This is a genomic window from Clostridium beijerinckii (assembly GCF_008705175.1).
Classification (GTDB): domain Bacteria; phylum Bacillota; class Clostridia; order Clostridiales; family Clostridiaceae; genus Clostridium; species Clostridium beijerinckii.
The window spans coordinates 766,029-823,699 of the sequence record NZ_CP043998.1 but is presented as its reverse complement, the minus strand read 5'-3'; the positions used below and the strand labels follow the sequence as shown (position 1 = coordinate 823,699).

The 57,671-nt window shown below is 28.8% G+C and carries 41 protein-coding genes, 1 other RNA gene and 1 other annotated feature (2 of these 43 cut by a window edge); of the genes, 8 read left to right on the top strand and 34 right to left on the bottom strand.

The window, feature by feature from the left end:
• Together F3K33_RS03880 and F3K33_RS03875 are read right to left on the bottom strand one after the other, a co-directional pair.
• Positions 1-1,952, bottom strand: the 5' portion of a protein-coding gene (locus F3K33_RS03880; protein ID WP_039773184.1) for a glycyl radical protein. The gene continues 451 nt to the left of window position 1, outside the view; the window shows 1,952 of its 2,403 coding nt (coding positions 1-1,952); its start codon is at positions 1,950-1,952; the stop codon falls past the left edge of the window.
• Between the two features lie 289 nt (positions 1,953-2,241).
• A complete protein-coding gene (locus tag F3K33_RS03875) occupies positions 2,242-2,994 on the bottom strand; it encodes a DeoR/GlpR family DNA-binding transcription regulator (protein ID WP_039773186.1) in 753 nt (250 codons plus the stop codon).
• Positions 2,995-3,317: 323 nt separating this feature from the next.
• Between F3K33_RS03875 and F3K33_RS03870 the strand changes: the two genes are divergently transcribed.
• On the top strand, positions 3,318-4,220 hold the full coding sequence (locus F3K33_RS03870) for a glycyl-radical enzyme activating protein (protein WP_039773188.1): 903 nt from the start codon (positions 3,318-3,320) through the stop codon (positions 4,218-4,220).
• Positions 4,221-4,444: 224 nt separating this feature from the next.
• Here the strand turns inward: F3K33_RS03870 and F3K33_RS03865 are convergent, their stop codons facing one another.
• The 7 genes from F3K33_RS03865 to F3K33_RS03835 all read right to left on the bottom strand — a co-directional run bounded on the left by F3K33_RS03865 (position 4,445) and on the right by F3K33_RS03835 (position 11,903).
• On the bottom strand, positions 4,445-5,869 hold the full coding sequence (locus F3K33_RS03865) for a 6-phospho-beta-glucosidase (RefSeq protein ID WP_039773190.1): 1,425 nt from the start codon (positions 5,867-5,869) through the stop codon (positions 4,445-4,447).
• Complete coding sequence (gene ascF, locus F3K33_RS03860; protein WP_017209408.1) at positions 5,862-7,289, bottom strand: PTS cellobiose/arbutin/salicin transporter subunit IIBC; 1,428 nt, start codon at positions 7,287-7,289, stop codon at positions 5,862-5,864. The genes F3K33_RS03865 and ascF overlap by 8 nt, the downstream gene beginning before the upstream one ends.
• 312 nt (positions 7,290-7,601) lie before the next feature.
• Positions 7,602-8,345: a MurR/RpiR family transcriptional regulator gene (locus F3K33_RS03855; protein WP_039773192.1), complete on the bottom strand. Its 744-nt coding sequence runs from the start codon at positions 8,343-8,345 to the stop codon at positions 7,602-7,604.
• A gap of 87 nt (positions 8,346-8,432) precedes the next feature.
• Positions 8,433-8,717 carry a barstar family protein gene (locus F3K33_RS03850; RefSeq protein WP_039773194.1) on the bottom strand — a complete coding sequence of 95 codons (285 nt, stop codon included), beginning with the start codon at positions 8,715-8,717 and terminating at the stop codon, positions 8,433-8,435.
• A gap of 22 nt (positions 8,718-8,739) precedes the next feature.
• Positions 8,740-9,261, bottom strand: a complete 522-nt coding sequence (locus F3K33_RS03845; RefSeq protein ID WP_039773196.1) for a ribonuclease domain-containing protein — start codon at positions 9,259-9,261, stop codon at positions 8,740-8,742.
• A 529-nt stretch (positions 9,262-9,790) separates the two neighbouring features.
• The gene (locus tag F3K33_RS03840) at positions 9,791-10,483 is read right to left on the bottom strand and encodes a response regulator transcription factor (RefSeq protein ID WP_039773198.1); all 693 of its coding nucleotides are present in this window, start codon (positions 10,481-10,483) and stop codon (positions 9,791-9,793) included.
• A gap of 4 nt (positions 10,484-10,487) precedes the next feature.
• Positions 10,488-11,903, bottom strand: coding sequence for a HAMP domain-containing sensor histidine kinase (locus F3K33_RS03835; protein WP_051144887.1), 1,416 nt, complete (start codon positions 11,901-11,903; stop codon positions 10,488-10,490).
• 345 nt (positions 11,904-12,248) lie between these two features.
• On the opposite strand from F3K33_RS03835, the gene F3K33_RS03830 reads away from it, so the two are divergent.
• Genes F3K33_RS03830 through F3K33_RS27090 form a run of 3 tightly spaced genes read left to right on the top strand, consistent with a single transcriptional unit; the run spans position 12,249 to position 12,838 of the window.
• Complete coding sequence (locus F3K33_RS03830; protein WP_084670576.1) at positions 12,249-12,641, top strand: DDE-type integrase/transposase/recombinase; 393 nt, start codon at positions 12,249-12,251, stop codon at positions 12,639-12,641.
• On the top strand, positions 12,638-12,730 hold the full coding sequence (locus tag F3K33_RS27095) for a hypothetical protein (RefSeq protein WP_167514406.1): 93 nt from the start codon (positions 12,638-12,640) through the stop codon (positions 12,728-12,730). Before F3K33_RS03830 ends, F3K33_RS27095 begins: the two co-directional genes overlap by 4 nt.
• Before the next feature lie 12 nt (positions 12,731-12,742).
• Positions 12,743-12,838 (top strand): IS3 family transposase, encoded by a 96-nt coding sequence (locus F3K33_RS27090; protein ID WP_154861651.1) that lies wholly within the window; start codon positions 12,743-12,745, stop codon positions 12,836-12,838.
• Between the two features lie 441 nt (positions 12,839-13,279).
• Here the strand turns inward: F3K33_RS27090 and F3K33_RS03820 are convergent, their stop codons facing one another.
• From F3K33_RS03820 to F3K33_RS03800, 5 genes are all read right to left on the bottom strand, one after another.
• Positions 13,280-14,740 (bottom strand): glycoside hydrolase family 1 protein, encoded by a 1,461-nt coding sequence (locus F3K33_RS03820; RefSeq protein WP_039773200.1) that lies wholly within the window; start codon positions 14,738-14,740, stop codon positions 13,280-13,282.
• Positions 14,741-14,904: 164 nt separating this feature from the next.
• A complete protein-coding gene (locus F3K33_RS03815) occupies positions 14,905-16,812 on the bottom strand; it encodes a beta-glucoside-specific PTS transporter subunit IIABC (protein ID WP_039773201.1) in 1,908 nt (635 codons plus the stop codon).
• Positions 16,813-16,887: 75 nt separating this feature from the next.
• A complete protein-coding gene (gene licT, locus F3K33_RS03810; RefSeq protein WP_039773202.1) occupies positions 16,888-17,730 on the bottom strand; it encodes a BglG family transcription antiterminator LicT in 843 nt (280 codons plus the stop codon).
• 702 nt (positions 17,731-18,432) lie between these two features.
• Complete coding sequence (locus tag F3K33_RS03805) at positions 18,433-19,611, bottom strand: MFS transporter (RefSeq protein WP_039773203.1); 1,179 nt, start codon at positions 19,609-19,611, stop codon at positions 18,433-18,435.
• A 510-nt stretch (positions 19,612-20,121) separates the two neighbouring features.
• Positions 20,122-20,940, bottom strand: coding sequence for a MerR family transcriptional regulator (locus tag F3K33_RS03800; protein ID WP_039773204.1), 819 nt, complete (start codon positions 20,938-20,940; stop codon positions 20,122-20,124).
• 237 nt (positions 20,941-21,177) lie between these two features.
• Between F3K33_RS03800 and F3K33_RS27085 the strand changes: the two genes are divergently transcribed.
• Positions 21,178-21,588 (top strand): IS66 family transposase, encoded by a 411-nt coding sequence (locus F3K33_RS27085; RefSeq protein WP_051144889.1) that lies wholly within the window; start codon positions 21,178-21,180, stop codon positions 21,586-21,588.
• Between the two features lie 408 nt (positions 21,589-21,996).
• Here F3K33_RS27085 and F3K33_RS03790 read toward each other — a convergent pair whose 3' ends face one another.
• The 9 genes from F3K33_RS03790 to F3K33_RS03750 all read right to left on the bottom strand — a co-directional run bounded on the left by F3K33_RS03790 (position 21,997) and on the right by F3K33_RS03750 (position 38,233).
• The gene (locus tag F3K33_RS03790) at positions 21,997-25,956 is read right to left on the bottom strand and encodes an HD domain-containing protein (RefSeq protein WP_039773206.1); all 3,960 of its coding nucleotides are present in this window, start codon (positions 25,954-25,956) and stop codon (positions 21,997-21,999) included.
• 289 nt (positions 25,957-26,245) lie between these two features.
• Positions 26,246-30,019 (bottom strand): HD domain-containing protein, encoded by a 3,774-nt coding sequence (locus F3K33_RS03785; RefSeq protein WP_039773208.1) that lies wholly within the window; start codon positions 30,017-30,019, stop codon positions 26,246-26,248.
• A gap of 50 nt (positions 30,020-30,069) precedes the next feature.
• Entirely contained in the window at positions 30,070-30,573 is a 504-nt protein-coding gene (locus F3K33_RS03780) for a DUF4231 domain-containing protein (protein WP_039773210.1), read from the bottom strand.
• A gap of 279 nt (positions 30,574-30,852) precedes the next feature.
• Positions 30,853-31,210, bottom strand: a transfer-messenger RNA (tmRNA) gene (gene ssrA, locus F3K33_RS03775).
• Between the two features lie 262 nt (positions 31,211-31,472).
• Complete coding sequence (locus tag F3K33_RS03770) at positions 31,473-33,296, bottom strand: PAS domain S-box protein (RefSeq protein WP_039773212.1); 1,824 nt, start codon at positions 33,294-33,296, stop codon at positions 31,473-31,475.
• A gap of 54 nt (positions 33,297-33,350) precedes the next feature.
• Entirely contained in the window at positions 33,351-33,623 is a 273-nt protein-coding gene (locus F3K33_RS03765) for an STAS domain-containing protein (RefSeq protein WP_011968016.1), read from the bottom strand.
• 11 nt (positions 33,624-33,634) lie between these two features.
• Positions 33,635-35,635 carry a methyl-accepting chemotaxis protein gene (locus tag F3K33_RS03760; RefSeq protein ID WP_039773214.1) on the bottom strand — a complete coding sequence of 667 codons (2,001 nt, stop codon included), beginning with the start codon at positions 35,633-35,635 and terminating at the stop codon, positions 33,635-33,637.
• 61 nt (positions 35,636-35,696) lie between these two features.
• Positions 35,697-36,092 carry an ATP-binding protein gene (locus F3K33_RS03755; protein WP_039773216.1) on the bottom strand — a complete coding sequence of 132 codons (396 nt, stop codon included), beginning with the start codon at positions 36,090-36,092 and terminating at the stop codon, positions 35,697-35,699.
• A 425-nt stretch (positions 36,093-36,517) separates the two neighbouring features.
• On the bottom strand, positions 36,518-38,233 hold the full coding sequence (locus F3K33_RS03750) for a methyl-accepting chemotaxis protein (RefSeq protein WP_039773218.1): 1,716 nt from the start codon (positions 38,231-38,233) through the stop codon (positions 36,518-36,520).
• Positions 38,234-38,899: 666 nt separating this feature from the next.
• Here F3K33_RS03750 and F3K33_RS03745 point away from each other — a divergent pair.
• The gene (locus tag F3K33_RS03745; protein WP_039773220.1) at positions 38,900-40,903 is read left to right on the top strand and encodes a carbohydrate-binding protein; all 2,004 of its coding nucleotides are present in this window, start codon (positions 38,900-38,902) and stop codon (positions 40,901-40,903) included.
• Positions 40,904-41,065: 162 nt separating this feature from the next.
• Here F3K33_RS03745 and F3K33_RS03740 read toward each other — a convergent pair whose 3' ends face one another.
• The 6 genes from F3K33_RS03740 to F3K33_RS03720 form a co-directional block, all read right to left on the bottom strand.
• Positions 41,066-41,785, bottom strand: a complete 720-nt coding sequence (locus tag F3K33_RS03740) for a YczE/YyaS/YitT family protein (protein WP_017209401.1) — start codon at positions 41,783-41,785, stop codon at positions 41,066-41,068.
• A gap of 370 nt (positions 41,786-42,155) precedes the next feature.
• On the bottom strand, positions 42,156-43,550 hold the full coding sequence (gene gltA, locus F3K33_RS03735; protein ID WP_154861647.1) for an NADPH-dependent glutamate synthase: 1,395 nt from the start codon (positions 43,548-43,550) through the stop codon (positions 42,156-42,158).
• Positions 43,550-44,440: a sulfide/dihydroorotate dehydrogenase-like FAD/NAD-binding protein gene (locus F3K33_RS03730; RefSeq protein ID WP_041895316.1), complete on the bottom strand. Its 891-nt coding sequence runs from the start codon at positions 44,438-44,440 to the stop codon at positions 43,550-43,552. Before F3K33_RS03730 ends, gltA begins: the two co-directional genes overlap by 1 nt.
• A gap of 392 nt (positions 44,441-44,832) precedes the next feature.
• Entirely contained in the window at positions 44,833-46,095 is a 1,263-nt protein-coding gene (locus F3K33_RS03725; protein WP_039773947.1) for a sensor histidine kinase, read from the bottom strand.
• Positions 46,096-46,129: 34 nt separating this feature from the next.
• Positions 46,130-46,258 carry a hypothetical protein gene (locus F3K33_RS26935; RefSeq protein ID WP_017212455.1) on the bottom strand — a complete coding sequence of 43 codons (129 nt, stop codon included), beginning with the start codon at positions 46,256-46,258 and terminating at the stop codon, positions 46,130-46,132.
• A gap of 55 nt (positions 46,259-46,313) precedes the next feature.
• A complete protein-coding gene (locus F3K33_RS03720; RefSeq protein WP_011968006.1) occupies positions 46,314-46,871 on the bottom strand; it encodes an accessory gene regulator B family protein in 558 nt (185 codons plus the stop codon).
• Between the two features lie 585 nt (positions 46,872-47,456).
• Between F3K33_RS03720 and F3K33_RS03715 the strand changes: the two genes are divergently transcribed.
• Positions 47,457-48,017, top strand: a complete 561-nt coding sequence (locus tag F3K33_RS03715) for a class I SAM-dependent methyltransferase (RefSeq protein WP_023973628.1) — start codon at positions 47,457-47,459, stop codon at positions 48,015-48,017.
• Positions 48,018-48,056: 39 nt separating this feature from the next.
• On the opposite strand, the gene dut is transcribed toward F3K33_RS03715, so the two are convergent.
• The 3 genes from dut to F3K33_RS03700 all read right to left on the bottom strand — a co-directional run bounded on the left by dut (position 48,057) and on the right by F3K33_RS03700 (position 54,635).
• Positions 48,057-48,497 carry a dUTP diphosphatase gene (gene dut, locus F3K33_RS03710; RefSeq protein ID WP_011968004.1) on the bottom strand — a complete coding sequence of 147 codons (441 nt, stop codon included), beginning with the start codon at positions 48,495-48,497 and terminating at the stop codon, positions 48,057-48,059.
• Between the two features lie 179 nt (positions 48,498-48,676).
• Positions 48,677-49,183 carry a prealbumin-like fold domain-containing protein gene (locus F3K33_RS03705; protein ID WP_011968003.1) on the bottom strand — a complete coding sequence of 169 codons (507 nt, stop codon included), beginning with the start codon at positions 49,181-49,183 and terminating at the stop codon, positions 48,677-48,679.
• 97 nt (positions 49,184-49,280) lie between these two features.
• Complete coding sequence (locus F3K33_RS03700; RefSeq protein WP_039773305.1) at positions 49,281-54,635, bottom strand: diguanylate cyclase; 5,355 nt, start codon at positions 54,633-54,635, stop codon at positions 49,281-49,283.
• A gap of 177 nt (positions 54,636-54,812) precedes the next feature.
• Here F3K33_RS03700 and F3K33_RS03695 point away from each other — a divergent pair, with 177 nt between their 5' ends.
• On the top strand, positions 54,813-55,529 hold the full coding sequence (locus F3K33_RS03695) for a polysaccharide deacetylase family protein (protein WP_017212459.1): 717 nt from the start codon (positions 54,813-54,815) through the stop codon (positions 55,527-55,529).
• Positions 55,530-55,601: 72 nt separating this feature from the next.
• Here F3K33_RS03695 and F3K33_RS03690 read toward each other — a convergent pair whose 3' ends face one another.
• Together F3K33_RS03690 and F3K33_RS03685 are read right to left on the bottom strand one after the other, a co-directional pair.
• Positions 55,602-56,120, bottom strand: a complete 519-nt coding sequence (locus tag F3K33_RS03690; protein WP_011968000.1) for a tryptophan transporter — start codon at positions 56,118-56,120, stop codon at positions 55,602-55,604.
• Positions 56,121-56,296: 176 nt separating this feature from the next.
• Positions 56,297-56,529: a binding site (T-box leader), on the bottom strand.
• Between the two features lie 46 nt (positions 56,530-56,575).
• On the bottom strand, positions 56,576-57,671 hold the 3' portion of the coding sequence (locus F3K33_RS03685) for a putative bifunctional diguanylate cyclase/phosphodiesterase (RefSeq protein WP_011967999.1). It continues 650 nt past the right edge of the window; only the last 1,096 of its 1,746 coding nucleotides appear in the window; the start codon falls outside the window, past its right edge — the gene reads right to left on this strand; it ends in the stop codon at positions 56,576-56,578.

Here is a 57,671-nt window from a genome sequence, read left to right as displayed (position 1 = left end):
CCAGCATAATAGCATCCTCCAATTGGTCCTCTACCATATCTAGTATTTTTGTATTTCTTTATCTCATCAATATAGATTTCATAAGCTTCTCTTAATAATAAATCTATATAATCATCGTCATTTCCATACTTAGGAGCATCATTAAGTAATATATCTTGAATTCTTTTCCCCTCTTCCCCTTCAAAGTTATTAATTAATGCATCCCACAACTCTACCGCGGTAAAACTCTTATCTTCAAATACACATTTTTTAATTGCTGCAAGAGAATCTCCAAGGTTAGCGATACCTACTTGTAGATCACTGATAAAGTCATATACGGCTCCACCTTCTTTTAAGTTTAAACCTCTTTCAATGCAATCATCAGTTAAAGCTGAGCATAATACATCTGCTGTAACTTCTTCTATTGCTAAGTCTGCACAACTATCTATTATTACACTATGTCTTGTAAATTCACGAATTATCTTATCCCAGGCTTTCATAACCTCATCAAAGGTTGTCATATCCTTAAAGTGACCTACACCCTCGCAGAGCTTAGTTCCTGACTCGGGATCAACTCCATCATTTAAAGCTATTAATAATGATTTAGGGAAATTTAAAAAGCTCATTCCAGTACATCTATAACCCCATTTACCCGGAACCGCTACTTCAACACATCCAATTGCACTATAGTTATAGGCATCTTTTTCATTTACACCTTTTTCTATGAATGATGGAATAATAACTTCATCACTATTAAAGGCTGGCATTCCGAATCCTAATCTTACTACTTCTATGCATTCTTTCATAAAATCATCAGATAACCCTCTATGATAACGTACTGTTAAGTTAGGTTGTGGTAATTTTGTCTGAGCAACACTCTTTAGAATTAAGTAGCTTAATGGATTTACTGCATCTTTTTTATCTACAGTCTGGCCACCAACTGTAACATTTTGATATAAGGGACTACCTGCACTAAAACGTGTATGTGACCAGCTTCTTATCTTATTTATAGTAAAAGTCTTAAGCCACAAGTTTGTTAATAATTCAGTAGCACTATCCTCAGTAATCCTTCCAAGTTTTAAATCTTTTTCATAGAAAGGATCTAAGTATTGATCCATTCTTCCATATGAAAGTGAATGTCCATTTGACTCAATTTGCAAAACTAAGTGAATTATCCACAAAGATTGAACTGCTTCATGGAAAGTTTCTGCTGGATAATATGGAACTTTATTTAATATTCTTGACATTTCAAGTAATTCTTCTTTTCTATTTACATCAGATTCTTTTTCAGCTAATTCTAACGCTAAATCTGCATAACGCTTTGCAAAAGCTGCTACTGCATCAAGTACAATTAAAATTGCTCTATAAAAATAAGACTTATTTAAATTCCTATAGTCTGTAAGGTCTAGTTCCTTTAATTTTTTTTCTGTTCGCTCTTTATAATTAATTAACCCAAGTTTTAATACAGTTTCATAATTTACCGCTATATGAGCATCCCCAGAAGTAATATTCCCCTCTGCTTTTATAATCCCTAGATCATAAAAAATTCTACTTTCAGCAGGCATCCCTGCAAGACCTCTGTCTTTTAAAGTTTTATGCTCCCAAAAAGGTGCTATTTCTCTTAAAACATTCTTACTTTCTTCAGTAATATAAAATATATCACCTTCACGTTTTTCAAATTCATCAAGTTCATTTATAACCCAATCCATTGCATATTCGGGGAAAATAGGAGCTGAGCGATTTGATTCTGCTTGATTTCCCGCAATTATCGAGTTATCTTCAATAAATATAGTCATATTTTTCAATATATTTTCTAAACATAACGCTCTACGTAATACCATTGGCTTACCAGCGTGTTCTTTGTAACTTTCCGTAGTAAGTCTAGCTCTTTCTACACTAACCATAGATTTTGCATTTAATAATTCTTCTCTAAAATTATGCATTCTATCAGTTAATTCTCCAAAATGATTCATAAATATTCTCCCCTCATTATCAATTTCATATTATAATAAACCTTTTACTTTCATTTGAAACTATTTTTATTTTCTTTCATAACTAAATTATATATCAACAATATCTTTTGTCAATATTATTATTTCATTTGAAACTTATATAATTATTTTCGAAATGAATAACAAAATCCTTTTTATTTAAGATAACAAAAAAATGCATAGATTATAATTTTTACTCATTAAAGTAAACCCTATACCTATGCATCTTATAAATTCCTATATTATGGTTGTTCTATTCTTATAAACTATATTAATTTACACTTACCATTTGAACATCCACTTTTTCCTTCTTTAAACTTTCTAAAACATCTTCAGGAATATTAGTATCTGTAAATAAATAGCTTATCTCTTCTGCTTTAAATTGAGCTACCACTCCACGCTCAGAAAACTTTGATGATTCTGTTAATATTATAATTTTATTAGAACTTTCGGCCATGGCTTTTACCGTTTCTGTACGCATTAAGTTTTTTCCTGTAAACCCTATTTTAGAATTATAACCATCAGTTCCGATAAACAATTTATCTACAAAAAAATCTTTAACGCACTTTCTTGTTAGAGGACCTACTGATACCTGAGATTCCGGCTGGTAATCTCCTCCAAGCAACACTACTTTCGCATTTCCTTCTCTAATATAGTTTGCAATAAATGTAGAATTAGTTATTACTGTTATATCCTTTTTATTATATGCAAGTTCTTCCGCAAGTAAGGCACAAGATGAGCCCGATTCAATCATAACTGTTTCACCATCATTAACAAGTTTACTTGCCAATTGTGCTATTTTTCTTTTTATATCATAATTAAAAGCTAATCTGCTATTGATATCATCACTTGAAGTCATAACAGCATACCCATGTTCACGCTTCAATAATCCTTTTTCTTCTAATGCACCAAGATCTTTACGTATAGTCACTTGAGATACATTTAAAAGCTCTGATAATTTACTGACTTCTATACGCTTGTTTTCATTGACAATTTCAAGAAGCTTTGTATACCTATTTATCATAGAAACTCCTCCTTCTCTTAGGTATATTCAAAAAATAACTAGTCTATATACCTAAATCCAATGGTAATTATATCATAAACTACTTACAAAATGAACTATTTATATTTCGAATAAAAGTAGCTTAACTTATTATTGATTATATACTACTTCAAATAATATTAAACATCAAATTATTATTCTTATGAAATTCATAATCATTTCAAATGAAACTTTTTATTTACACTTATATTTTTTCATGTTAACATTGAATCATCAATTGAAACTTAAATTATTGCGGTTCAATCGTAATACTAATCTTGCTTTTACTATATGGGGGTGTTTTTATGAAAGATATAAAGGCTTGCATTTTCAATATTCAAAAATACAGCATACACGATGGTCCTGGAATCAGAACTGTAGTTTTTTTCAAGGGCTGTCCCTTAAGTTGCCTATGGTGTTCAAATCCAGAATCTCAAGATAGTAAGATACAAATCATATGTGATAAAACTAAGTGCACACAATGCCTTCATTGTATAGACGTTTGTCAAAATAATGCTATTTCCTTAAATGATAATCATATAAAAATTGATTCTAACAACTGTATTTCTTGTTTTGCTTGTAAAAATTCCTGTCCTCATAAAGCTCTTTCAGCAGAAGGTGAATTTTTAACCCTTTCTCATGTTATGAATGAAGTTATGAAAGATGAAATGTTTTATGAAGAATCAAATGGTGGCGTTACTTTATCTGGTGGTGAAGTATTAATGCAGCATGAGTTTGCATCAGAATTATTAAAACTATTGAAGAATAGAAACATACATACAGCCATTGAAACCACTGGATATGCTTCAAATAAAACATTCTCAAAGTTTATACAAGATGTAGATTTATTATTATTTGATATAAAACACTATGATAGAGAAAAGCATTTTAAAGTAACAAATGTTTATAATGATTTAATTATTAAAAATTTGAAAATTGCTATAGATAACGGCAAAGATGTCATTATTCGTATTCCTGTCATTCCAAACATAAACTCTAGTTTAGAAGATGCTAAAGAATTTTGTAAATTACTTGAGTCCGTTAATGCTAAGAAAGTAAACTTACTTCCATTTCATCAATTTGGGCAGAAAAAATACGAACTTCTGAACAAACCATATACTTTCCAAAATACGCAGCAACTTCATGAAGAAGATCTATTGGAGTATAAAAATATATTCGTTGAAAACGGATTTGATTGTTATTTTTAAGAAGCAAAAGGAAAAATACTATCAATATTTTTAATAAAATCCTGCGTCATTTAGATATAATTCACCTTTGCTAATTCTAAAATACTTTTCTATTACTACTTTTTAATATGTTTTTTATAGTGATGTCATTCTCTTAATATCTATAAACTAAAATAACCCAAGACAATACTAATAAATATTGTCTTGGGTTTTATAGTTACAGTGCACTGTAACCTTTAAATTTTTTATATTAAACATTCACCGTTTGTTTCTATTACTTTTTTATACCAATAAAAAGATTTTTTTCTTTTTCTCTCTAAAGTTCCAGTTCCATCATCTTGCTTATCTACATATACAAATCCATATCTTTTGCTCATCTCTCCAGTGGATGCTGAAACTAAATCTATACATCCCCAAGATGTATATCCTAATAGTTCAACTCCATCTTCCATGGCTTCTTTCATTTCCATGATATGCTGTCTAAGATAATCAATCCTGTAATCATCATTTATTGAGCCATCCTCTTCTATTGTATCTTTAGCACCTAGTCCATTTTCTACTATAAATAAAGGCTTTTCGTACCTATCATATAGCGTATTCATAGTTATTCTAAGACCTAACGGATCAATAGCCCATCCCCATTCACTAACTTCTAAATGAGGATTTTTTATGGATTTAACAACGTTAGCTTCAGTTTGATTTTCCATATCCTTAGATGCACATCTAGAAGCATAATAACTAAAAGATATAAAGTCTACTGTATTTTTTAATATATCCAGATCATTTTCTTCCATTACAATACTAACTTCTTTTTCCGCAAATACCCTCTTTGAGTATGATGGATACTTACCTCTAGCTTGTACGTCTATGAAAAATAAATTTTCTCTATCCTTTGTATGAGCCATCCATACATCTCTTGGATCACATGAGTACGGATAAAAATCTCCTCCTGCAAGCATACATCCAACTTTATTTTCTGGATTTTGTTCATGGGCTATTTTAGTTACTAAAGCACTTGCTACTAACATATGATGAGCTGCCTGATACTTAACCTGCTCTTTGTTTTCACCTTCTTTGAAATATATACCTGCTCCCGAAAAAGGACTGTGTATCAATATATTTATTTCATTAAATGTCAGCCAGTATTTAACCAAGCCATCAAATTCTTTAAAGCAGCATCTTGCATACTTTTCAAAAAATGATATCATTTTTCTGCTCTTCCATGATCCATATTTATTAACCAGTTCCATTGGAACATCAAAGTGACATAATGTTACTAATGGCTCTATATTATATTTTTTACATTCTAAAAATAAATCTTTATAAAATTTAATTCCTGCTTCATTAGGTTTACTATCATCTCCATTAGGGAAGATTCTTGTCCATGCGATTGAAGTTCTAAAAACTTTGAATCCCATTTCGGCCATCAGAGCAATATCTTCTTTATAATGATGATAAAAATCAATTGCCTCATGACTTGGATAAAATTCACTATCTTTCAAAGTCAAATCTTCTTCTAACCCTAATTTTACTTTCATTCTGTTTATTCCATGTGGTATAACATCTACAGTGCTTAAACCTTTTCCATCTTCTCTATACGCACCTTCAGCCTGATTTGCTGCAATAGCTCCGCCCCATAGAAATTCCTCTGGAAAACTGTATTTACTCATTATCTGCCCCCATTATTTCGATATTCTCTTCTGCTGGAATATCTTCAAATCCAAATATTAGAGTTAATACGAAAGATAATACGACTGCCAGTATCATTATTCCAACTATCCAAATAAGGCTTGATGGATTTTGTGGATCAAAAAACTGAACACTTGTGAATAAACCCGGTGCGGCCATAGATCTACTTGCGAGTCCTGCTATCCCTGCTACGGCACCACATACACCACCTGAAATTAATGATGCTATCAAAGGCCTTTTAAATCTTAATGCTACTCCATACAGTGATGGTTCTGTGATTCCTGCAATGATTGCAGAAGAAGCAGCTGCAATTGCAGTTTGTCTTAACTCTTTATTTTTAGTTTTAAAAGCAACAGCTAAAGCTGCTCCTCCTAATGAAAGGTTAGCACCTATTTCTGAAGGCATTACCATTCCTTCCATTCCTGTTTCTGCTATAGTTGTTAATATGGTTGGAGTAAATACTCTATGCATGCCAGTCATAACAAGTAGTGGCCATAAAGCTCCCATTATTGCTACTGATACCCATCCTAATTTGCTGTGAACAAAATAAACTAAACCTGATATTGCTGTACCAATCCATATACCTAAAGGTCCTATAAGTCCAATTGCTATTGGAGCTGCAATCAATACTATAATTGCTGGTTTTAAGAAATTTTTAGTTACTTCTGGTGTTATCTTATCTACAAATCTTTCAATATATGATAATATCCAAGTCATACAAAGTGCTGGTATTACCGTATACGTATACTTAACGGATGCAATAGGAATAAACGCTAAAGTTACTTCCTTACCTTCTGATGCGCTTACCATTAGTTTCATAAAATCTGGATGTACCATAAGTCCTGCTATTGCAATAGCTAAATAAGTATTAGTTTTAAACTTCTTAGATGCTGATACTGCCACCATAATTGGAAGGAAATAAAACGCTGCATCTCCCATAGCATTCAGTAAGGTATATGTAGTACTGTCTGCTGGTAGTACTTTTAACATAGATAAAATCATTACTACTAACTTCACCATTGAACCACCAATAATTGCTGGTATTAATGGTGACATTGTACTTACTAATGCATCCAATATATTAGTTCCAACTTTTTTGATAGTTAGCTTTTCTTTTTTTATACCTTTTGCAACGTCACTTTGTTCTCCAAAGTTTCCTAATTTTAAAACTTCCTTATAAACATAAGATACATTATTTCCAATAATAACTTGATGTTGTCCACCTTGGTTTACATATCCCATTACTCCATTAATTTTTTTAATCTCATCTACATTTACTTTTGAGTCGTCCTTTAAACAAACTCTTAAACGAGTCATACAATGAGTTACACTTTCAATATTTGAGATACCGCCTAAATTTTTCGCAATCGTTTTCGCAATTAATGCATAATCCTTTGCCATTTTATTACCTCACTTATATTTATTATTTTCGAATAGCTATTGAATGTATCTTAATGTTAATTGAAAAAGCTGATTTTGTCACTATGTAAACATTTATAAAAAACATGTCTGTTTTTTAATAATTTGTTATTGCAAAAAAACAAAATGTTTTTTTGCAATTAAAATCGAAATGTATTCTTGACATTTCATATATTTAAAAAACTGTGATTAACAAACAAAAAAGTAATTAAAATAAGCTTTATCAACTTGAGTTAAAAACTTCAAATCAATAAAGCCCTATGTAAAATACTTTTATTTTTTGCGCATAGCTATTTACTCATCTTGTATAGATTCTTCTCGACGATTTTGTAGTTTCCTTCCAATTCTTTCTATTATACTGATTATTGGAATTTGAGTTGTAATATCATATATTCCTACTTTAACATATGGCACATAATAGGGGATATTATAATCAGACATTTTCGCTATAGTGCAATTTTCAGTGTTAGTAATACTAACAATACAGCAATCATCTTTTTTAAATCTATTTATATGACCTATAATATCTTTTGATTCTCCAGACACAGAACATACTATCACAACTGAATTTTCATAAAACTTACCTGTAGTCGGGTAATATGGATCATCAATGCATAGACTAAATTGCCCAACACTTGATAGATATCGTGCTCCATATCTTGCTACAATCCCAGACATGCTACTTCCTATAAAAATTGTTCTCTTTGCTTTTAATATAGCTTTTACAATTTCATCTATCTTCTCATCATATTCTTCAGTATTTGTTTTCTTAAAAAAATCAATTATCTCTGTATTATCTTCACTTACTTTTTTAATTTCTTTTTCTTCTATAAATAATTTAAATTTTAGTTTAAACTCTGAATAACCACTACAACCTACTTTTTTGCAGAAATTTAATATGGTTGTAGTTGATACATGCGATTCAACTGCTAATTCCCTTATTTTCATATATCGGACCTTATCTTTATTATCCATAATATAATTATAAACAGAAATTTCTAAATCATTAAGACTTTTGATTTGACTATAACTGAACATATAATACTTCCTTCCATTGGACTATTGCATACATTATATCAACTGATAACGTTTTTTTCAATCAAGATAGATATAAGTTTGAGTCAATTAAAAGTTGGAAATAATTTTTATCTTAAGTTTTCCTTCAGTAAATTTTTCAGCTTCATTAAAAATTTCTAATGTATTTTCAGCATAATCACCTAATAAGTCTTTACTTTTTTGAAAGTCAACCCATTCAATTGTAACTGGCAATTGAATATCAGCAGTTAGACAATCCCAGAGTGCATCTAAGTTTTCACCGTAATGAGCAGGAAGCTTTAATTCCTGTTTTAAAATTTGGTGTAACATATTTCTATCCGTAAGCTTACTGCCTTGTATTACTACTTTATTCAAGCTATTCACATCCTTAAAAAAACTACTTTCCTTTATATAATAATTTGAATGTTTTATAATGATCTGAGGTAGAGTAAATTAATCCATCATTTGAATAAAGAATCCTATCATCCCCACGATGTCCTCCATTATAGTTAATATCGCATTCATGCCAAATTCTATTAGGCGCATCTGGTAGAGATTTTTCAGCATTCTTAAAAATATCTCCCCCTATGCTTTTACCAGGCGCTACTTTGCTAAGATCGTCTCCTGGCTTCCATCCAAGTTTATTAGCCTGCGCTTTTGTTATAAAATTTTCAGGCAAAGTTCCATTTTTATGTATATAATCTGCAACGCCTTGAAAATCATTAATAATTTTTTTATTCTTTGAATCCCCATCTTGGCTAGAATCTATCTTTTTATCTTCTGATTTTGTAGCTTCCACATTGTTATCCTGCTGCTTATTTGCAGCAGTTTTATTTGTTGCTGCACATCCAAATAAACCTATGAACATAAGTAAAAGTATAAAAACAGCAGAAATCTTCTGTATAAATATTTTTTTCATTTTTATAACCATTCCTTTCGCGCTTCGCTCAAAGCACAAAACGCAATTAAATTTTATTGACTCTTGACTTTGATCGACTCATTTTATATTTTTTATTCATAGATATAGCAGTTAACTACAAATCACGTGGAGGCGAGTGGGCTACACCTATCTAGAGGAATAAGCACTTTATCGAACCCATTTGTATCAGCCGTAAAAGAGAGTTATTCTGAAAATTCTTTTTTCATATGTATCTCCATCCCATAAATTCTTTTGTATAATTCTACTCTTTTTATTATATCTAATACTTCCTGCTTTTTCTATAATTTTACACATGAATAGTAAAATCTACTATTCATCTATGCATTCTGTAAATCATAGCATTTATCTATAAATCCCCTAAAATATAATTTTCTACAAACTAAAAGACCCACGAAAATCCAAATTTTAGATTTTCTTGGATTTCATGGTCGAGGCGAGGCACAACTTTTAAAATCCACTACTTAAAATTTATTAAATTGATTAGAATTATCTATATTTATAGATTTTTCTAATCTCCAAATTTATAACCAACACCCCAGACAGTTTTTATATACTTAGGGTTCCTATTATCCTCTTCTATTTTATCTCTCAAATTTCTAATATGAACCATAACAGTGTTATCTACTTCGAATTCTTCTTCACCCCATATTTTTTCAAAAATTTTTTCTGTAGAAAATACTATTCCTTTATTAATCAATAGTAATTTTAGAATTTTAAATTCTGTAGGTGTTAGTCTTACTTCTTCATCTTTTTTTATCAGTTTATGAGTACTTAAGTTGAGTGTAAAATCGTCATATTTTAATACCTCACTATTAATTTGAACAGGATTTAGGTCAATAAATCTTCTAAGTTGCGCTCTCACCCTTGCTAATAATTCTATTGGATTAAAAGGCTTTGCTATATAATCATCTGCACCACAAGTTAACCCAATAACCTTGTCCATATCTTGATCTTTAGCTGACAGCATTATGATAGGCATATTGGTTTTTTCTCTTATTTTAATACACAATGTAATTCCATCCGTATCTGGCATCATAACATCTAGAATAGCTAAATCTATTTTGCCCTTATCAATAATTTCTAATGCTACATGACCACTTTCTGCCTGAACGGTTTCAAAATCATTGTTCTCAAGATAAATGCTCACTATATTTCTAATATCATATTCATCATCAACTATTAAAATCTTCTTCTTACTCATAGATTTAACCTCTCAATCTTATAATAAACCAAATTTCATCATCATGTTGCTCTACCCATATATGGCTATTATGAAGTTCTATAATCTTTTTAACTATTGATAGTCCTATTCCGCTACCTTCTACAGAGCTATTTCTTGCTTTATCACCTCTATAAAATCTAATGAACAACTTATCTAAATCTTCTTCGTTTATATTCCTGCATTTATTTCTAAAGGAAATTACTGCTCCAGCTGCATCTTCCCCTAAAGTCACTGTAATCTTTTCATTTTCCTCTGAATATTTTATAGCATTACCAATTAAGTTATTAAACACTCTGCATATTTTATCTAAATCCACACTTAAGGTAATTGTGTTTTGAGGATTTTTATATTCAATGCTAATATTCTTTCCATCCGCCATCGCCAAGTGATCTGTAATCACCTGTCCCAAAAGTTTATTGATATTTACATCAATTTTGTTAAGTATTATTTCTTTATGGTTTAAATTAACAAATTCAAATAACTTTAATACCATTTTTTGAAGCAATAATGCTTTTTCATATGCTGTTTCTATATATCTTTCTTCTTCCTCCTTACCTTTACATGCCTTTGTCCTTATAATATCTAAATATCCTAATATTATTGTAAGAGGTGTCTTTAAATCATGTGAAATATTTGTGATTAATTCACGCTGCGTTCTTTCATTTTGTCTTTCTTTTTCAATCATATTTAAAATACTTTTTTCCATAGAATTAATCTGATTTGCCACAAAGCTAAGTTCATCTTCACCTTTTATTTCAAGCTTATAGTCTAAATTTCCCTTAGATATTTCCTCTATTGATGAAGATATATATTCTATATATTTTACTTTTTTCCTAACTCCAAAGTAGATTAAAAATATAAATAATATTAATGCTAATGTTGCTGCAGCAGCATAACTAATCTCATGTGTGTATATGGGAACTCCTTCCACAGTTTTCATTAAAACTAAATAATGAATATTGTTATCTATAGATAATGGATATATTATGTTAATAATTTTATCACCAGCTTTTTTCATATCTTTCATATATCCATCAATATTTATATGAACTGCATCATCATTTTCACTATGATATTCTACATCTCCATCTTTATTAACTATATAAATATGACAGCGCTCCTTAAAAGACGCTATATTCTTTCTAATGTATCCATCTTTATCATTTTCTTCCTTATATAAACCATTAATAAAATTTAAAACATCCACTACTGTATCATTTCTGTCTTTATCATAATCAACATGCTTTACCTCGAGAAAATGTGTTGTCCTAAAGATTTGTACAAGTGTCATTCCAAACACAACACTAATAATTAGTGATCCTAATATCCATAAGCTGAGCTTAGCATTGATACTCTTTTTTATTTTATTATATATTTCTAGTCTCCGTAATTTACGCATAACTCTCACTCCCATACGATTTTACCATTTACATCTATTTATTTCTACAAACTGTTATATTTCTTGAACTTAATTATTTTTAATCACTTTTTGTTCCTTATTGATAAACCTGTGTCTTGTGAAAATAATTTGCTTCCTTATTAGTCCCTCCCCATCTTGTAAATCAATCTATAATTATTAATAGCATCTTTGATTAAACTTTCTTTAAATCTTGCATAAAAATCCCTCCTTACATTAACTTTCATACTTATTGTAAAAAGAAAAGATTAAGAGTTACTTGTGAAAAAACTTAAGGTTTCTTAAGTTTTTGAAATTAATACCAAAGTATCTCGTTTAATGTGAAATATGAAGCTTTTCCCTGGAGGATGTCATTATCGTTATAAACATTACAATCAAAAAGTTAATGCAGTTGAAAGACCAAATTTACTAAATCAATTGTTTCAATCTAATGGGCGCAATAAAATATGGGGTGGCTATATTACCTATATTCGAACCAGAAAAGGTACTTTATACCTTGCAGTATTTATAGATATATACTCCCGAAAAGTTTTTGGATTGTCTATGAACAATAGGATGAAAGATATTCTTGTAATAGATGCATTTATGCAAGTGTACGGAAAAGAACATCCTGAAAAAGGTTTAATTGTACATACAGACCAAGGATCTCAATTTACATGCGGAAGATTCCAGGTATTATTGAAACGATATGATGCTATTCACAGTGAAAGTAGAAGATGAAATCCATACGACAATGCGGTAATGGAATCTTTTTATCGAACAATAAAAAGAGAGCTTGTTCAAGATGCCATTACGAGTCACCTGAATAAGCTCAAAAAGAAATCTTTAAATACATTGAAATTTATTATAATACTAAAAGAATGCATTCTTCATTGGAATATCTCTCTACATCTCAATTTGAAGAATTAAATTCATAAGATTCACATAACTTTGTGTCCACAAAACCTTGACAATTCCAAAAAAATCTCTAAAATCCACAAGTGAAAAAATTCAGCGCTTGCCATATGTGACTATATATTAAATGAGTTAGAATAAAGCTTACTGTCTTATTAAAAAATTCAAAAAGTAAACTCTTTATTTATTCTGATTATATGTATCTTGTAAGGGATTATCCTCATAAAAAAACACGACCATCTGTAAGCAGCTATTCAAGCCACATACAAATGGTCGTGGATTTTATGGTGGAGGCGAAGCGTGACCTTTGAAATCCACCAATTTAAAATTTATATTAAGTTATTGAATGAATATAACTTCATCAAATTTTATACTTAAACTTAATACTTTTCATGTTATTCCCTAATATTTATTATGCTTTTTAGCAACAAAAAATTAGCTATTTAACAACCTCTTATGATTATTTATGCTAAATCTTCGCCATTAGTATCTATTACTTTTTTATACCAATAGAATGAATCTTTTTCTTTTCTTGAAAAATCTCCTGTTCCATCATCATGTCTATCAACATATATGAAACCATACCTTTTATACAACTGTCCAGTTCCTGCTGAAACAATGTCAATTGGTCCCCATGTTGTATAAGCAATTAAATTAACTCCGTCTTCAACAGCTTCTTTCATTGCTTTAATATGCTCTCTAAAATAATCAATACGATATTGATCGTGAATTGCTCCATCTTCCTCAACCTTATCTTTAGCACCAAATCCATTTTCTACAATCATTAACGGAAGATGTGGATAACGACCTGCTAATTTATTAAGAGTATATCTTAACCCATCCGGATCAATTTGCCATCCCCAGTCAGAGGTTTTTAAATATGGGTTTTCAGCTCCTCCTTCAAGATTCCCAGCAACCGTTGGAACATTTGGATCAACGCTTACACAGTTACTCATATAATATGAGAATGTATACATATCAACAGTTCCTTCTTTTAAGATCTTTTTATCTTCATCAGTGATAAAAGAATAATTAATACCTTCCTCTCTGAAATAAGAGAAAATAAATTCAGGATATTCTCCTCTAACTTGAACATCTCCACTGAAATCATTAAAGATACTATCTTTCTTTTGACAAGCAATAATATCTTTTGGATTACATGTGTAAGGATACCATGTAATATGACAGATCATACATCCAATCATAAAATTAGCATTAATTTCATGCCCTTTCTTTACAGCCAGTGCACTTGCTACAAATTGATTATGTAAAGCTTCAAATCTTTTTTGCGGATTATCCTTAAGCTCATCAATCTTACACGGTTCTGTTCTATTTAAATCTTCCTCAGAAAATAGAGCTACGCTCTGATATGCTCCATCAGATGTAGTTGCAAAGTTGATTTCATTAAAAGTAATCCAGTATTTTACTTTGTTTTTATAACGTTCAAAACATGTTGTTGCATATTTAACATACATATCAATTGTTTCACGACTATAAAATCCTTGATATTTTTTTGCGATATTCCAAGGAATTTCATAATGACATAATGTAACTAATGGTTCAATGTCATATTTTTTACATTCATCAAACACATCATCATAAAACTTCAGCCCTGCTTCATTAGGTTCCTTATCATCACCATTGGGAAAAATACGACTCCAATTAATAGATAATCGAAGCATCTTGAATCCCATTTTTGCAAATAAAGCAATATCATTCTTATAGAAATGATAAAAATCAATTGCATTATGACTTGGATAAAATCTATCTTCTAGAATTTGTGGACAAAATGTTCTTGGTGTATTCGCATCCCCTCCTAAAAGCATATCAGGAACACTTAATCCTTTTCCGTCTTCTTGATACGCCCCTTCACATTGATTAGCAGCTAATGCACCGCCCCAAAAAAATCCTTTAGAAAAACTCATATTTTTACCTCCTACCATTTATATTTATAATCTTATAATTTCTAATATATTATTTTATTCATAACATCAAAATTTTTTTAAATCAAAAACCATATCACCTATTAAAAGGCTGCCTTAAAATAATATTTAATAAATTTTAAGACAGCTTTCTTCTATAAAACTTATTAAAATATAACTGTCATTAATTCATCTTTAGCTTTAACAACTTTTTCACTAGTTTCAATAATATCTAAAAGATCATTTGAATTAGTTATGATAACTGGTGTTTCTAATGAATAGCCTGCTTCTTCAATACTATTTTTATCAAAAGTAATTATCTTTTGTCCTTTTATTACTTTATCTCCAGCGCTTACAAATGCCTTAAATCCTTTTCCTTCTAATTGCACTGTATTAAGCCCTATATGAATTAATAACTCAATTCCATTATCAGAAGTTATTCCAATAGCATGTAATGTTGGGAATAATGCACTGATGGTGCCATCTACTGGAGAAAACACCTCTCCTTCTTCTGGTAATATAATTATTCCTTTACCTAAAGTTCCTTCTGCAAATGCTGCATCTTTCGCTTGTTCTAATGGTAATACTTTTCCTGATATTGGACTTGCAATAATATAATCCTTAGTAGTTACTCCATCAAATTTTTCTGCCTCTATTTCTTTTGGTTCTTCATCTTTATAAAGTACATACATAACAATAAATGCAAGAATTACAGTAACAACTGTCCCAATGATTCCAACATAAACATTTCCTAGATCGCCTGTTTGTGGATTAATTAAAGAAGGAAATTCAAATATACCAAATCCACCCATAATGTATTCACTAAAGTTTGAAGCACCAAAGTATGCACCAACAATTCCACTAATAATACAACTTATTATAAATGGTTTTTTCTTAGGCAATACGATACCGTAAATTGCTGGCTCTGTTATACCGAAAAGACCTGATATAAATGCTGGGAAACATAAACTCTTTAACTTCTTATCCTTAGTCTTTACCATAATTGCCAAAACAACAGCTGTTGTAGCCCATGTAGTAGCAAATGACATCATTAAAAAGTTATCAAACCCATTAGTCATAATATTGTTTATATATATTGGTATAACTCCCCAATGTAAACCAAAAATAACTAACGGCTGCCAAAACGTACCCATTATCGCACCTGCAATAATAGGGTTTAAACCTCTAAGCTGTAGAAGTCCGGTTGCAATCATATTTGACCCAAACGTTGCAACTGGCCCTAATATAATGTAACCAATTGGTAATGCCACAATTAATGTGAGCAATGGTACAAAGAATGCCTTAACTAATTCAGGAATAATTTTTTCAAAAATCTTTTGGCATTTTGAAGCAAAATAAACGATCAAAATTGCTGGCATAACTGTAGAAGTATAATCCATTGAAATTATCGGAATTCCAAAAAATGTTGTGTATATAGGCGATTGAAACATAGTTCCCTCAAATAATGTATACATTGGCTGCCCTGCTGCTGATAATGTACTTAGTTGGATTGCTGGAGTACATAAAGCACAACCAATTACTATTCCAACAAATTGTTTTAATCCGAATTTTTTTGCAGCTGTATAAGCTAAAAATACTGGCAAAAACATAAATATTGCATTACCAATTGTATCTAATAGTAGATATCCTCCAGAAGTATTTGAATAAAATCCTAATGTGGCAAACATTGAGTTAAAACCTCTTAACATACCACAAGCTGCTAAAACACTCAATACTGGCTGGAATATACTCGAAATAACATCAATTAATCTGTCAAAAATCTTGCCTTTAGCCTCATCTTTCGAATCACTTACTGATTCATTGCTAAGACCTGCAACAGAACAGACATCAGCATACACATAAGGTACATGATTTCCAATAACTACTTGATATTGTCCACCACTTTTCATTACGGTAATAACACCATCCATTTTTTTTAGGACTTCATCATTTGCCTTGCTTTCATCTTTCAATTTAAATCGAAGTCTTGTTATACAATGTGTTAGACTGTTAATATTTTCCTTTCCTCCGACATTTTTAATAATGTCTTTTGCTAATGATTCATACTTTCCCATGTTTTAATTCCTCCATTTTTCTTTTTATTTTTATATGAAATATGAAGGTATAGCCAACCTAATGTCACCATCCAGTCATGATTCTGACTTATAAACTAATCGTTCAATATGAATAGTTAAATACAACTTTTCTTCATTTGCTATATTATAATTATATCTTCTTTTAAGAAACTCACCTATTTTATTAACGCATTCATACGAATTAACATATTTTAATTTCACCGTATCTAGCAGGTCATCACTTTTATCATCAATATTTACCTTATTTCCGAATAAACGTTGTGCAAAAAATTTTAGGTGAGTAATGAAGCGATAATAATATATTGAATCTTCATTAAAGGAAATGCGAAAATTATATTTAACTATATTTGATATTTCCGACATTACTTCTGTTATATTGTACATATCTTCAACGTTTTCATTTAATAGTGCTTCTACAATATGTATTGCTATAAATCCCGCTTCATCATCTGGCAACCTAACTAAAAATCGTTGTTCTATCATATTAAGTACATTTAATCCAATATTAAATTCATCTTTATAAAATCTTTTAATATCCCACAAAATAGCATTTTTGACTAAAATACCATCTTTAAAACGTTTAATTGCTGCATATATATGATCAATTAGAGAAATATATATTGAATCGTTTAAATTTTTACCTAAAGTTTTCTCTGCATACCGTATAATATCTTCGCCTAATTCAATATATTCAGATGGAATATATGTCATTAGTTCTTGGAACTTATTACTGATATCTGGATTTGATAATATGAATGTTTTATCAATTTTGCTTTCGTCCAATTCTTCTCCACATTTTTTCTTAAAAGCAATCCCACATCCCATTACAATTTTCTCTCCAGCATTTTCATCTTTGATTAATACAGCATTATTATTAAAGATTTTTGATATTATCATAACACATGCTCCTTTACTAATAAGTTTATTACAACTTCAATAGAAAATTAAAATCACCTATAAAATTTTTATTCCCATTAAACAAAAAAACCTATTTGTTATATTTATATAAAACGACATAATCATTTTATATAAATATAACAAATAGGTATAGCTCGTTTTATCACGATCACCATCCATTAATCAAATTATATATTAAAGATATTTTATTTGCAATATATATTTATTTATTTCCCTTCAACTATCCACTTATTTTTAAATTAATCATTCTAATCTTTTAACATTATACATTATCATATAATATATAATTAAACCTTACAAATGCAATATTTATTAACTAACATTTATATAAAAACTTTGACTATTCTTTCATGTAAATCATACCTGCTTATTTGGCTTATAACTTTAACTCCTTGATTATTTTCAGGGCCACCAGTAACCGGTGATATTCTAAATCGAGTAGAAGCTGAACAATTATTTTATTCTGCGACCTCTCACGCCACCGTATGTACGGTTCCGTATACGGCTATTCCTTAGTTTATGCTTACAACGCATAAGTTATTTAGGAATTAGACAGTGCGCTTTTGCTGAAATTAATGTTTGTGTTTAGCTTAAACATTGTCACAAAAATGGAAATATAGATAATAAAAAATTCTTCATTGCTATCATATAATAAAATTTTAAAAAAGAAACTCCTAATCATTAAAGTTTTTGAGTATTACTTTTTTTATATTTAACTATATAAACAGTCAAAAACAAATAAACTATAATAAATAAAATCGACAGAAGATACATTGCTTTATAAGACGTCGCTTCGATAATTAATCCTAAAAGTAATGAGCCTACTCCAATTCCAATGTCAAAAAAATTAAGGAATGAGCTTACTGCAACCTCTCTACTCTCAATCTCGACCATATTTATCACCCAAGCCTGTATTGCAGGCATAATTGCACTGATTGATACGCCATAAAATATAGCAGACAAATTTAATTGAAGTTCCGATTGACTAAAGGCAATGAGAATCATAGCAATAATTAAGCTTAATCCTGAAGGAACAAGTACGTATATAGGACCTTTATGGTCAAATATTTTTCCTGATATAACCCTAATAAAAATACCAGTAATCGCCGCGATAAAGAAAAACCATGATACATCTGTTATTCCTTGTTGCTTGGCAAATAATGACAAATAGCACATTATTCCGCTAACTACAATACCAAAAAAGAATATTAAAAAGCATTGTGGTAGGACTCTTTTCTCTATCAATTTTAGAGGTACCTTTTTGAATTTATTTTTAGGTGCCTTTTCTTTGATTTTCTGCTTTGTAATTCCTAAAATCATAAGAACGGCTATCAATAATATAACAGCTCCTGTTATAAACATACCACTAAATCCAGCTTTATTAAGAATTTCTATTCCGATCATAGGTCCCACCGACATACAGATAGTTTCACCAACCCCAAAATAGCCCATACCTTCTCCTAACTTTTTGCGAGGCAATTGTTCTGATGCTAATGTAGCATAGTATGTAGTTGCTATACCAAATCCAAGCCCATGTACTAACCTGAATGCTAGCAATACAAGCAGGCAATCTGCAAACATATAGCTTCCGGTTATCAATGTACAGATCAAAATACCAATTAATAAAATATATTTTTTATTCATAATATACATAAGACGATTAACAAATAGTCGAATTATCAGTGAAGAAATTGTAAATGATCCTGCTACCAAACCAATTTGTGATGTGGTGCATCCAACACTTTCAGCAAATAGTGGTAAAGTTGGGACAAGCATTTCAAAGGCCATAAATAATAATGCGTTAGAAATCAATATTAAAATAAAATTCCTTGTCCAAAAAGATTTGTTTTTTGTGTTCATTTAAGTTAACCTCCAGAAAATATATTATTTTATAAGTGCCATCAACTCACATAATACAGTGTTGCGTAACACTATAGTCAAGAAGAAAATAGTAATTAATAATAGTTGTGTTCTTAAAGTCCATATGTCTTAATAATCTAGAAATTTCAAAATGCATACAAAAAGTAAAAAGCCAGTATAACCAAATGGTTGCTGGCTTTTTTATTTTGGATTTTTTCTTTCTGAAATCTTCTTTTATAGTGATAAAAAGAACCCAAAAGTAATATCTGTTTAAGATGTGGCGTCAGAAGTAAATGAAAAGTTAATTGAAAAGATTAAGGAAATCAAAACGAGGCAATCTTGATGATATAAACGTGTAAAATACATTACAAGTGACAACATTGTACATTTATTAATAAATATACAGGGCAGGTTTTGTATCATAGATTATTCAATGAGTAAGTGTTTATTGAAGACCGAAATTGTTATTCATGCTAAAACAGGAGTAAATTAGTAATGTTTATATAGAAATTATTCAATTTGTACCGCAATTTGAATTACATAACCATTAGAATTACAGGTCGCCATAAAATTAAGCATCTCATGCTCATAGACGCTTCCAATAACGCTCCTTTTCTTTTCAACAATATAGGTTCTCAATTTTTCATAGGATAGAGGCAAACTCTCATAGGAACCTTTATGGTTAAGAATTGCATAGTTCCCTTTGGGCTTGACAAGTACTCTTTCATCATTAAATGGCACATACAACTTGTTAAAATAATAGGTAGGTTTCTTACAGTTTCCACTTTCAAATTGTATCTTCGTAAAAACCGACCCAATAGGATACCAGATTTCAATGTTATTCTCTACACAATAGTCGATGTTCTGATGTATCTTTTTTACATCAGCCTTTTCATTATCCTTTTCAGAAAGTTCCACGGCTATCAAAAGTTCTTCCTGACATTCTCGAATAAATGGTTCTCCGCAGACAGCGTGTAGTGCATTATCCGTCATATCAATAGTTAATTGCAGCAATCTTTGCATCCGTTCAATTTTTTTCTCTTCTTTTGCAAGTTGTTCCTTTTTCTCCTTTAGAATAGACAAAAAACGCTCTGGATTCTGATCTTGAATATAGCCTTTAATCTCACTCAACGGGGTATGGACCTCTTTCAAAATGTTGATGATATCAAAAGAAAAACTTTGCTCTGGCGAATAATAACGATAACCATTTTCTTCTACAATCTCTGGCTTTAAAATTCCGATGTCATCATAATGAAATAGAGTATACTTTGTTACACCACATACCTTTGCAAACTCACTTGTAGTGAAATAATTTTCCTTATTGTACATAATAAATTACTCCTATTAACTTTCTAATTACATAATAGTGTATATTATACTAATGCTATGGGATTGTCAAACTGTCCACTAAAAGATTAATAATACCGTATAATCATCTATATTTTCATACATTCTAATTCCGCAGAATATTATCTAACAAGTAAGCGTAAAAAAATTAACTGATAGAAAATGCAAGCCTCCATTGTTAAAATTAGCATAGATTTTAACAATAGAGGTTTATTTCATATGAATAATAATGAAAATATAAATTGGAGAGAAATTGTTAACGCCCTTCCTAAAAATCCTTTAGGTAAGGCTCTTGCATATGCGCAAAAGTTATTACCATATATGAGAACTTTCTTAACGAACGGATGTCTTGAAATTGATAATAATGCAGCCGAAATAGCTATAAAGCCATTTGTAATTGGTAGAAAAAATTGGATGTTTTCAAAGACTTCAAAAGGCGCATCGTCAAGTGCACTTCTTTATAGTATTATTGAAACGGCTAAAGCCAATGGCTTAGCAAGGGAAAAGTATTTAGTATATTTATTTGAAGTGTTGGCAAGTTCGGAAATTAAAGAAAGGGACATGCTAGAAAAATGTATGCCGTGGTCGGAAAACATTCCAGATCAGCTGCGTATCAAGACTAATAAATAATTATTTACATATAAAATTATACCAACAGATAATTTAAATTTTTCTGTTGAGTTTATTTTATCACTTAAATTACGCTACCACTACGCGTTGATTCTTTGACGCTTACAAATAAATCTCTATTTTTTATATATTATCCATATAGATTCTAATATATCTATAATTTAATTAAGTTTATTAATTAGAACATATATATTTAAAAATCCAGAAATAGTCCACAAAATCAAGATTTAAAATTTCAAAATTTCCGAGGGTTTAATTGTTACGCTACCCATGACAATAAAAAAACACGGCCACCTGTAAGCAGCTATTCAAGCCACATGCAAATGGTCGTGTATTTTATGGTGGAGGCGAAGCGTGACCTTTAAAATCCACCAAAAAATCTTATCTTAAACTTGTAAATATTACATTCTATTTGTAAAAAAAATCAATGATATGTATAAATATGTCTTTCAATAATAATATATATCCATTAACTATTTTTTCTCTTATTTCTTCTTCTGCTACATCAGTTTGATAGCTTCTATTCTTTAATGTATAGTTTACAATATCTAAAAAAGATTCAGTCATTTTAATTTTTTTACAATCATTAATAAATAATTTATAAATATCAATTTTATGTTCTATGTAAATTTCTTCAAAATAGTTCCATTCATACAACTCATTATCCATTAAATGCTTTTCTATATCAGTTAATAGATTTCCTCTAATTAATTGTTTTCTACATTCCATAGCAAGTGTTTTAAATTCTGTTGAATGAGACCCTTCAAATAAATCTCCCCACCTCATCACTACATTTTTATCCACTGGTATCATTATATAATTATCTTGTTTAATATATTTAAACTTAGATTCTTTATAGCATTTTTGAAATTCAAAAGGTATGTTCTTCACTGCTATATCATAATAATTTTTAGTAGCTGGCATACAATACATATTTCTCTCTTTAAAATAGCATGTCCCTATTTGCTCAACATCAATATAATTATATTCTATAATATCGCTAAACATATATTCTTTAATAACTTGAAAATCACATTCAATAAAAATATATTCTAATAAATTTCCTTTTTCACAATTTAACTGCACATAATATTTCGACTCAATAATTTTGTTATTTTGTTTCTTATATTTTATTTTCATATTTTTAATAGGATAAATAGAAATACAATTTCCTTTTTCATCATGAAAAAATTCATTATTGGGTAAATATAATTGATTATAATTGCATATTGCCTCAGCTCCAAATCTTATAGGTTTCATCCTATCAGCTATAATACGATATAAGAAGATATCCTCAAAAGCATTATCTTCCGATTGACTATAAGACCCATAATTTGAATTATATATATAATTATCTGCCAAAACCTCTAATATATTTCTGTACCTTTCATCTAAAAGATCACTTTGTGCATATTTAATATGGTATAAAAAAATACCTAACGCAGGAATATCTGTCTTAAAATTAAGTTCTATAGTTTTAATTTTCCCATCTCTACTTTTATAACTTGGTATTAAAGGCAATAATTTATTAGTTTCCAAAAACGATAATGCATGTCCACCTATTTCTATGCTTAATGTATCAAACAAACATTCTATATAATCCTTACTAAAGAATTCATCTGATATTACTGAAGAACTAAAGCGCAATAAGAATTTGCTTACAGCAATATAAAAAAGTTCTTTATATTTATTAATTTTTTCTTGTAATTCATATTCCTCATAATGCTTTCTAGTATCCAACATTTTGGAAGCTAATATTTTTACAAATGCCTCCAACAGAATTTCAACTTTATTATTTGTTAATAGTTCTCGTATTTCTCCAGATAAATCATCATTATAATTGAATTCAAATTCCTTATCATTAATCTCATCCTTAGTATTCTCTATAAACTTGCTAAACTGTGTATTAAATTCTTCTGAAATAGTTTCAAATATTCTTCTAGCCTTTATATATCCCTTAATATCTGTACTTTCTCCGTATTCTTTCATAAAATAAGTCTTAATATGCTCTAATCCAATATACATTAATTCTTCAAAAATTGCTTCGCAAACATCTCTTCCTTCTTTTGTAACCTCATCACGATTTATTGTAATATAGTCACTTGTTTCCTTAAAGCTATAATTAATAATCGCTTCAGAACCACATATTATATACCTTTTTAATATTTCCTGCAATTCAATAGATTGCATTTGAATCCCTTTGTATAATATATTAACTTTTTTATTCTTATCCCACTTATCTCCTAATTTCAACACTAACACATTTCCATCTTTTCTTTCTTCTACTGTCAGGTACCAATTTCTATCTGAAGAACGTAGTGTTGATACTTTTACATTATATTTTTTATTGTTTTTAATAATTGTTTCTTTAACAATACTCTTTTCTGCAACATCACTATCAATAATATTTCTTTTAGTAGTAGCTATTGTATTTTTATTGTAATCTACTAGTTTAACATTAAAAAATGGATGTCTTATTACTGCTTTTGTAATACCAACAATATAATCAATTAAGTAATCTCTCTTTGATTTTCCAAATGGAAATTCACATTGATAACTTGGAGTAGTATATTGTTCATCAACTTTAATGCATTCTACATCCAAACTCATAATAAATTGAGTACCTCTCATGATTGTATTTAGTTTTTCTTCTTCCTTATTCCATATATTACATTGAACAAATCCTGTTTTAGTGCCAGATTCAATAATAATTTCTCTACCGTTATTCTTATCATATGATGTTTTTGTATGAATTATAATTTTATCTGTAGCTAAAAATCCTGAATGTAAACCAATACCAAATGTTCCTGTAGGTTGTAAAAATGCTGGCATTTTTTCTGTAAGCTTTTTATATTCATCATCATTTTTTTTATCCTTTTTTCCTACTTTAAGTATCCTATTAGTAATATCATCTATAGATATTCCTGTTCCATTATCTTCAATAACCACTATTATTTTGCTATAAAAATCCTCTTCTTTGTAATTTTTGCAATTATAATAATATCTAAATGCTTCCAACTCTTCTTTGTTTCTACAATCATAGATTCTAATGGTAACACCATACTTCTTTATAACATCATCTAAATCATCTTTATAATATTTTTCACATATATATTTAATTTTATCATTTTCTGTTTCAAATCTTTCTTCCATATTGAAATTATCTAATTCCTGAAATTGATCTAATAAAAATTGTATCTTTAATGCATCTATTGCGTTTTGTATATATTCTCTTATAAAAATCAGATTATGTTTATATATATTCGTACCTTGTATGATTTGAAATGCTTTTTGTTCAGGTAATGATATTTTTAAATCCTTGTCTGCAAAAATTATCTCTCCATTACTCTTTTTTATATTATGTTGAAGATTAGGAATTGTTCCTAAAAAATTATTAGGCACTATTCTACTCCAATTGTCCCCGAAATTATCAACTTCTTCTTGTATCCATTTTACCCAGCTTCTCATTTCACGTAAGACAGTATCATCATCACTTTCAGATACAATATTAATTGTTTTGGGTGTAATTAAAAAAGATTTAATACTTTTATGCTTTTCATAGTGAATTTTGCTCAGTGCTGGAATCTCATCGCATATAGTAGCTAATTTTATTTCATCAAATCTATTATTATCTAAATCCAGCAAATCTCCTAAACGTATCAGTATTGCTATAAATCTTGGATGAGCTTTATCATTAAAGGCTCCGTTAGTTTCATGATCTAAATCCATTACTAAAGAAAAGTCTTTTGTATGCAAACTACAAATTCTGCCTAAAAGTATTTCTAATCTCTCAGGTAAATGTTTGTGTGGATTTATATTAATATTGCTATTTTTAAATTGTTCATTAATTGTTCCCTCACTTTTGTCACCATGTGATTTCCTGTAATATTCAGATATTAGTATATTTATACTTTGAATCGCATCCAATGGCCAATTTATTTCATGAAAAAATTGTGTTTTAAAACTATCATCTTTAACCCAATATGTATACTGCTTAAAAGCTTTTTCTTTACTTTTTTCTCTAACAAAATCATTAAAATCCCCAGTCTTTAACATCTCCTTGATCTCTTTATACTGGAGACACATGCCAAAATCATGCAAATAAGCTGATAATAATAGTAAAAATGTATCTGTTGGAGATAATTGCTTTATACCACTTTCACCCAACAATGCTTCTATTGAAGATATAATTGTTTCTGAATGAGTCGCATCATGACGACTATAAAATGAGAAATACCTATCTGTCTCATTAATTACATCACAAATCAATGTCTTATTGAAATTATATATATCATAAAGCACCTTATATTTCTGATCTTCATCACCACACAACAATAAATGCTTTTCCAACGTGTATATTGATAGCATATTTCTCTCTCCTTATTATTTAATATAAAATATAAATGTATTTATCAAATTTATTTAATGTGAATAAAATTTATCTAAATATAATCCCCTCTACACATAAATTGTTTTCATAACATACCATATTACTTTAAATATAAATATTTTCTCTAAGCAACTTTTATTACATATATTATATATTTCACATATTTTCTATGTTGCCTTTGCCTTTTTATAAATTATCCAAAATTTAGAGAATCTCCTCAAATAAACTTAGTATCTTCCCTCATTTATCCATTTTAAAGTTATAAAATTATTCAAAATATTTTGCAATTGACATTCTAGCATCTTCTTTTAAAATTTCACATACTTTCTCAAAAAGCTTGTTATCATTAATTTCCTCGATAATTTTAAAAACTTTTTTTCTATTTTCATAATAAATGGATTTGCTACCGAAATTCAATATTCTTTTAAGCCACTTTACATAAGTCTTATTTTCTTTTATTTTATCAAATGAATTTTTTTCACTATGTTTAATATTATGTATGAACTCCTGTATTCCTAATAATACATAATATAGATAGTCTTTTTTTGTTTCACTTTTAAATTTAATTATTATTGCTAATAATTCTAACCCTCTATATGATATATTTTTTAGATAATCATTTCTGAATATATACGAATAAGAAAATATATATACATAGAAATGCATACTATCCTCTTTTATATGTTCAGCTATATCAATGCACCATTCCATAGTATTATTTAATTGTTTATTATCAGAATAATCTATCAGACTACTAAACATATAAAGAAACCCTATTTCTTTCATGTCTCTTTGATCTATAATAGACCTTTTTAATGATTTTTTTTGATTACTAAAAAATTTCTCATTAGTTAAAAATTCTCCATAAATTTCAAATCCAATGCTTAGTATTGCTTTTCTAGTTTCATCACTTCCCCCATTAGATATAGATACTAATATTGAAAAAATAATATTATAATCTAATTGATATAATCTAGATGCATTGTTATGTGTAAATCTTTTAATTTCTTCCAATAAACAACAAATAGATTTTTCATCACATATTGACAAATTTTTATTGCTTACTATTTCTGCTATATTTTTAATATTACTAACATTATGATGTCCTTTACTTAGTTCAACTTCATATTCTTCCAATATATGTTTAACTTCTGTATTTATCTTAAAAATATCAGGCATTTCAAGATTTTCAATGCATTTTACTCCTATTAATTTTTGATATTCAAGATATTTTTCATTTTCTGTTAAGTTATATCTTTTTTGCATCATTTCTTTAATATACTCACTTATTTCAAACCGCTCGTGTGCTAATTTCAGCATTGTATTAATGTAAATACTAGAATAACCAGGTCTTTCCTCAGTTGCTATTGTCAACTGTTCTATAATCTCCTTACATTTTTCAATAGATAAAGTCATCATTATGCTTTTACAGAGTTCTAATTCAATACTCCAATAATAATCCTTCTTACATATACCCACTAATATTGGTTCTAAAATGTTCATCTGTTCATCATTAAACTTATATTCTTCAATAATAGTTTTAATAAAATCTAAATCAGCTAACCTTATTATAGACATATGAGATCTAATTATACTATTATACTTATAAATCCATCTAACCCAATCATCAACTAATTCTTTAGGCATTAAATCTCCTAAAGCCTTTAACCATGTGCTTGCATTATCCCAATAGACCATGGCTATATTATGAAAAATTAATCTATATAATTCTTCTATATTATTTTTTTCATTAACCTCTATTATTCCAATTAATTTCTTTTTATCTTTTTTTTCATCATAAGTTTTTAATGATTGTATCCAACAAATAATTGCTCTACAAATATAACTGCTATTTTTTCCACTATCGTAACATTTTTCTCCAAGTTTTTCATAGTATCGTGCATATAGACTACGAAATGAAATGAAGTTTAGAATATCCCAGTTCCTCATAGCTTCCATTTGACCTGATACAATTAATCTTTCTATTTGCTTATGATCATAAAGTTCATCATTTAAAAATTTTTCAATATTTTTTTCTCTTCTCTGTTCAAGTACATTATATTGGTTTTCCATTTCTAGACGAATAAATCTATAGTGCTTTGTGTATATATCTTCTTTTTTTATGCTACTCTCTTTAATACTCAAATCCCTAATATGCTCAGTCGCAATGAATAATCCCATATAAGATTTATAATATTTACTTTCTGGTGTAATAAGTTTTGAGACTTTTCTTAAACTTGCATCCAATTTTTCGGCATCAGATACAAAAAAATTCTTCCATATTTCACACAATATTCTCTCTTCTTTTTCTATATTAAACTTATCCAAAATATCCACATTTATATCTTCTCCAGTAATTAACCGAAATTGTATACTTAATCTTGTTTGAACCTTTACTAAATAGCTATATAAAAATTCATTTTCTTTTATTTTGTTCATCAGTTCCTGTATATATTTATCTGTTGTTTTATAAAAAAATTGATATGAATATTCTATCAAAATCGAAAACAATAATCGTGTTTCTGAATCTTTATTAAATTTCATCAAATTAATTGTAAGTAATTTATTCCAACATATTTGACATTCTTTTTCATCATTATTTAATAATGCAATAACCAACTGTAATAAAACCCCATACCGGCCACTAAAATTAATTTTTTCACTTATTAATCTATAGTCTTGCTCTGAATCTAGTAAATATATTAAATAAACAAATACCCAATATGTTCTATCTATATTTGAACACTCTAAATATTCAAGAATCATACAACATATATTTTTTACTTTACCAACTTCACCTAATAAAAAACTATGCTCAACTTGCTCTTTATAATAACTGAAAATTTCATCATAGTTCTCTAATTTCATATATGAAATTTTATATAATAACTTTTCATCATCAAATAGTAATTGATTGTTATCAGTTAAACCAGTTTCCTCCAATGGTTTAACTTGTTCTAAATTTAATTTAACTAGTTCATTATATAATTTTGAATCACATCTTTCCCCTCTTGTTTCAGGAATAAATGTTAGCATTAATAATTCTTTCATAGAGTATTTCAATTCGACTTTTTCATTCCAAACATCAAGTTCTTTAACTTCTTTATCTATCTTAGGCATTTCATTCGTTGGTTCAAATTCTAATTCATCAATCTGCGCATTAATTATTGATAAATATTTCTTATAAACCAATACTATTCTAAATTGATTTCTTATTACTTTAAAAACATCTTCAAAAGATTCATCCATTCCATCTATTGCACGTAAAGAAATTTTGACTTTATGATTCTTAATTGGATTTACTTTAGCCGTTAATGCATGTCTATACCAATGAGCTATATTAATTTTATTTCCTCTCTTATGTTTAATTAGAACTTCTGAATCACATCTATTAGAGTCCTCGTCTAATAAATCTACAACAGCAATTACTGCATTTAGTCCATATATTCTATCATTCTCAATCCCAATAAACTTCGTTAATTTTTCATCTATATCATATTCCTTGTCCCATGGCCAATAATTGTGCGAAGCCGCCATCTGTGCAATAGCTTCAATATGATTCTTAACTTCTATATCTTCATTTTCAAATTCATAAAAAATTCTATGTAATAATTTTGACAACCTTAATACATGAGTTTTTCTTACCCATGTTGCCAAATCCCCTATTCCTCTTTTATATTCTAAAGCAACATCAGATGATAAATCTGACGTTTCTTGAGATAACATTCCTAAATCATGAACAATCAAGGCCATTAATAAATAGCCTGCTTCTTTACAATTAATATTCTCTATCCACCCATCTGTTATTGCCCACTCTGAAGTTCTTTTCACCAAGCTACATATATGTCTTAATCCATGATTGGTGAATTCTGGCATATTGCAATTTTCAGATAGTCTATCTATTGTTTCGATTGTTCTCCTAACAATATTAACAAAATTAATAAATGGCGGATTTTTAAATGCTACTACAGCCAAATCACTTTCAAATATATAATTGATTGCTTGATATATATTTATATTAAAATCTGGTAACTCTTTCATAACTTACCCTTTCATTTTTCCTTAAAAAATTTTAATCATAGCTATCATAATTATTTCTTACCATTAGACTTGTCAAATTTCACCTTTTCCCACGCTTGTCTTTCACTTGAGATTATATTTTCAACATTCTTTATTAATAAAGTTTCCCTATTCTCATCTTTATAATCTTCATCTTTACTACTAAATAGTATGCATTCTTTTTTAATAAGCTCTACAGATTTTCTGTATCTAAACCAAGTGTCCTTCATTGTAAATAATGTAATACAGCCAGTAAATACAGATGCAAAAGCTGAAATTATTGATACAATACTATTGTAGTATATAAATTTGATTTGATTTATTATTGGAATCGTTGCATTTATTATAATTATTAACAAACTAAGCCAATAAAATAAATTTTTATAAAATGTAGATTTACGTATATACCATTCTAAAATATGTTCAATTCTTTTTCTGATTACGTTATTTTCAATTCCATCTACATAAATATCAATTGTGCCTAATTCCTTAATTAAACTATTTCTTTTTCTCTTTATTTTATCTTTTCTCCTCATTACTACACCACTTTTATATATTTTAACTTATGTTTAATATTATACCATTTAATGATATATATTCCCATAAGACATTGTAAAATTTAATGATTGTATAAATAATTACATATAATTAAGTTCATCGTTTCTAAACATAAAATATCACAAATTGAAATAACTCACAAAAATCGAAATTATAGATTTTTGTGAGTTTGATTGTAGCGCTACCCCATAACAATAAAAAAACACGACCACCTGTAAGCAGCTATTTAAGCCACATACAAATGGTCGTGGATTTTATGGTGGAGGCGACGGGTGTCGAACCCGTGTCCGAAAGTAGATTGATTTATCTTTCTCCGAGTGCAGTCTAAGTTTTAAAATTCCCTCAAAGTATCGCCCTTAGACAGGCTATACTTCTCAGTAGCTTCATGAATACCCCTCTAGCTCAAAGCTTTGCTAGGCTTCGTTTCCCACTTTAATGACACCAGTGATCCAAGCCGTAGGCAACCTGGGCTGATGAACAGCTATTAAACTAAGCTGCTATTGCAAAATTATCTTCTGCGTTTACATTTAGTGCATACTTTATTAACGAGGCTCCATGCGTCCCTCGACTCGCTTAACAAACCCTTCTTACCCCCGTCGAAGCCAAAACGCCCCCAAGTTAAAGATGGTTTAATAACATATTTTGTTTTCAAAGAAATGTTCATCTTGTATAACCTATTCTAACTTAATAGATGCTAAGTGTCAACTGGTACATTGTTACTTAGTTAGAATCAACAATCAATAAATCCTGTATTATAGATTAAAATCATTAAATACTTTTATTAAAAAATTTTAAAAATTTTAAGTTTTAAATTATTAATCAAAGGATAATATTTATTATAAATTTTATCCTTTGATATAAATCAACAAATCTTAATTTACTTTATTTCTATTGCAACCATTGTACAATCATCTTTTAATTTTCCACTCTCTAAAATACTATCACTTAAGAAATCATCTAAGTAATTCTTAAATTCAAATATGCTTGCATCCCTCATATATTCCTGTATAACTTTATCCTCTTCTAGAATAAAATCTAATCCATCAGTAAAAAAGAAAATTTTATCTCCTGATTCAAAAAAGATGGTTTGCTCACAAAATTCACTATTATCAAACATACCTAGGAAAGATCCTTCTACAATCTTCTCTTCTAAACTTTCTCCTTTTTTTTGAAAAAGAAATTGATTAATTCCGGCTCCAACTACTTTAAGCTCATTGCTATTAAAATCCATGCTAAAACAACATACAGCAACATAATTTTCTTCGTAATATTTTACTAACTTCTTATTTAAATTTTTTACTATCTCCATTGGATCATGGTGGCCCTTATTAACTTCTTGAAAACACAAAATATCAAATGCAGAAATATTTAGAGCTGCCGATATTCCCTTACCTCTAACATCAATTATCATTCCAATAATAAAGTCTTCGTTTATTTCATAAATTCTATAGAAATCCCCACTAATGGTATGGGCTGGCATATAAACACTCATAGTATCAATAAAATTTTGAGCAGGAAATTCTTTTTGAAGCGTACTCCTTTGTAACTCAGCGGCTTTCTTTATATCTCGCTTCATTTCAGTAATATCCCTTATTGCTGCCAATATGGCTTGGTTACCTTCGTATAATATGTAGCTATATGAAACTTGAACATTTATTAATTTATTATTTGGCACATAGAAATCATAATCATAAATTTCTTTAATTTTTCGTTCAGATATTATATTTCTAAATACTTTATGCAAAGCCTTTTTATATTTCTCTTGAAAATGTCTATATACATTACTCCCAATCAAATCATCATAAAGCGTTGCAAACAAATTACAAGCTTCATTATTAGCTAAGGCAATTTTATTATCTACTATAATAATTACAGCATCAGGCGCATTATCAATTATTTGTTTATATCGTTCCCTGCTATCTTTAGTTATCTTATCAAGCATTTTTTTCTCAGTTATATCTCTAAGCCTTTCAACAATAAATAACAATTCCCCATCTTTACCTAATACAGGATTATAACATACATCCATGAATTTATTTAATTCTGGAATATATCTTTCACGCGATAGCATTTTCTTAGTCGCCACTACTTCTTCAAATGAGCAATCTAAGCATTTTTCGTTTCTAGATAGCACCTCATAACACATTTTTCCCTTTATTTCTTCTGAGGTTTTATTATAAAACTCATACCCTGCTTCATTAAAAAAAGATATAGTATAATCTGTATTGTATACTTTTATTACATCAGGTATTCCATTTAATATTCCTTTAAGCTCTTCTTCTAATATTTTGTATTCAGTAATATCAGTTGCAATTACTAAAGCAAAATCTTTTTCTTCATGACTAAATATAGATATATTAGATTTAGCGTAAATACGTTTTTCATCCTTTGATTTTAATGTAAGCTCTATTTTATCGCATACTCTCTTATTACTTAAATTTTCAAATATACTAATCTTATCTTCTATATTAGTTAAATTCAAAACATTTGAAGGTAAAATTTTAATAAGTTCCTCTCTAGAATAACCCAATTTACTACAAACTTTATTATTAAAATCTATAAAGTTCTTTGGAACAACTCCCTTGCTAATCTCAATTACAAACACTAACTCATTTACCTTGTCCCAAATTTCTTTGTAATTACTTTGACTTATTTCTACTCTTTCATCTAATGTTTTTATACTTTCTTTACCCTCACGCATACAATCGAAAGTCCTTTCTATCTGAATTTCACTTCATAAAAACTCCAGATATTTTTACGGACAAATTTCAAATACCTTATCTAACCTTGTTAATTTAAATAACTTCTCAACTTCTGGCTTTAGTCCTTTTAATTTTATACTTCCATTCTTTTCAGCGCATTTTTTATAAACAGCTACTAATGCACCAAGTCCGGTACTATCTATAAAATTACAATCATTAAAATTGAATATAAAATTCTTTTGTCCTTCATCTATTAATTTATTTACTTTTACTCTAAAATTTGCGACTTCATCAACAACAAAGTCTTTTGGTATACTTATTTCCATCAATTATCACCTCATATTTTAAATCTTTCTACAAGCTTAGTTAATTCTTCTGCCATAGCGCTTGTTTCCTGTGCTGTAGCTGTTAAATTATTAATTGCACTAGCTTGTTCTTCTGCTGCCGAAGATACATTTTCACTATTTGACGCATTGCTTTCTGTTACTGTTGCTATATCATTTATAAGCCCAATTACCTTATCAGACGATGCTACTTCATCACCAGTAATATCAAGTATCTCAGTGACATGTTTAACTATATTTTCTATTGCATTAATGATATCTACAAATGCTTTGTCTGTTTCTGATACTATTTTTACTCCATTGTTTACTTCTGACTTAGATCTTTCCATTGCTATTACCGCATTCTGTGTTTGCTTTACCATTTCACTAACTAGTACAGCAATCTCTCTTGCCCTATCATTTGATTCTTCGGATAATTTACGAACCTCATCTGCAACTACACTAAATCCCTTTCCATGCTCCCCTGCTCTAGCAGCCTCTATAGCTGCATTCAATGCTAAAAGATTAGTCTGCTCTGCAATAGAATTTATTATGTTTATAATACCATCTACTTTACTCGATAATCCACTTAAAGATTCTAATGCCTGCGAAGTTTCTTCACTGCCTTTACTTATAATATCCATTGCCTTTACAGTTTCCTCAACTTTTTCTCTTCCAAGATCAGCTGCTGACATTGTATTAGCTGCATTTGAACTTGTAGCTTTAGCTCTACTTTGAGCTAATTGAACAAGACTTGAAAGCTGAACCAACACTTTTGAAACATCAACTATGGATTCATTTTGTTTTTCTGCATCTTGCGCCACTTGATTAACTGTAGCACTTATTTCTTCAGTTGCGGCACTTATTTCTTCTGAAGAAGCTGCCATTTCTTCTGATGCTGCATTCAACTGTTCTGCTGCGTTAGTTACATTTCTTACTATTCGATCTTGATGCTTTATCATTTCATTGAATGATTTTCCAAGTTCCTCAATTTCATCTTTGCTTTGTATATCAATCTTAACAGTTAAATCTCCTTCTCCTGCAGATCTCATTAATCTCTCTAGTTTCTTAATTGGATTAATTATTCCTATTGTTGAATATGTATAAGCACATATCATTGCTATAATGATTGATATTAAAGAAATAATTATTGTATAGTTCCTTATACTTAAAGCTGCTGACATATATTCGTCATATTGCGCTGTGACTGCAATCACCCAATTACCAACAGGTTGGAAAACAACATATTTATATATATTCCCATATGTATAGAATCCTTCTGAAGATTTTCCTTCTTTCATTTCCTGAACTAAAACTTTTAAATCTTCTCCTGCATTATCATTTGCATTTTCTTTTAGGATTTTACTTGAATCTGGATGATAAACAATTAACCCAGTTTTATCAATCATATATGCATATCCACTTTTACCAACTTTTATTTGAGATGCATAACTTGATATACTATCAAACTTTATACTCCCTACAAGTGTACCAATCAATTTACCATTTTCCTTCAATGGATAAGCTATAAAAATAGCTGGATTACCAGTAAATCTAGAAGTTAATACTTCACTAACAACTTCCTTACCGCTACTAAGTACTTGTTTCATATAATCTCTATCACTTAAATCTATATCATTCTCTTTTGACTGAGTATTTACAATTACCTTACCATAAGCATCTGTAATAATTAATACTTCCATAAAATCTTTATTTTTCTCTTGGACCGCTCTTATATATTCAGAAGCTGTATCTAGATTGCTTGTATTTGAATTTTCAACTGCTTTTATAATATCGCCATTCAAACTTGCAACTTCCAAAGAATGTTTTGTTGAATCTATCGTTTTATTTATTAAATTAGATGTATTGTAAGTCTGTTCCTTTAATTGTTCTTGAACAGCCGTTTGTATAGATGCGCTGGACATTCTATACGAAATATACCCAAGTAACCCCATTGGTAAAGAAATGAGTATAAAAAAAGTAATCATAAGTTTTATCTTTAAAGAAATTTTCATCTAATTGCCTCCCTAGCATGTACAATATTCATTAGGTATCAATTACTAACCATATATCAATCTATATGTCACATAAAAGACTCTTACGCATAATTATAGAACTTCCGTCTAAAATTAGTTCATCAGTATAACAACTTATAATATACAAGCCTCTACCTGATTCATCTAATATATTCTCTTCGTCTATTTTCTTATGCAAATTTATATTCTCAAATCCTTGCCCACAATCTTTTACTATAACACTTAGTAAATTATCTTTCAATTCCCAATCAACATAAATTGGTTTGCTGCTATCACTACTATTTCCATGAATATACGCATTATTAACGGCTTCAAATATTATAAGTTTCACTTCAAAAGATTGTTTTTTTAAATCCAAAACCTCAATGATATCATCAACCTTCTTATCAAGACCATCTAGTCCATAAAATATCACTGATCCTTTTGTTACTGACATATTAACTCCCCCTCTTTTACATAGTTAAAGTATTTTTTCATGATTAACTAAAAATCCTACTTATCTTATCATTTTTCATTAATATTAACTAATTTTTCCAATCAATTAAAGATAAAATATCCCCATTACATTATTACACTTATTTCATCTGCTTTCAACATATTACATCATATCCATTGGTTTTTTTAATATGCTATATTGTATGAAATATAACATATTCAAAAAATAATTTTCACAATATATTTTCATATGAACTTCTTTTAATCAAAAAAACATAAAGTGATAATTTATTTTCAATATCACTTTATGTTTTATATGATTCACCTTCTATTGTCCTAGTTTTATTTTATAACTAACCATATCATTAGTTTGTATTTTTCATTTAACTCCTAAAGTCTATATCTTCTTAAAGTTAATAAGTATTACTATATCTTAAATTTTTGTACCATTTCATTAAGTTTTTGAGCAAGCTCTGCTTGACTTTGAGCAGTTAACGCTACTTGTTCAATAGCTTTTGTTGTTTCATTCATACTATCTTTTATCATTTCAGCTCCTTCACTTGATTTTTGCGATGTCTCAGCCATATTTTGAATTGCTTCACTAACTTGTCCAACTGTAGCTGTTATTTCTTCTGACATAGCAGCAATTTCTTCTGACATGTTACTTACAAAGTTTGAATCATTATAGTACTTGTTACCTACTTCACTATAATCATTAAATTGTTCTTCTACATTTTTGCTTATAAACTCCAATATATCACTACCTGTGTTGATGCTACTATTAAATGCTAATTGAACTTTATTAATTGTGTCTTGAATATTTATTACTGCATCAGATGATTGCTCTGCAAGTTTTCTTACCTCTTCTGCTACTACAGCAAATCCTTTTCCTTGTTCTCCAGCTCTTGCAGCTTCAATTGCCGCATTTAATGCAAGTAAATTTGTTTGTTCTGCTATTCCTCCAATTGTTTCTGCCATAACTTTTATACTCTCTACTACTTTTCCATCTTCTATGGCTTTTTGCATTTTTTCTTGCTTTTCAATGTATAATTTCCTAGTTTCATTAATAGCTTTTTGACTATTATTTTTAACTTCCATAGATTTTTTCTTAGACTGACTTGCATTATTGCTTCCCTCCATAGCCTTAGAAGAAAGTACATTAACGCTTGAATCTACTTCTTCAATAGATGCACTTATTTCCTCAGTAGTCGCGCTAGATTCTTGCATTGCAGAGGCAATATTATCTACTGCTTGATCTATGGTGTTGGCCTTTGAAGATATTTCTTCAACTGTTGCTGAAAGTTCTTCTGAGCTTGCACTTAAATCCTGCGAGTTTTCCATAATTACTTTAACCAGTCTACTTACATTTTCTTGCGCAGTGTTTAAAGCTACGCCTGTTTGTCCAAACTCATCTCCCCTTGTAATCGTAATCGCATTAGCGAAATCATAGGTTGATAATCTTTTTGCAAAGTCCTTTATCTCTCTTAATGGATTCAATATATTCTTGCTTAACATATATGCCATAAAAAGGATTATTAAAAATGCTCCTGTTGTAAAAATTAATATAGTATATCGAACACTCTTAAATTGAGATATATTATTTAAATTAGCTTGCTCCGCAGCCTTTGCATTTGCATCAATATTTTTTTGAATGTTTTCAAGTAAAGAATTTTTAATTGTGGTTAAATCGGAATTGCTAATTTTAATTGCTTCATCATAATCCCCGGTTTTCGCAAATTCGATTGCTTTATTTCTTACTTCTATATATTTTGCTAAATCATTTTTCAAATTATTATAAGTTTGTTTTTCGTCTGACACTGTAATTAAATTTTCATATTCTTTCATACTCTTGTCATTTTTTATGTCTAAATCATTTATAACCTTTAGATAATCATCTAGTTTTGTTTTATCTCTTTCGAAAACTAATCTATTATATGTAGCTCTCATGTCATGAATATTTCCCTTTATTTCTCCTAAGTCTTTAATAGATATTAAATTATTTCTATACAAGACATCTGCATTATCATTTATTTTTGCAGAGCTTAATATTCCTTCTGTTCCTATTGCGGCTATAAAAATACAAATCACAAAGAACACTGAAACAAGTTTCTTCTTAACACTTAAATTAATAAGAATTTTCATTATAACACTTCCTTTTTTTAATAATATATCCCCAATTTTTCGTACAGAAATTAATTTAAATAAAATAATCCTGCAATTATAAATACATAGTTATTTTCCATTATAAACTCTAGTCATTTTTTATCGACTTATTTCATTATTTGTAATAATTTTACACCATTTCAAAATATATTTCAATATTCGCTATATAATTACTACATTTCTTACTCTATTGTTTAGTGATTAAAATGCTGTATTCAACTTGTTAATATATAATTAATTAAATTCAAATAACAAACTTAAAGGATAATGATATAGAAAAACCAATATGTAATGTTAGAATTAATATGCCATATTAGGTAATTTTTATAATTAAATTGCACTATTGAATTTTAAAACATATATGATATAATATTTACATAAATTTCATATTAATCCAAAATAATCATTATAAGATTAATACAAAAATTTATTCAGTTTAGTATCTTCAAAGATAAAAATTTTTAAGTTTTGTGCAACCGATTGCAATATATGCAAAATATAAACTCTAGTTACGCATTATTTTATTCGTGACTAATACTTAATAGAGAGGGGGAAAATAATTACTACTTTGCATGTACAAACAAATAAATATACTATTGCTGTATTTTTTGCAACCGATTGCGCTATGTTAAGGAGTGTGTATCAATGAGAAAAAAAATAATATCAAGATTAATTGCTTCATGTTTATTTTTAAGTTTAAACTTACTTCCAATTTCAATACCAAGCTTTGGAACAAACGGAATTTTAACTACAGCTTATGCCGCTAGTAGTACTAGCCTCCCATCTAATACTAAAGATGGTGCTATTCTTCATGCCTTTGACTGGTCTTTTGCAACTATAAAGAATGAACTACCAAACATAGCGGCAGCAGGATATAAATCAGTTCAGGTTTCTCCTGTACAAGGAACAAAAAGTTCAAGTAAAGATCCAAGTCAATGGTGGTTATTATATCAACCAACCAATCAATCTGTAGGTAATGCTCAACTTGGAAACTACGATGATTTTAAGGCACTTTGTACTGAGGCTGATAAATATGGAATTTCAATTGTTGTAGATGTAGTAATGAATCATATGGCTAACAATGGAAATCCAGATCAACTAGATTCCAGTATAGATCCTAGCTTCAAAGACCCTAATTTATATCATAACCAAGGACAATGTAGCAATTGGACTAATAGATATGATGTGACGCAAAAAGGTATAGGCATGCCAGATTTAAATACTCAAAATTCCACTGTCCAAAATAAAGCAATAACATTTTTGAATCAATGTATAGATGCTGGTGCTGACGGATTCCGTTTTGATGCTGCTAAACATATTGAAACTAATATTGGACTAGACTCTAATCAATCTTGGGCTGGAAACTACTGGAGCAATGTTCTAGGCAATCTACACAATAAATCCAACCTATTTATTTATGGCGAAATCCTACAAGACGGTTCAGTAGATAATATTGCCTCTTACGAATCATTTATGAATGTTACTGCAAGTAATTATGGCGGAGCAGTAAGAAGTGCAGTTACTTCAACAAATTTAAGTTCACTTGGCACTACCTTGGGTGGCGTTGACTCATCTAAGGCAGTCGATTTTGTTGAAACCCATGATACTTATGAAGATGGATCAAGCAAAAATTTAACAGATACTCAAAGAAAACTTGGCTGGGCTATAGCTGCTGCTCGTGCAAGCGCTACACCTTTATTCTTTGACAGACCTACTGGCAATATTGGCTCCAAGGGTGATGATCTTTGGAAGGATGCTGACATAGTAGCAATTAATAAATTCCATAATGCAATGGTAGGAAAAAATGAATATGTTAGGTGGACAAACAATAATACAACCATGTTAATAGATAGAGGAACAGATGGTACTGTAATAGTAAACGATGGTGGAAGCACTTCTATTAACTCTCCTACTAATTTAGCAAATGGCACTTATACTAATAAAGGTAGTGCTAATTGTACTTTAACAGTTTCAAACGGAACAATTTCAGGAAATATTCCTGCTAATTCGGTAATTGTTCTTTACAATGATGGATCAATACCTACACCTCCTCCTGTACCTTCTACTTATGCTCCTCATTCAGGTTATAAAGTGGATTATGATAGCAGCACTTTACTACAAGGCAACAGTTTTACTTTATACTATAGTGGTTCTTTAGCAAATTCTAGTTCAGTTAAACTCCACTGGGGATATAATGGCTTCTTAAATCCATCAGATGTTACAATGACTAAAGGTTCAGATGGATTCTGGGCAGCAACTATAAAAATTCCTTCATCAGCTACAAAACTAGATTTCGATTTTACTAACGGATCCAGCTGGGATAATAACTCCAGCAAAGATTGGCACTTACAAGTTTCTTCATTATCTGTGCCAGTACAAGTTAATCCAGCGCCAACAGCTAGTAAAACAACCACTATATACTACAATGGAAACTTAGCAGCAAATTCAACTTCAGTAATTTTACATTGGGGATATAATGATTTTACAAATCCAACTGATGTTACAATGACTAAACAATCTGATGGTAGATGGGCCGCAACTATAACTATTCCATCTGGTGCTTATTCTTTAAATATGGCATTTAAAAATGATTCAGGATCTTGGGATAGCAATAGCTCAGCTAACTATAACTATTCTATATCTCAATAATTCTAATTCATAATTACGTTATACCAATCCTTCAACTTGATTAATATATAATAAAAAACAGAGGTTGCTTATAAACCTCTGTTTTCTATTAAATTTCTATTCTTTTAGACTAAACTAATCAATAAATAATATCATAGCTTTATTCTTATTTTTATAAATTAACTATGCAGTAGCTGTAACACTTTCTTCTACATCTACATCTTTTTCATTTACTAATAAGTTTACAAACTTTTCTCCATAAGGGAGGCAGAATTGTATAAATGGTCCAGTTGTTATCATTGCTATCACAGTACCAAGACCAACTTTTCCTCCTAATATAAATCCTATTATTAAAAATCCAGCATCTAGTGTTATTCTAATCCAACGGTATTGTACCTTAGTCTTATCTTGTATTATAAATGGAACAATATCATTTGGGGCAACTCCTACGTTTGTTGCTGATAAAACTGCAAACCCTATTGCAATTATTAAACATCCAAATACAACCAATAATGCCTTTATAAAATAGTTATAAGATTCAACTGGGAAATACGAAACAACCTTCACTCCAAGATCTATAATTGGTCCTACTCCTACAACACAAATTAAAGTTCCTATCTTTATACGCGATCTCTCAACTAAGAGTATAACAGCAAATAGTACAATCAATATAATCATATTTGCTACCCCTGGCGTTACCTGATCTGCTCCACTTATCATCTTAACTACAGAAAAATTCTTTAATCCTGTTTTATCTAATGCAAACGCTAAACCTTGCGTAAATACAGTAAATGGATCAGAGCCAATATTAGTCTTCAAAAATAATGCTACACCAAACTGAATTATACTCATTCCAACAAAAAATAAAATAATTCTTTTTAATAAGTTCATTGCTTTATTCATATTATTTCTTCCTTTTTTATTATAATTTATTGCTACATATAAACTGAATAAACATAAAATAGATATAATTATGTATCACTTTTTATTATATAATTTTCTATATATAATCTTAAATAATATGCACATGTACAAACATAAAACCATTTTACTATCTACCATCCATTTTGTCAAAAGAAAAATTCATTTTCATTCATTTTCCACCATATTAATTCATTGTATATAAAACAATTTAATTTACATTTGAGTATAAAAAAGGATATTTGTTCTAATGGCTTTTATTTTTAGCCATTCGAAACAAATATCCTCTTATTTTATATAAAATATTAGCTTAAGTATATATCTTATTAGTTACTGAAACCTAATGAAGATCTTATTTTCCTTGTAAATACTCATCTATAGCTTTTGCTGCCTTCTTACCAGCACCCATAGCAAGTATTACTGTTGCTGCTCCTGTAACTGCATCTCCACCAGCATAAACTGCTTCTTTAGTAGTAAGACCTGTTTCTTCTTCAGCTACAATACATCTTCTCTTATTGATTTCTAATCCTTGAGTTGTTGATGAAATTAATGGATTTGGTGATGTTCCAAGTGACATTATTACAGTGTCTACATCCATAACAAATTCTGAACCTGGAACTTCAACTGGACTTCTTCTTCCTGATGCATCTGGTTCTCCAAGTTCCATTCTTACACATTTCATTCCTTTAACCCATCCATTTTCATCTACTAAGATTTCTGTTGGATTAGTTAATACATCAAAGATTACTCCTTCTTCCTTAGCATGATGTACTTCTTCTACTCTTGCTGGAAGTTCTGATTCACCTCTTCTATAAACGATATGGCTTTCAGATCCGAGTCTTAAGGCAGTTCTTGCTGCGTCCATAGCAACATTTCCTCCGCCTACTACTGCAACTTTTTTACCAGATCTAACTGGAGTGTCATATCCTTCTACTGCTGCTTTCATTAAGTTTACTCTTGTTAAAAATTCATTTGCTGAACATACTCCATTTGCATTTTCTCCTGGTATTCCCATGAATCTTGGAAGCCCTGCACCTGAACCTATAAATACAGCTTTGAATCCTTCATCTTCAAACAATTGATCTATAGTTATAGTTCTGCCAACTATAACATTAGTTTCTATTTTAACACCAAGTTTCTTAATGTTTTCAACTTCATTTTTAACTACTTTTTCTTTTGGAAGTCTGAATTCTGGAATTCCATATTCTAAAACTCCGCCTGCTTTATGAAGTGCCTCAAATATAGTTACTTCATATCCTTTTTTAGCTAAATCTCCAGCACAAGTAAGTCCTGCAGGACCACTTCCTATAACTGCAACTTTAATTCCATTTTTAGGTTCTGTTGCACTTAAATCAACATTATGTGATGCTGCCCAGTCTGCTGTAAATCTTTCAAGCTTACCAATGGATACTGAGTCACCTTTTATTCCTAAAACACATCTTCCTTCACATTGCCTTTCTTGTGGACATACTCTTCCACAAACTGCTGGAAGTGAGCTGTATTTTGAAATTTCTTTTGCAGCTTCTTCAAATTTTTCATCTTTAACATAAGAAATAAATCCTGGTATATTGATTGATACTGGACATCCTTCTACACACTTAGGATTCTTACAGTTTAAACATCTAGAAGCTTCTTTAGTTGCTTCTTCTTCGTTATATCCAAGACAAACTTCTTCAAAGTTCGCTGCTCTAACCTTTGGATCTTGCTCTCTTACTGGTATTCTAACTAATCTCTCATTCATGTCCATTATTTATCACCTCTGCAACCACAGCCACCGTGACTATGAGTATTTCCTTCTTCAACTTCTAACTGTGCTTTTCCTTCTTCTGTTTTATACATAGCTTGTCTTCTCATTGATTCATCGTAATTTACTAAATGTCCATCAAATTCTGGTCCGTCAACACAAGCAAACTTAACTTCTCCTCCAACAGTGACTCTACAAGCACCACACATACCTGTACCATCAACCATTATTGGGTTTAAGCTTACTGTTGTTGGAATTTTTAATTCCTTAGTTAGCATAGAAGTAAATTTCATCATTATCATTGGTCCAATAATAATTGCATGATCGTAACTTTTACCTTGATTATTAACTAGCTCTTTAAGCATATCTGATCCAGTTCCCTTAAATTCATATGAACCATCATCAGTTGTTACATAAAGATTTCCAGCAGCATTCTTTAATTTATCTTCATATATTAATAAATCTTTGTTTCTGCTTCCTAAAATAACATCTACAGCTATTCCATGTTCATGCATCCATTTTACTTGTGGGTAAACTGGTGCTGCACCAACTCCACCTGCCACAAAGATGAAATTCTTTTTCTTTAATTCTTCTATATCCTCATGTATAAATTCACTTGGTACACCTAATGGTCCAACAAAGTCAGCTACATGATCCCCTTCATTAAAAGCAGCTAACTGTTTTGTTCCTTTTCCTACAGTTTGAAAAACTATAGTTACTGTTCCTTTTTCCTGATCATAATCTGCTATAGTCAAAGGTATTCTTTCACCTTTTTCATCATTTTTTATGATAATAAATTGTCCAGGCTTTGCAGATTTTGCTACTCTTGGAGCTTCTATATCCATTGAAAATATATTATTTGTTAGCTCCTTTTTGTTCACTATTTTATACATGCCATCGCACCCCTTTTAATTATGTTAAGTTTTATCACTTAATATATAGTTTACACTATTATTCTGAATTTTTAAAATACTTTTTATGAATTCTCATATATTTCTACTTATCTATAGGACCTATGTTACTACTTAATACTGATGATTCTCGAGCATTTTCTAGTGATATCCCTATGCATCTAAATTTATCACTGATATCTATATTAAGTTTCTCATAATAAAAAACCTGATATTAAGATTTCTAATTATCAAAACTCAATAAAAAAAATGATAATAAACCTTAATTTTATAAAGATCTATTATCATCATCATAATCTTATTTATTTTTAATATGTACTTCTATTCAATCCTAAATATATTTCTAGGGAAATATTCGCTATGTATACTAAATATTATACAAAATTCTTTATAGGAAATACTATTTTAAATTCAGTAACTACATCGCTACTTTTCGCATATATCTTACCATTATGACTCTCTACTAAATCCTTTACAATACTTAACCCGTATCCATGACTTTGATCACTATTTTCCTTTGTAGTAAACCCAACTTTAAATATATCATTCAGATGTTGTTCTGGAATTCTAGGACCATTATTTTCTATTCTTACTATTACATTTCCTAAATATTCATAAGCCTTTGCAATTATTATACCTTTGCCGTTCATTGCTTTTATTGCATTATTTACTATATTAGATATTATTCTATAAAACTCCATTTCAGTAATACTCACTACAGAGAAATCACAATTTTCTTCTATTATTACATGTATTCCCATATCAATAGCCGGTTTTAATGCAAGGGATAATATAGAATTTCTATTCTCGCTAACTTCTACAGCTGTTGGCGTAGAGTCATTCTTATTTATAATATCTTTTAGAGACTTTTTTAAATCATCGAATCTTTCCATTAGACAAAGTCCATATAAATACGATATCTGTGCTCCGTAATCATGCTTAATTTTCCTAAGTTCACTATTTTTTTCTTCTAGAGCTTCATTTAATTTAAATATTTGATCTGATTTCTTCTTTATATTTGCAAAATATTTTATGATAAACGCTAAAAATACGCACAAGATTGTGATTATCATATTTTTTAACATTTTAGATTCATCATTATAGATTATTAAATAAAAGGCCAAAACGAAATCTAGACAGAAGCTTATTGTTATAATTACAATCATATTAATCTTTTCACTAACTGCTAGCTTGTACATTTCTATAAACTTGCCCATGTATTTTATACATAAGTATAAGAATAAAATATAAGGAACATATATAATCAAAATATTAGCTATATCTGCATATTCTACTGGTATCAGACCTTCTATAAAACCAAAAAATAAATTATATGATATAATTCCATATACCCCCATAAAAGAATATGTCAATGTATAGGGAATCATTGACTTTAGTTTGTTATCTTTATATGAGAAAATCATTACAACTAAACATGATATATGTATTATAAACACACAGATAGATATGTTTCCAAATATACTTGTAAAGCTACTGTTTATAATAAAAGTAACTATGGTTATTAAAACTACTTTAAGTTTGTTTAATTTATTTTCACTCTTCAAGCAGCATTCTGTTGAATACGCGAAAATTATAGCTTGAATCATAGAGACTATTATATCTGCCAATAAACGCACCAAAAATTCCTCCTTAAATTTACGTGAAAGTGACTTATCTCAATTTTTTCATAGATTCAGGCATTTCTTCAATTCCTGCTGTAGCTGCTGATGCTGGAGCAAATATAATCATTGAAAGTGATAACATCATTAATACCTTACCTAATAAATTTTTAATTTTCATAAAATCCATTCCCCTTTCAATTTTGCTTAAAATTTATCATTAATATTTCAAAACATTAAGCATCTTTTTTATTAAACATTAATATGGTGTTAAATAGGATTGTCCATGTTATAAGCGAATAATAGTTGCTAAAATTGTACAGACATATAGATGTTATACCAAGTATTGTTGCAATACTTAGACCTCTTATTCTGTTTTTATTTATTAATTCTTGGCGCGTAATTGGCATTTTAGGATTTATTATTGGAACTTGATGCCATAGGCAAAATATACTTAAGATAATTAGTATACAGTTACCTACAAATGAGAGAGTGCACTGAGAATTTAACACCAATATTCCAATTGCTAATAGCACTGTGGCTATAAAACACTTAACCTGAGTATCTTCATGGTATCCGCCTATAAAAATCTTAGTCATACTCATGACTGCTAAAATTATAATAATTTTGTCGAAATATCCAAACAATGAAAATATAACTATAACAGAAAATAGCTTTATCGTCTCAAATAAAATACTAACTAGAATATATTCCATTTGTTCTAGTTGGTCTTTACTATAGTTATCATTTGTAGATATGCTATTTATAATTTTTTTTGAAATACTCTTTACCATATTTATCTCTCTTTTTATATATTTTTCTATATGTTAAATATATTATAGTCCCTTATTTGCTAATTTTCAACATATATTTATTCATCTCCAAGTCGTTAATAAGCATAATTTGTAAAAATATTTTTCCAACATTAATTAGATGATTATTATAAAAAAAGTGCCTTAATAAGTAACTATTAATAGGATGCTTTTTCTTTAATATATTATAAATATTAATTTAGTCTTAAGTATAATTTTATATACTAATGCAAAAATCGGTATTTTTCTACATTTAAAATTTAAATATGATTAAATATATATTCAAATTAATTTATAATTATATATATATTTTTTTTAATTTAATGAATTGTATATATATCTTTTATTCATAGGAATATTTTCACTTCAGTCTCAGCACTGTATTCTTACTACATACTTTTCTATTACCTCTTCTCATTTTGAAATACTATGGTAAATTCTGCATGAACTTATTGTACTGAACATTGAACAATGTTAGTATAATATTGTTCAATAATTGAACTGTTTTATATGAATAAAACATTTCTTATTTTTATTCAATTTAATAAATTTCAGGAGGAGAGAATTATGGAAGATATGTCTTATTGGAAAGAAGTTTGGGAAAGAAAAGGAAATGGAAATACTACATGTTTAGAAGAATTAGACGGATACGAAGATACTACTGCTGATGTAAAAGAAATAGCTAAACAAATTGTTAAAGAATTAGACATTAAGGAAACAGATAGAATATTAGAAGTTGCCTGCGGAGCAGGTGGACTAGCTCAATATATAAAATGTGGTGAATATGTAGGAGTAGATTATTCCTCTTCTCTTGTAAAAAGGCACATAGAATTACTTAATAATTCAGTTCTTCACGGAGAAGCAAATAATCTAATCTTTAAAGATAAAACTTTTGATAAAGTATTTTGCTTTGGAGCATTTCACTATTTTCCTAATCAAGAGTATGCTAAACAAGCAATTTCAGAATTGAAAAGAGTTGCTAAGGAGGCTATATTTATTGGAGACCTACCTATGACTTCACACAGAAAAGAGCACTTACTTTATGATAAAAATGACTTTAAAGACTGGAAAATAACTGATGGATATTATAATCCATGCAGGTTCAATGTATCTCTAAAATTAGTTTAATTGATAAGTAAAGACAGGTATCTCTCAATACCTGTCCATTTACCTTGTTCCTGATGAACCAAATCCATTCTGATTTCTTTCACTTTCAGATAGTTCTTCTATTTCTATTATGTCAACTTTAACTACAGGTTTTATAACCATTTGAGCTATTTTCATTCCTGGTTCCACTTTGAAAACTTCGCTTCCATGATTAATTAGAATAACACCTATTTCTCCTCTGTACCCTTCATCTATAGTACCTGGAGAATTTAACGTAGTTATACCATTTTTTAATGCAAGACCGCTTCTTGGTCTTATTTGAGCTTCAGTATTTTTAGGGAGTTCAATTTGTATTCCTGTATGTACTAATCCTCTTTCTCCCGGCTTTAAAGTTAATTCTTTAACTGCATATAGGTCTAATCCAGCATCACCTTCATGAGCATAATTAGGTATAACAGCTTTATCATCGATTTTTTTTATTTTTAAAATATAATTATCCATTCTAACACCTACTTAAAGATTATATAATATTATGATTATATAATTTTCCAATACAAAAATCCACTTCTTTTATTTAAATTAAAGTATTCTATAATTTTTATTACTTAATTAAACATATGCAAAAGGTTATATTTACGAATAAATTAATTTATTTTTTAAATATAACCTTCATTCTTTATTTAATTCTTATATTTGTTTTGTGCCATAAATTTTTTAAATTTATTAACTACCACTATTTTTTGTTTCTTATTAGTATTGTCTATTATTATTTCGTTCCAATTTATATACTTAGGTTTTTCAAAGTATCTTTTATCAATAATCTCAATTATCCTATAACAGCCTTCCTCAACTCCAGAAAAAATAACTTTTCCTTCCTCATCTGTAACTTTCGATTTAACAAGAACAGGAGATAATCCATTTATTTTATATAAATTAATTTTTACACCTTTTAAATATTCGTGTTCTTCACATTCCAAAATTGATGTAACAATAATTTCCCCTCCATTACAATCTTTTTCTTCTACTCTTTGGGGACTTGCAGATTTCTCATTTAATATGAACTCTTTATTATCTCTTTTCTCCTTATTATCATCGGATATTTCAAATTTATAATTGGTATTATTTTCTACAGATACTATATCATTAATATTTTCTTTTTCATAATTTCTAGGAACAGTATCACTCATAAAAAGCTCCTCTTAAAAATTGGTTCTCTTTATATAATATGATAAATAAACTTTTATGTGATTATGAATTGAAAACATTCTAAAATGTATTGTTAGTTTAACCAAGAAAAATGGAACTACCTATTTCTATTAAAAAATTCAGCACATTATAGTCATTACAAATAAATTCTTTCTCATTTACTGAAATTGAAAGGTATATAACTGCTAATAGCTCTCCGTTACAAATTATTGGAGATATACAGACTGATTTCCAGTCAGGAAGCCCATAACTATTGTGACTGTCCATGCTCTCCCAATCTACTAAATATAAACCTTTTTCTTCTTCAATGACTTGATTTACTAATTTAAAATTAAACCTATCATCTAAATTCCAATTATCCTTATTTCTTCTCTTACTATACGTATTAACTATTTTCTTCTCTTTTACAATAAAAATTGTAGCTACATCGCACTCAATCGTCTGCATAATCTTTAAAATAAGATTATAAATCTTTTCTTCCTTACTACATCTACGTTTGGCAATACCAGCTATTTCTTTAAGCATTAACATAAAATTATAATCTTTAGCCGCATTTCCTGATAATACTCCAGTTAATTCGTCATTTGTATTTCCACTTGCTCCGCACTCATTTTCCCAAACGATGCATCTATTCTTTCCATCACGTTTAGCCTTATATAGAGCCTGGTCAGCTCTCCTTATAATTTCTTCATTGTTAAGAGATTCATAAGAACTCATTGCTATTCCTATACTTACAGTCACTTTTCTTTTATCTCCTAGAATCCTTGCTTCCTCTATATTTTTTCTTATTCTCTCCCCTAAATTTATAGCTGCTTCACAATTAACATTAGGCAAGAGAATTATAAATTCCTCTCCTCCATATCTTCCAATAATATCACCTTTGCTCATACACTTTTTAACTTCATCTGCAACCTTAACTAAGACTTCATCTCCAGTTTGATGTCCATATTTGTCATTTACGCCTTTAAAATCGTCGATATCAAACATCATTACAGCAAATTCACTTTCTCTTGCCTTCGCAGAATCTAATAAAAAAAGTAACGCTTCTTCAAAATATTTTCTATTATAAACACCTGTCAGCTTGTCTAGTGTAGAGCTTATTGTAAGATTATACTTTTCTAATAAAAAGGTTAAGAAAGGTTTAAATTTCTCTATTGTTTTCTTTGATTCATTATTTATATAATTTAATGCGTTGTTAGTAATAAATATTAATCTTGCATTAATTCCTGCACTACTATTTATGTGTTTTTCTCTATTTATTATTTTCATATACATACAAGATCTTATTCCATCTTTCAGTACCTTATCATCTAACTGATAGAATCTAGGGTCATTACTGCAAATTGCGAATGTATCTTCATCTGAATCAACTTTTAGTGAGAGGTATCTATTTATTTCATTTTTGTCGCTAATTCTATACGTGCATATAACATCATTTTCTCCCTGCTCGTTCTCTGTAACAATCATAGCCTTATCTGCTAAAATTAATCTAGCCATATACTTCATCACATTTTTTATATCATCAATAGTATTATTAGAAAACTTCTCAAAGACTTTAAATATATCTCTAAAATCATTGTAATAGCATTTTTCATATAAATATTGGACCAATTTAAATGTATCTTCATTATCTAGTATATTCATTAAATCTAATTCTTTTAATATTTGCTCTAAATCCTCAATTGTTTTTATAAATTGTGTTGATTTAAAACTTATATTTATACCCAAATCTTCATTTAAGCATTTTACAAATAACTTACGGGTTTCCAAAAACCTACTATTATTTGCATATGATAACTTATCATTTTGTGGTAATAAATTTATTGTATCTATATATAAAGCTATAGATTCATAATAATAATTCAATGCCAATACATTACATTCAAGTTCATTATACTTCTCACCAATCGCAGAATATATATCAGCTTTAATTTCCTGATTATCCACAAAAGAGCATACTCTTAGTGCCTTATTTATCAGAAAATTATATTGATTTCTATTTCTAAAATTGAGTTCTAGATATACATAAATTCCTTCAACATTATAATTTTTAGGATATCCATTGAGATCAAAGAATAATTCTTTAGCCAATCCCTTATATCCAAGTGTTAAAATTCTTCTAATAGCACTTATCCTTATTTCGAGACATGTATCTACATCCTGTAATAGCTTAATTTTTTTCTCTAACTTATTGTATACATTTCTTATATCACCCTCATTTTTACATTTATATAAAATAAGCTCAAAGTAATTGCAAACAACTATTTTATACTTAGAACTATTGCTATTAAATATTAGAGCATATATTTTTTTCAAGTGGTCATATGCCAAATCATAATTACAAATCATCAGATTATATAAAGCATATGTATAGTTTGTATTTATAATTCTATCTTCCAATAGCTTTAATCCTTTTTGCATTTGCATTATTAAATTATGATACTTTACTACCAGACTTATCCTTCCTGATTTTATATATAACAAACAAAGTTCATTGCAAATATTAAATGAATAAGAGTCTATCCCCTCTTCTCTTTCTCTTTCTAGTGCTCTTAATAGATATTTCTCTGCTTCTAAATATCTTTTTTCCTGACTATAAATATCTGCTATGCAAATTAGACTCAATATTTCCCTCTTGTATACTTTCTGTTTATTTCCTTCTCTAGCTATTTCTAAATATTGCTCTAAAATCTCCTTGTTATCTCTTCCTTCTTCCTTACAGACAGATGCATCTAATAGTTTAATATATAATTGACCATTAATATTATTGTTATTAATAAATATACTGTTTGCATATAAACATAAATTTTTGGCCTCTTTATAATTCCCCTTCTTTATATATATATTAATAAGGATACTCACTGCCCAACCATATACATCCTCTTTTATCTTATTTTCTTCACATATAATTATTGCTTTTTGTGCATTAAGCATCGTTAATTTATTGTTATATTCTAATCTATATTTTAATGAAAGTGCATAGTAATAATAAACCTCTCCCTTAGGATAGTGTTCTTTATCTAGCAATCTTCGTACACAATTTAAAGAATAATCTATCCCTGTATCTATATCTGTAATACTATTAATTTTTATTATTATCATTTCAAGCAGCGTATATATTTCAATTTCAATTTCGTCATTCTGTATTGCTATTTGATTTGCCTTTTCAAAATGTTCAAAACTTTTTTCATGGTTAGATTTTTTTTCATAAAGCTTTGCAATCTTAATTGCCACTTCACTTCCACTTGAATCACTAGGATATGTTAATACCTTCTTATAATATGATATTGCCTTCGATATATCACCTAACAGATCCTGAGCTTCTGCGTATTTTAATGTATAAAAATATGCTTTTTCGTAACTATTACTTTTTTCTAAATGCAATAATAATTCTTCTATATAATAATCTGTATCAAGTAAAATTTTTTCCATAAAAATAGATGCCTTAGAGTGTAGTTTAATTCTTTCTTCTTCACTTAGCTTTAAATACAATATATTTCTTAATAAATTATTTCTAAAACCTATAAGTATACCTTGATCACTTATTTTATCAGTCAAAATGCCTTTTGATTTTAAATTATCATAAATTTCTATATTATCAGAATCCATTATTACATATTCTAAAATTATTTTTTCTGATAAAGGAGTTTTAAATATAGCTAACTCCTTTAAAATATTAATTTCTTCTTCATTTAATGAAAAAATACTTGCCTCTAATCTTCTTTCTAGAGATTTGGGTATAAGTATATCTTGAACCTTAATATTAGTCTTCCATTCTCCATTATTGCTATCAAAATATAAGGTTCCATTACCGTATAATTCATTTATAACTCCACTTATATACTGCGGATTCCCTAGCGTTTCTGAATATATCTTTACCGCTAACTTATTAACATCAGTACCTGTATTAAGCATACTTCTAATCATCTTAGTAGTATTATATTGATTAAAATAATTTATTTTATATTCTTCGTACGTCTCTACTTGTTTTAGTTCATTTATGAACTTTATGAAATTTTCATCAACACTGCTTTCATTCATAGAAAATATTATCATAACATTTTCTAAGTTATTTCTTAAAAAGATTATATATTTAATAAACAGTTTGAAAACTTCATTTTTTTTATCTAAATCATCTATTATCATTATAAATGGCTTAGTCATTGTATATTCACTTATGAACTTCCCCATTCTATTAATCAATTGAAGCTTTTGTTTATTATTTTCACTATTTGTAGAATTTTTTTCAAATAATATAGAAATAAATTTTTTTATATAAATTTCATACTTATCTCTCAAATTCTTATCTACTTTATTTAAAATGTAATTTAGTATTGTATTATATTGCTCTTCGTTGCTTGCATTTTTATTATTAAAATCATCAATATATATAATGTCTTTGAAGTATTTGTTTTCAAATCTATATTTAATTTCTTCTAAAAGTCTGGTTTTTCCGCTTCCATCTTCACCATTGAAATTTATAAACTTATTTCTCTGCTTGTTTTCCAATATCCTCTGAAAATTTTTTTCCACTATTTTTATTTCTTCTGTCATTCCTATTATATCTAAATCCGTTTTAATCTTATTTAAAGCCTCACTAATAAACACGCTATAGTTCTTCTTCATTTTTTTGTTTATATTTTGTATAAAATATTTAAGTTTAAACGATTTATTTATAGTATTCACTCGATTATATATATTTTTTATATCTTCTAATCCTTTAAATCCTGTTTCAAGTTCTGATTCTGTGAATATTTGTCTGCACAGTTCTGCAACTTGTACAATATTATCTTTATTTGAATTTATATCTTCTCTTGTTTCGATGTTATATTGGTAAGGTAATGAATTTATTAAATTGAACTTTCTTAATTCATTTGCTAACAAATCTTTCATTTTGACTTTCACATTATTGTTAGAGTCGGGAATTAATATTACATCCTTCATACTAATATCATCAAATATATATCCTTGCATGTTTAGCGTATTGATAGCAGCACAAATCTCCATAAATGTATCTAATTTCTTATGAAAGTCACATTTATTAAAATAATCTTGTGTATCCAGTTTAGCCTCTACATACTCCATTAAATACCCATATTGAGGAGTATCAAGTTTTATCCCATTAATACTATAAATTATTTCAATATTTATAATGTTAGTAACGTTCTCAAAATTAAGATTTTTAATAGTCTTAAATTTACTCAATAAATATTCTCTTGTTTTCTCATATGTAAAACCATTTTTCAAAATACATAGAACATATCTTGCGTCTCTCTCTGTATCTGTAACAATATAATTTGAAAAATTCTCTTCAATAACTATCTCATGCTCTATTAGATATTTATTATTTACATTTCTCAATTCTAATTCATCCCTTTTCTTCACTAACTTGAAGTTTACCAATCTATCTAAAATTATACCATATTTTAGCATAATCCTGAACACTATTATATCTAATTCAATTAATTATCTACTTTTTTACATAAATTCATATTTTTATAATTATATCTTCTTAATTATCATTGTAACCAAAAGTATATAAAGGCTTATAATATAAATTTAATTTTAGGACATAATACTTTTTGTAAAAACATTTAGGAAGGTGATAATATGAATCTAAAATCGCTAAAGAAATACATTCCTTTTGTTTTGATTATAATAACTATAATTAATTATCAAAATCTTCTTATGCATACGGTTCTTGCTGATGAAAAAAAAATAATATATCTAACTTTCGATGATGGCCCAGCTGGAAAGGTGACCACTAATGTTTTGGACATATTAAAACAAGAATCTGTTCCTGCAACCTTTTTCTTAATAGGAAGTCAAATCAAAGGACAAGAAGATTTAGTTAAAAGAATGTATAATGAAGGGCATGCCCTTGGTCTTCATAGTATGAGTCATAATCGAAATATCCTTTATCACTCTAATGAAGAATTTCTAAAAGAGATGTTGGATACCCAGCAAATAATTAATTCCATAGTTGGTATTAAGCCAACTATACTAAGATTCCCTTTTGGTTGTAATAATAACTGTTATAAAATTTCGCAGTCTATGGTGGATTTACTTCATCAAAATAACCTAAAAATTTACGATTGGAATACAGATAGTGGTGATGGTGCTCACCCTAATGCTAGTCCAAGTACATTTATTAAAAATTCCAAAAGTGACAAAGAGCGTGTAGTACTATTAATGCATTGTGCATATATGAGTAAAAATTCAGTAACGGCTCTACCTAGTGTAATTAAATATTATAAAGATAATGGCTATGAATTTAAAGCAATCGATGAAAATACTGATGAAGAATATCATTTCATGAAAAAATAATAATGGGTAAAATAAAGAAGCTATCTCAAAATTAATCCTTTTGAAATAGCCTCTTTAAATTATACAAAATATCTATTCTACCGCATAGCTTCCATTTACCGATGTAATCTTTTCAACAATTTTAAACATTATAATTCCTGATATTGTATTCACTATTATTGTTGGCACGACTACTGATATGAAAAGTACATTAAACGATAATCCTCCAGGTAATCCTACTATATTTGCTAGTAAAGTTAAAAATACTGTTCCGCTCACTAAAGTTCCTAAAGGTAATAATATTGATACTTGCACTAACTTATTAACTTTATTTCTTAAAGGCATTAATATCAAATACATGACATTACAAGTTATAAATTTATCTATAATATTTGGTAATTGTCCTCCTGGTGTTTTAGTTGTTAGTGCCGCAAACACTCCCATAATAATCCCACATAGTAATGTTGTTTTATAATCTTTATTAAACACTATTATTATAAATAACATTGCTAATGAGAAATCTGCCTGCATACCGAATGGTGGTGTAACCTGGTGTAATATTGCTCCTATTGCTATTAAAATTGCATTTGTTGCCATTTTCTTTGTATTCATAATAAAAATCCCCCTTGTTAATCTTTGCTTATTTTATTTTTAAGTTGAAACCACTTTCTTTCACAACATACTTATCACGCCCCAATATTTAAATATATTTCTTTGTTATGCTTCCAAATATAGAGTCTTTTGGTTAACAACTACTAAAAAAGAATATAAAAAAACCGTCCTATAATTAATAGGACGGATATTATCCGCGTTGCCACCTAGATTGCATAAAATGCCTCTCATTTCAGATACAAACATATCTTATTCGCTATAACGTGCGACTTACGGCTAAACTACTCTCAAAAGATTTCATCTCGCTCCTCAAAGGCCCATTCATCATTAACTACCGTACTGAAATCTCACCACCTTCAGCTCTCTTTAACATTGTTATATGATTACTATCCCTCTTCGTAGGATTTATTTTATAATCTTATATTATATCCTCAAATAGTGTTTGTCAACACTTTTTATAAAATTTCCTTACCGATTATATTCTTAATTGCGTCAAACATTCTTGGTTTACTGAAATAGTATCCTTGAACAACATCACATAATATTGTTCTTAAATATTCAACTTGCGATTTTTCTTCAACACCTTCTGCCACTACTTCTATCCCCAATTGATGTGATAAGTTTATTATATTCTCTACAATACATTTACTCTTAGGATTGTTCATCAAATCAATTACAAAACTCCTATCTATCTTTAGCACATCTATAGGTAATTTTGTCAAATAGTTAAGTGAAGAGTATCCCGTCCCAAAGTCATCTAAAGCAATGCTTACTCCTAATTTTTTTATCTCCTGAAGGATCTTAACGTTTCTATCAAATGATTTCATTAGCATACTTTCTGTTATTTCTACTTCTATATACTTTGGATGAATTTTATATTTCTTTATTAGTTTTTTAAAATCTGATAAAACGACATCCTCTCTGAGCTGCATTTCAGACAAATTAACTGCTATCTTAAAATTATCATTTCCCTCGTTTAAAAGACATTTCGTCTTTTTGAATACTTCTTCCAAAACAAAACTTCCAATTGGAATTATCATTTTTGAACTTTCTGCGATCGGAATAAATTCCGCCGGACTTACCATTCCAAATTCACGACTTTCCCATCTTGCTAAAGCTTCAAATCCGTTTACCAAAGAATCATCGAGTGATACTTTAGGTTGAAACATAACATATAATTCATTATTATTCAGTGCAGTTCTTAACCCTTTCTGCAAACTATAAACTCTATTTAGCTCATCAGAAAGGCTATCATCAAAAAAATCACACTCATTTTTACCATTTTTCTTTGCTTCATACATTGCTGCATCTGCATTTTTGAGTAATGTATTATAATCTATTCCGTGATCTGGAGATAGAGAAACACCAATACTTGCTGTTAAGTATATTTTTCTTCCATTCACTATATTAGGTTTTTCAAAAGACTTTGCTATAGCATTACCCAAAGTTATAATTTCTTGTATATCAATTATATTTGGCTTAAATAACAGAAAAGTATTGCCGCTATATCTTGATACTAATATATCTTCTGTAACAGATTCGACTATATTA

Coding starts and splice junctions, on each gene's coding strand:
- F3K33_RS03875 (WP_039773186.1), bottom strand. CDS start 2,994: ATGATAAATAGGTATACAAAGCTTCTTGAAATTGTCAATGAAAACAAG.
- F3K33_RS03870 (WP_039773188.1), top strand. CDS start 3,318: ATGAAAGATATAAAGGCTTGCATTTTCAATATTCAAAAATACAGCATA.
- F3K33_RS03865 (WP_039773190.1), bottom strand. CDS start 5,869: ATGAGTAAATACAGTTTTCCAGAGGAATTTCTATGGGGCGGAGCTATT.
- ascF (WP_017209408.1), bottom strand. CDS start 7,289: ATGGCAAAGGATTATGCATTAATTGCGAAAACGATTGCGAAAAATTTA.
- F3K33_RS03855 (WP_039773192.1), bottom strand. CDS start 8,345: ATGTTCAGTTATAGTCAAATCAAAAGTCTTAATGATTTAGAAATTTCT.
- F3K33_RS03845 (WP_039773196.1), bottom strand. CDS start 9,261: ATGAAAAAAATATTTATACAGAAGATTTCTGCTGTTTTTATACTTTTA.
- F3K33_RS03840 (WP_039773198.1), bottom strand. CDS start 10,483: ATGAGTAAGAAGAAGATTTTAATAGTTGATGATGAATATGATATTAGA.
- F3K33_RS03835 (WP_051144887.1), bottom strand. CDS start 11,903: ATGCGTAAATTACGGAGACTAGAAATATATAATAAAATAAAAAAGAGT.
- F3K33_RS03830 (WP_084670576.1), top strand. CDS start 12,249: ATGAAGCTTTTCCCTGGAGGATGTCATTATCGTTATAAACATTACAAT.
- F3K33_RS27095 (WP_167514406.1), top strand. CDS start 12,638: ATGAAATCCATACGACAATGCGGTAATGGAATCTTTTTATCGAACAAT.
- F3K33_RS03820 (WP_039773200.1), bottom strand. CDS start 14,740: ATGAGTTTTTCTAAAGGATTTTTTTGGGGCGGTGCATTAGCTGCTAAT.
- F3K33_RS03815 (WP_039773201.1), bottom strand. CDS start 16,812: ATGGGAAAGTATGAATCATTAGCAAAAGACATTATTAAAAATGTCGGA.
- licT (WP_039773202.1), bottom strand. CDS start 17,730: ATGATAATATCAAAAATCTTTAATAATAATGCTGTATTAATCAAAGAT.
- F3K33_RS03805 (WP_039773203.1), bottom strand. CDS start 19,611: ATGAACACAAAAAACAAATCTTTTTGGACAAGGAATTTTATTTTAATA.
- F3K33_RS03800 (WP_039773204.1), bottom strand. CDS start 20,940: ATGTACAATAAGGAAAATTATTTCACTACAAGTGAGTTTGCAAAGGTA.
- F3K33_RS27085 (WP_051144889.1), top strand. CDS start 21,178: ATGAATAATAATGAAAATATAAATTGGAGAGAAATTGTTAACGCCCTT.
- F3K33_RS03790 (WP_039773206.1), bottom strand. CDS start 25,956: ATGCTATCAATATACACGTTGGAAAAGCATTTATTGTTGTGTGGTGAT.
- F3K33_RS03785 (WP_039773208.1), bottom strand. CDS start 30,019: ATGAAAGAGTTACCAGATTTTAATATAAATATATATCAAGCAATCAAT.
- F3K33_RS03780 (WP_039773210.1), bottom strand. CDS start 30,573: ATGAGGAGAAAAGATAAAATAAAGAGAAAAAGAAATAGTTTAATTAAG.
- F3K33_RS03770 (WP_039773212.1), bottom strand. CDS start 33,296: ATGCGTGAGGGTAAAGAAAGTATAAAAACATTAGATGAAAGAGTAGAA.
- F3K33_RS03765 (WP_011968016.1), bottom strand. CDS start 33,623: ATGGAAATAAGTATACCAAAAGACTTTGTTGTTGATGAAGTCGCAAAT.
- F3K33_RS03760 (WP_039773214.1), bottom strand. CDS start 35,635: ATGAAAATTTCTTTAAAGATAAAACTTATGATTACTTTTTTTATACTC.
- F3K33_RS03755 (WP_039773216.1), bottom strand. CDS start 36,092: ATGTCAGTAACAAAAGGATCAGTGATATTTTATGGACTAGATGGTCTT.
- F3K33_RS03750 (WP_039773218.1), bottom strand. CDS start 38,233: ATGAAAATTCTTATTAATTTAAGTGTTAAGAAGAAACTTGTTTCAGTG.
- F3K33_RS03745 (WP_039773220.1), top strand. CDS start 38,900: ATGAGAAAAAAAATAATATCAAGATTAATTGCTTCATGTTTATTTTTA.
- F3K33_RS03740 (WP_017209401.1), bottom strand. CDS start 41,785: ATGAATAAAGCAATGAACTTATTAAAAAGAATTATTTTATTTTTTGTT.
- gltA (WP_154861647.1), bottom strand. CDS start 43,550: ATGGACATGAATGAGAGATTAGTTAGAATACCAGTAAGAGAGCAAGAT.
- F3K33_RS03730 (WP_041895316.1), bottom strand. CDS start 44,440: ATGTATAAAATAGTGAACAAAAAGGAGCTAACAAATAATATATTTTCA.
- F3K33_RS26935 (WP_017212455.1), bottom strand. CDS start 46,258: ATGAAAATTAAAAATTTATTAGGTAAGGTATTAATGATGTTATCACTT.
- F3K33_RS03720 (WP_011968006.1), bottom strand. CDS start 46,871: ATGGTAAAGAGTATTTCAAAAAAAATTATAAATAGCATATCTACAAAT.
- F3K33_RS03715 (WP_023973628.1), top strand. CDS start 47,457: ATGGAAGATATGTCTTATTGGAAAGAAGTTTGGGAAAGAAAAGGAAAT.
- dut (WP_011968004.1), bottom strand. CDS start 48,497: ATGGATAATTATATTTTAAAAATAAAAAAAATCGATGATAAAGCTGTT.
- F3K33_RS03705 (WP_011968003.1), bottom strand. CDS start 49,183: ATGAGTGATACTGTTCCTAGAAATTATGAAAAAGAAAATATTAATGAT.
- F3K33_RS03700 (WP_039773305.1), bottom strand. CDS start 54,635: ATGCTAAAATATGGTATAATTTTAGATAGATTGGTAAACTTCAAGTTA.
- F3K33_RS03695 (WP_017212459.1), top strand. CDS start 54,813: ATGAATCTAAAATCGCTAAAGAAATACATTCCTTTTGTTTTGATTATA.
- F3K33_RS03690 (WP_011968000.1), bottom strand. CDS start 56,120: ATGAATACAAAGAAAATGGCAACAAATGCAATTTTAATAGCAATAGGA.